Origin of the sequence: Chryseobacterium sp. CFS15 (assembly GCF_031118795.1) — a bacterium.
Taxonomy (GTDB): Bacteria; Bacteroidota; Bacteroidia; order Flavobacteriales; family Weeksellaceae; genus Chryseobacterium; species Chryseobacterium indoltheticum.
Window position 1 is genome coordinate 115343 of sequence record NZ_JAVHYL010000006.1, and the last position, 57671, is coordinate 173013.

The 57671-nt window shown below is 34.7% G+C and carries 51 protein-coding genes and 4 tRNA genes (2 of these 55 running past the window's edge); 24 read left to right on the top strand and 31 right to left on the bottom strand.

What is annotated here, in order from left to right; all coding sequences use genetic code 11:
- The 8 genes from blaCPS to OH814_RS11495 all read left to right on the top strand — a co-directional run.
- Positions 1-48, top strand: the 3' portion of a protein-coding gene (gene blaCPS / locus OH814_RS11460; protein ID WP_308828243.1) for a CPS family subclass B3 metallo-beta-lactamase. The gene continues 825 nt to the left of window position 1, outside the view; only the last 48 of its 873 coding nucleotides appear in the window; its start codon lies off the left edge, out of view; it ends in the stop codon at positions 46-48.
- Positions 49-73: 25 nt separating this feature from the next.
- Positions 74-604 carry an NAD(P)H-dependent oxidoreductase gene (locus OH814_RS11465; protein WP_308828244.1) on the top strand — a complete coding sequence of 177 codons (531 nt, stop codon included), beginning with the start codon at positions 74-76 and terminating at the stop codon, positions 602-604.
- Positions 605-654: 50 nt separating this feature from the next.
- Positions 655-1053, top strand: a complete 399-nt coding sequence (locus OH814_RS11470) for an OsmC family protein (RefSeq protein ID WP_076562439.1) — start codon at positions 655-657, stop codon at positions 1051-1053.
- 2 nt (positions 1054-1055) lie between these two features.
- The gene (locus OH814_RS11475; protein ID WP_174565108.1) at positions 1056-1337 is read left to right on the top strand and encodes a GNAT family N-acetyltransferase; all 282 of its coding nucleotides are present in this window, start codon (positions 1056-1058) and stop codon (positions 1335-1337) included.
- 276 nt (positions 1338-1613) lie between these two features.
- A complete protein-coding gene (locus OH814_RS11480; protein WP_308828245.1) occupies positions 1614-3188 on the top strand; it encodes a sodium:solute symporter in 1575 nt (524 codons plus the stop codon).
- Between the two features lie 28 nt (positions 3189-3216).
- Positions 3217-4224, top strand: a complete 1008-nt coding sequence (locus OH814_RS11485) for a WG repeat-containing protein (RefSeq protein ID WP_308828246.1) — start codon at positions 3217-3219, stop codon at positions 4222-4224.
- A gap of 299 nt (positions 4225-4523) precedes the next feature.
- Complete coding sequence (locus OH814_RS11490) at positions 4524-5375, top strand: transketolase (protein ID WP_308828247.1); 852 nt, start codon at positions 4524-4526, stop codon at positions 5373-5375.
- 87 nt (positions 5376-5462) lie between these two features.
- On the top strand, positions 5463-6407 hold the full coding sequence (locus OH814_RS11495; RefSeq protein WP_115620098.1) for a transketolase family protein: 945 nt from the start codon (positions 5463-5465) through the stop codon (positions 6405-6407).
- Positions 6408-6611: 204 nt separating this feature from the next.
- Here the strand turns inward: OH814_RS11495 and OH814_RS11500 are convergent, their stop codons facing one another.
- From OH814_RS11500 to OH814_RS11510, 3 genes are all read right to left on the bottom strand, one after another.
- Positions 6612-7001 carry a hypothetical protein gene (locus tag OH814_RS11500; protein ID WP_076562449.1) on the bottom strand — a complete coding sequence of 130 codons (390 nt, stop codon included), beginning with the start codon at positions 6999-7001 and terminating at the stop codon, positions 6612-6614.
- Between the two features lie 68 nt (positions 7002-7069).
- Positions 7070-7540 carry an Lrp/AsnC family transcriptional regulator gene (locus OH814_RS11505; RefSeq protein ID WP_066678756.1) on the bottom strand — a complete coding sequence of 157 codons (471 nt, stop codon included), beginning with the start codon at positions 7538-7540 and terminating at the stop codon, positions 7070-7072.
- Between the two features lie 128 nt (positions 7541-7668).
- Positions 7669-12468: a translocation/assembly module TamB gene (locus tag OH814_RS11510; RefSeq protein ID WP_308828248.1), complete on the bottom strand. Its 4800-nt coding sequence runs from the start codon at positions 12466-12468 to the stop codon at positions 7669-7671.
- A 4-nt stretch (positions 12469-12472) separates the two neighbouring features.
- On the opposite strand from OH814_RS11510, the gene tsaD reads away from it, so the two are divergent.
- The 3 genes from tsaD to OH814_RS11525 all read left to right on the top strand — a co-directional run bounded on the left by tsaD (position 12473) and on the right by OH814_RS11525 (position 14721).
- On the top strand, positions 12473-13489 hold the full coding sequence (gene tsaD, locus OH814_RS11515) for a tRNA (adenosine(37)-N6)-threonylcarbamoyltransferase complex transferase subunit TsaD (RefSeq protein WP_308828249.1): 1017 nt from the start codon (positions 12473-12475) through the stop codon (positions 13487-13489).
- A gap of 76 nt (positions 13490-13565) precedes the next feature.
- Positions 13566-13976 (top strand): hypothetical protein, encoded by a 411-nt coding sequence (locus OH814_RS11520; protein WP_076562455.1) that lies wholly within the window; start codon positions 13566-13568, stop codon positions 13974-13976.
- Between the two features lie 49 nt (positions 13977-14025).
- Positions 14026-14721, top strand: a complete 696-nt coding sequence (locus OH814_RS11525; protein WP_308828250.1) for an RsmE family RNA methyltransferase — start codon at positions 14026-14028, stop codon at positions 14719-14721.
- On the opposite strand, the gene OH814_RS11530 is transcribed toward OH814_RS11525, so the two are convergent.
- Together OH814_RS11530 and OH814_RS11535 are read right to left on the bottom strand one after the other, a co-directional pair.
- Positions 14718-15377 (bottom strand): hypothetical protein, encoded by a 660-nt coding sequence (locus tag OH814_RS11530; protein ID WP_308828251.1) that lies wholly within the window; start codon positions 15375-15377, stop codon positions 14718-14720. The two genes, OH814_RS11525 and OH814_RS11530, sit on opposite strands and share 4 nt — an antisense overlap.
- Entirely contained in the window at positions 15377-16051 is a 675-nt protein-coding gene (locus OH814_RS11535) for an RNA methyltransferase (RefSeq protein ID WP_308828252.1), read from the bottom strand. The genes OH814_RS11530 and OH814_RS11535 overlap by 1 nt, the downstream gene beginning before the upstream one ends.
- Positions 16052-16134: 83 nt before the next feature.
- On the opposite strand from OH814_RS11535, the gene OH814_RS11540 reads away from it, so the two are divergent.
- Together OH814_RS11540 and OH814_RS11545 are read left to right on the top strand one after the other, a co-directional pair.
- Positions 16135-17151 carry an asparaginase gene (locus OH814_RS11540; RefSeq protein ID WP_308828253.1) on the top strand — a complete coding sequence of 339 codons (1017 nt, stop codon included), beginning with the start codon at positions 16135-16137 and terminating at the stop codon, positions 17149-17151.
- Between the two features lie 61 nt (positions 17152-17212).
- Positions 17213-17299, top strand: a tRNA-Ser gene (locus tag OH814_RS11545).
- 455 nt (positions 17300-17754) lie between these two features.
- Here OH814_RS11545 and OH814_RS11550 read toward each other — a convergent pair.
- The 5 genes from OH814_RS11550 to OH814_RS11570 all read right to left on the bottom strand — a co-directional run bounded on the left by OH814_RS11550 (position 17755) and on the right by OH814_RS11570 (position 25141).
- Entirely contained in the window at positions 17755-18453 is a 699-nt protein-coding gene (locus tag OH814_RS11550) for a hypothetical protein (protein ID WP_308828254.1), read from the bottom strand.
- A 369-nt stretch (positions 18454-18822) separates the two neighbouring features.
- Positions 18823-20265 carry a TolC family protein gene (locus OH814_RS11555; RefSeq protein ID WP_308828255.1) on the bottom strand — a complete coding sequence of 481 codons (1443 nt, stop codon included), beginning with the start codon at positions 20263-20265 and terminating at the stop codon, positions 18823-18825.
- Complete coding sequence (locus OH814_RS11560) at positions 20252-23446, bottom strand: efflux RND transporter permease subunit (protein WP_308828256.1); 3195 nt, start codon at positions 23444-23446, stop codon at positions 20252-20254. Before OH814_RS11560 ends, OH814_RS11555 begins: the two co-directional genes overlap by 14 nt.
- An 80-nt stretch (positions 23447-23526) precedes the next feature.
- Entirely contained in the window at positions 23527-24609 is a 1083-nt protein-coding gene (locus OH814_RS11565) for an efflux RND transporter periplasmic adaptor subunit (protein WP_374990569.1), read from the bottom strand.
- Positions 24610-24751: 142 nt separating this feature from the next.
- Positions 24752-25141, bottom strand: coding sequence for a hypothetical protein (locus tag OH814_RS11570; protein WP_115620137.1), 390 nt, complete (start codon positions 25139-25141; stop codon positions 24752-24754).
- A gap of 246 nt (positions 25142-25387) precedes the next feature.
- On the opposite strand from OH814_RS11570, the gene OH814_RS11575 reads away from it, so the two are divergent.
- Positions 25388-25768, top strand: a complete 381-nt coding sequence (locus tag OH814_RS11575) for a hypothetical protein (RefSeq protein WP_076562474.1) — start codon at positions 25388-25390, stop codon at positions 25766-25768.
- 14 nt (positions 25769-25782) lie between these two features.
- Here OH814_RS11575 and OH814_RS11580 read toward each other — a convergent pair whose 3' ends face one another.
- The 8 genes from OH814_RS11580 to OH814_RS11615 form a co-directional block, all read right to left on the bottom strand.
- Complete coding sequence (locus tag OH814_RS11580; RefSeq protein WP_308828258.1) at positions 25783-26829, bottom strand: FAD-dependent oxidoreductase; 1047 nt, start codon at positions 26827-26829, stop codon at positions 25783-25785.
- Positions 26830-26956: 127 nt separating this feature from the next.
- A complete protein-coding gene (gene gldN / locus OH814_RS11585; RefSeq protein WP_076562478.1) occupies positions 26957-27895 on the bottom strand; it encodes a gliding motility protein GldN in 939 nt (312 codons plus the stop codon).
- A gap of 22 nt (positions 27896-27917) precedes the next feature.
- Positions 27918-29510, bottom strand: a complete 1593-nt coding sequence (locus OH814_RS11590; protein WP_076562480.1) for a GldM family protein — start codon at positions 29508-29510, stop codon at positions 27918-27920.
- 38 nt (positions 29511-29548) lie between these two features.
- A complete protein-coding gene (gene gldL, locus OH814_RS11595; protein ID WP_308828259.1) occupies positions 29549-30241 on the bottom strand; it encodes a gliding motility protein GldL in 693 nt (230 codons plus the stop codon).
- A gap of 55 nt (positions 30242-30296) precedes the next feature.
- On the bottom strand, positions 30297-31712 hold the full coding sequence (gene gldK / locus OH814_RS11600; protein ID WP_076562486.1) for a gliding motility lipoprotein GldK: 1416 nt from the start codon (positions 31710-31712) through the stop codon (positions 30297-30299).
- 108 nt (positions 31713-31820) lie between these two features.
- Positions 31821-33674, bottom strand: a complete 1854-nt coding sequence (gene glmS, locus OH814_RS11605; RefSeq protein ID WP_076562488.1) for a glutamine--fructose-6-phosphate transaminase (isomerizing) — start codon at positions 33672-33674, stop codon at positions 31821-31823.
- A gap of 25 nt (positions 33675-33699) precedes the next feature.
- Complete coding sequence (locus OH814_RS11610; RefSeq protein ID WP_308828260.1) at positions 33700-35286, bottom strand: DUF4270 family protein; 1587 nt, start codon at positions 35284-35286, stop codon at positions 33700-33702.
- Positions 35287-35297: 11 nt separating this feature from the next.
- The gene (locus OH814_RS11615) at positions 35298-36068 is read right to left on the bottom strand and encodes a glycogen/starch synthase (protein WP_308828261.1); all 771 of its coding nucleotides are present in this window, start codon (positions 36066-36068) and stop codon (positions 35298-35300) included.
- Positions 36069-36236: 168 nt separating this feature from the next.
- On the opposite strand from OH814_RS11615, the gene panC reads away from it, so the two are divergent.
- Positions 36237-37085: a pantoate--beta-alanine ligase gene (panC, locus tag OH814_RS11620; protein ID WP_308828262.1), complete on the top strand. Its 849-nt coding sequence runs from the start codon at positions 36237-36239 to the stop codon at positions 37083-37085.
- 90 nt (positions 37086-37175) lie between these two features.
- Here the strand turns inward: panC and OH814_RS11625 are convergent.
- The 3 genes from OH814_RS11625 to OH814_RS11635 all read right to left on the bottom strand — a co-directional run bounded on the left by OH814_RS11625 (position 37176) and on the right by OH814_RS11635 (position 37519).
- A tRNA-Lys gene (locus OH814_RS11625) sits at positions 37176-37248 on the bottom strand.
- 80 nt (positions 37249-37328) lie between these two features.
- Positions 37329-37411, bottom strand: a tRNA-Leu gene (locus OH814_RS11630).
- A 35-nt stretch (positions 37412-37446) separates the two neighbouring features.
- A tRNA-Lys gene (locus OH814_RS11635) sits at positions 37447-37519 on the bottom strand.
- Positions 37520-37635: 116 nt separating this feature from the next.
- Between OH814_RS11635 and OH814_RS11640 the strand changes: the two genes are divergently transcribed.
- Positions 37636-38151, top strand: coding sequence for a shikimate kinase (locus tag OH814_RS11640; RefSeq protein WP_308828263.1), 516 nt, complete (start codon positions 37636-37638; stop codon positions 38149-38151).
- A gap of 23 nt (positions 38152-38174) precedes the next feature.
- On the opposite strand, the gene OH814_RS11645 is transcribed toward OH814_RS11640, so the two are convergent.
- Complete coding sequence (locus tag OH814_RS11645; RefSeq protein ID WP_279194725.1) at positions 38175-38612, bottom strand: RNA-binding S4 domain-containing protein; 438 nt, start codon at positions 38610-38612, stop codon at positions 38175-38177.
- A 54-nt stretch (positions 38613-38666) separates the two neighbouring features.
- Here OH814_RS11645 and OH814_RS11650 point away from each other — a divergent pair, with 54 nt between their 5' ends.
- The gene (locus OH814_RS11650) at positions 38667-39398 is read left to right on the top strand and encodes a hypothetical protein (RefSeq protein ID WP_076562499.1); all 732 of its coding nucleotides are present in this window, start codon (positions 38667-38669) and stop codon (positions 39396-39398) included.
- A 59-nt stretch (positions 39399-39457) separates the two neighbouring features.
- Here OH814_RS11650 and OH814_RS11655 read toward each other — a convergent pair whose 3' ends face one another.
- The 3 genes from OH814_RS11655 to OH814_RS11665 form a co-directional block, all read right to left on the bottom strand.
- The gene (locus tag OH814_RS11655) at positions 39458-40960 is read right to left on the bottom strand and encodes an FMN-binding glutamate synthase family protein (RefSeq protein ID WP_308828264.1); all 1503 of its coding nucleotides are present in this window, start codon (positions 40958-40960) and stop codon (positions 39458-39460) included.
- A 56-nt stretch (positions 40961-41016) separates the two neighbouring features.
- A complete protein-coding gene (gene mtaB / locus OH814_RS11660) occupies positions 41017-42363 on the bottom strand; it encodes a tRNA (N(6)-L-threonylcarbamoyladenosine(37)-C(2))-methylthiotransferase MtaB (protein WP_308828265.1) in 1347 nt (448 codons plus the stop codon).
- 65 nt (positions 42364-42428) lie between these two features.
- Positions 42429-43022 (bottom strand): DUF1572 domain-containing protein, encoded by a 594-nt coding sequence (locus OH814_RS11665; protein ID WP_308828266.1) that lies wholly within the window; start codon positions 43020-43022, stop codon positions 42429-42431.
- Between the two features lie 71 nt (positions 43023-43093).
- Here OH814_RS11665 and OH814_RS11670 point away from each other — a divergent pair, with 71 nt between their 5' ends.
- The gene (locus OH814_RS11670) at positions 43094-43453 is read left to right on the top strand and encodes a nuclear transport factor 2 family protein (protein WP_083677096.1); all 360 of its coding nucleotides are present in this window, start codon (positions 43094-43096) and stop codon (positions 43451-43453) included.
- A 48-nt stretch (positions 43454-43501) separates the two neighbouring features.
- Here OH814_RS11670 and OH814_RS11675 read toward each other — a convergent pair whose 3' ends face one another.
- Both OH814_RS11675 and OH814_RS11680 read right to left on the bottom strand, forming a co-directional pair.
- Positions 43502-45598 carry a T9SS type B sorting domain-containing protein gene (locus OH814_RS11675; protein WP_308828267.1) on the bottom strand — a complete coding sequence of 699 codons (2097 nt, stop codon included), beginning with the start codon at positions 45596-45598 and terminating at the stop codon, positions 43502-43504.
- A gap of 131 nt (positions 45599-45729) precedes the next feature.
- Positions 45730-46527 (bottom strand): hypothetical protein, encoded by a 798-nt coding sequence (locus OH814_RS11680; protein WP_076562508.1) that lies wholly within the window; start codon positions 46525-46527, stop codon positions 45730-45732.
- 199 nt (positions 46528-46726) lie between these two features.
- Here OH814_RS11680 and glgP point away from each other — a divergent pair, with 199 nt between their 5' ends.
- On the top strand, positions 46727-48391 hold the full coding sequence (glgP, locus tag OH814_RS11685; RefSeq protein ID WP_123885947.1) for an alpha-glucan family phosphorylase: 1665 nt from the start codon (positions 46727-46729) through the stop codon (positions 48389-48391).
- A gap of 100 nt (positions 48392-48491) precedes the next feature.
- Here glgP and OH814_RS11690 read toward each other — a convergent pair whose 3' ends face one another.
- Positions 48492-48683 (bottom strand): DUF6496 domain-containing protein, encoded by a 192-nt coding sequence (locus tag OH814_RS11690; RefSeq protein WP_201135240.1) that lies wholly within the window; start codon positions 48681-48683, stop codon positions 48492-48494.
- Between the two features lie 12 nt (positions 48684-48695).
- Positions 48696-49169, bottom strand: a complete 474-nt coding sequence (locus OH814_RS11695; RefSeq protein ID WP_076562513.1) for a hypothetical protein — start codon at positions 49167-49169, stop codon at positions 48696-48698.
- Positions 49170-49283: 114 nt separating this feature from the next.
- Here OH814_RS11695 and OH814_RS11700 point away from each other — a divergent pair, with 114 nt between their 5' ends.
- On the top strand, positions 49284-51413 hold the full coding sequence (locus tag OH814_RS11700; protein WP_308828268.1) for a S9 family peptidase: 2130 nt from the start codon (positions 49284-49286) through the stop codon (positions 51411-51413).
- A gap of 57 nt (positions 51414-51470) precedes the next feature.
- On the opposite strand, the gene OH814_RS11705 is transcribed toward OH814_RS11700, so the two are convergent.
- On the bottom strand, positions 51471-51776 hold the full coding sequence (locus OH814_RS11705; RefSeq protein ID WP_308828269.1) for a type II toxin-antitoxin system RelE/ParE family toxin: 306 nt from the start codon (positions 51774-51776) through the stop codon (positions 51471-51473).
- The gene (locus OH814_RS11710; RefSeq protein ID WP_308828270.1) at positions 51763-52008 is read right to left on the bottom strand and encodes a hypothetical protein; all 246 of its coding nucleotides are present in this window, start codon (positions 52006-52008) and stop codon (positions 51763-51765) included. Before OH814_RS11710 ends, OH814_RS11705 begins: the two co-directional genes overlap by 14 nt.
- An 87-nt stretch (positions 52009-52095) precedes the next feature.
- Here OH814_RS11710 and OH814_RS11715 point away from each other — a divergent pair, with 87 nt between their 5' ends.
- From OH814_RS11715 to OH814_RS11730, 4 genes are all read left to right on the top strand, one after another.
- Positions 52096-53748 (top strand): peptide MFS transporter, encoded by a 1653-nt coding sequence (locus tag OH814_RS11715; RefSeq protein ID WP_308828271.1) that lies wholly within the window; start codon positions 52096-52098, stop codon positions 53746-53748.
- A gap of 133 nt (positions 53749-53881) precedes the next feature.
- On the top strand, positions 53882-55600 hold the full coding sequence (locus tag OH814_RS11720; protein ID WP_201135245.1) for a peptide MFS transporter: 1719 nt from the start codon (positions 53882-53884) through the stop codon (positions 55598-55600).
- A 100-nt stretch (positions 55601-55700) separates the two neighbouring features.
- On the top strand, positions 55701-57212 hold the full coding sequence (locus OH814_RS11725) for a peptide MFS transporter (RefSeq protein WP_308828272.1): 1512 nt from the start codon (positions 55701-55703) through the stop codon (positions 57210-57212).
- Positions 57213-57231: 19 nt separating this feature from the next.
- Positions 57232-57671: the 5' portion of a thioredoxin fold domain-containing protein gene (locus OH814_RS11730; RefSeq protein ID WP_308828273.1), read on the top strand. Its footprint extends 94 nt past the window's final position; 440 of the gene's 534 nt are visible here — the first part of the coding sequence; it begins with the start codon at positions 57232-57234; the stop codon falls past the right edge of the window.

Genomic DNA, 57671 nt, shown 5'->3' on the forward strand with positions numbered 1-57671 from the left:
GAAGAAGATTATCTGGAAAAATTAAAAGAAGATTCAGCGAAAAAATAATTCCATAAATTAAAAATAAATAAACATGAAAATATTAGCATTTGCAGGAAGCACTTCTTCCACATCCATCAATAGAGAACTGGTAAAATTTGTTCTGAAAAACTTTCAGGAAGACGAGATTAATTTGATTGATCTTAATGATTTCGACATGCCTGTTTTTTCCGTTGACCGTGAAAAGAAAGGTTTTCCTGATGAAGCTCATAATTTCTTGAAACAGATTGAAGATTGTGATGTGATTATCTGCTCTTTGGCAGAGCACAACCGTTCTTATTCGGCAGCTTTTAAGAATGTTTTTGATTGGGCATCAAGAATTAATGTAAAAGTTTTTCAGAATAAACCGATGCTTTTAATGAGCACTTCACCGGGAGGTTATGGTGGCGGAAATGTCATGAATACAGCAAAAACATTTTTCCCACAATTTGCGGCAGATGTAAAGGAAACTTTTTCATTACCTCAATTTTACGAAAATTTCGATTTGGAAAGTGGTGTTATCAATCCTGAAATGCTGAACGATTTAAATAACAAAATTGAGAGTTTTAAAAGTCAGATTGCTTAAACCGATTTTCAATAAACCAACAACTATCAACTAAAAACAATCAACAAATAATGGCCGTAACTGTAAAAGCAAGTTTAGGTACTACAAAATATTACACGGAAGTTATCGCAGGCGAAAACCGCCTGATTACTGACGAACCGATTGACAAAGGCGGACAAAATAAAGGGTTTAATCCTTTTGAAATTCTCGCAACCTCCTTGGCAAGCTGTACTGCAGCCACGCTTAGAATGTATATCGACAGAAAAGAGTGGAATGTTGAAAAAATAGACGTAGAAGTCGAGCTGGAAAATTTTCCTTTAACAAAATTGGCAGTTTTTAAAAGAAACATTAGTTTTGAAGGAAATGATTTGAGTGAAGAACAGCTGAAAAGACTTCACACCATTGCAGATGCTTGTCCGGTACACAAAATGTTAACTAACGAAATAGAAATTCAAACCAAATTTTCTTAAATATGATAGACGTAAAACAAAACAACGACGAAAAACACGGAAGCTTTGAAGCTTTGATTGATGGAAACAAAGCAGGATTAATGACCTATACTTGGGCAGGTGAAGACCGATTCATTATCGATCATACCGAAGTTGAAGAGGCTTACAACGGAAAAGGTGTAGGAAAAGAAATGCTGATAAAAGCGGTAGAATTTGCAAGAGAAAATGGTAAAAAGATTATTCCTCTTTGTCCGTTTGCAAAAGCGACTTTCCAAAAAAATGAAGATTTACGAGACGTTTTGTAAGGAAAAAATGAAAATAGAATAAATCGCCACGAATGCACGAATTTTAAATAAAGAAAAGATAGTATCAATTAAATTCGTGCATTCGTGGCAAAAAAATTACATGGTATCTATCCGTGAAGAAAGAATTTTAATTCATTTTTCTTCACGGATTTTTTTATTTTTAATTCAAATTTTAGTTCGTTTAATTACAATTTGCCCAAAACTTCCACCATTAAATATCCAACATCGGGCTACATTCGAAAAAAAACTATATTTGCTGAAATTTAAATTATAAACATGAATTCCGGAACTATACTTTTGCTATTTGTTTTTGTTTATTTCATTGGTCTTTTGGTGATTTCTTATTTTACGAGCCGAAATTCTGATAACCAGTCTTTTTTCATCGGAAACAAAAAAAGTAAATGGTGGCTCGTTGCTTTCGGGATGATTGGTACCAGCTTAAGTGGAGTTACCTTTATTTCCGTTCCGGGAACGGTCGGCAAAATGACCGGAAGCGAATATATTTTTGGTGGTTTTGAATATTACATGATGGTAATCGGGTTTTTCATCGGATATTTTATTGTGGCAGCCATATTACTTCCACTCTATTATAAGATGAATCTGACCTCAATCTATACGTATTTAGGAAAAAGATTCAATGTAGAAGCTCACAAAATCGGTTCTGTATTTTTTATTGTTTCACGAGCAATCGGAGCAACTGCAAGATTATATTTGGTAGTCAATGTTTTACAGATATTTTTACTGGAAGGTTTAGGAGTTCCGTTTTGGGTAACGGCTTCGGTGCTTCTTTTGATGGTCCTTTTATATACTTTTGAAGGTGGTGTAAAAACGATTGTCATTACAGATACTTTGCAGACTTCATTTATGATTATCAGTTTAATTGCATGTATTGTTTACATTTTATCTAATTTAAATTTATCTTTTGGTGAAGCTTACACGATTTTAGAACAGAAAAATTATACTCACTTTATCAACTTTGATCCCAATTCTAAGACATTTTTCCTCAAAACTATTTTAGGCGGAATCTTTATTACTATTGCAATGACCGGATTGGATCAGGAAATGATGCAGAAAAATATTTCGGTTGATAATCTTCAGAATTCAAAGAAAAACATGCTGACTTTTGCAGGAACATTGCTTTTTGTAAATCTTGCATTCTTATTTTTGGGTGGATTACTTTATCTTTTTGCGTTACAAAATGGCGCAGGATATTCTCAAATTACAAATATAGTAGAAGGGAAAGAAGTCGTATCTAATATTTTTGGGTTCAAAGATGCTGCAGGAAATGTGAAAAATATTATGGGCGACGATTTATTCCCGGCTTTGTCACTTAACGGATATTTCCCGATGCCAATCGCTGTGATTTTCATCATCGGATTAATCTCTGCCTTATTCCCTTCTGCGGATGGCGCATTGACGGCTGTTACAAGTTCGTATTGTGTAGATTTACTCAATTTAAACGAAGATAAAACTAGAACAGAAAAACAGAAAAAACATCTCCGTATGAAGATCCATTTAACGTTTACGGTCGTTTTCTTTATCTTGATTATGGTTTTCAAAGCAATGAATGACAAGTCGATTGTTTATTTAATTATGGAAATCGCAGGTTACACTTACGGGCCACTTTTAGGACTTTTTGCCTTTGGAATTTTTACCAAATTTAAAATTTCACAAAAATATTCAATTCTTGCTGTTACACTTTTAGCACCGGTTTTAACTTATATGATCAATATGTTGGTAACCATTTATACCGATTACAGAATTGGTGTAGAGCTGATTATTCTGAACGGATTACTAACTTTCATTGGTTTGTGGATGGTAAAAAATAAGAATTATTTGAAAGTGGTTTAATTATTAATCACTTAAAAACAACTTAAAGATGTTATTAAATAAAACAAAATTATTAATCACAATAATTACATTATTAGTTGTTTCAAGTAATGTTTCTGCCCAAGATCAAATGGCTCAATTTTCTGATAAAATAGATTTTAATATTCTTAATGAAATTATTAAAATGTCAGATGATACAGTTTATGTTAGCAACACAAACAAAAATCATTTATCAGAAGATGGTCTTTTCTATTTTTATGATAAAAATGGAAATAAAGCAATTGAAATGGGTTATGAAGTTGCTTATCCTTTTACAGGAAAATCTGCAATTGTTAAAAACAAAGGCAGTTGGGGGCTTATCAATCGCCTCGGTGAATTTATTTATCAGTCACAATTTCCTTTTCCAATAAAGTTATCTTCTTATGAAAAATATGGAATTTTCGGTGATGGAGAAATTTTTGATAACGGAGGAGTTATATACGATTTAAAAAGTGGAACACAACAATCCGGATTCATCAACTGCGCAGAGCCTGTAACTCCAGATTATTTTATTATCAAAACAAAAGCAGGAAAATATAAACTGATTTACCGAAAAGAAGAAAAATCTATTTTTAAAACAGAAATGGATTCAATTGTTCCTCAGGAATTCATGATGTATGATGAAAGACCTAACTTACTCATTTTGAAAAATAAAGACAAATATGGATTATCTCTTTCTAATGGTCAGGAAATTTTGAAAATTAAACATGAAAAAATTCAGTTTTTAGGAAAGTATATAATGTTACTTGAAAATAAAGTTTGGAAATATTACTTATTCGAAAACAACAAATTAAAGTTAATTGTTTCTTCGGAATTTCATTGCACTAGTCCTACTTATCAAAGCAATGCTATTGGTGTATATTCAAAAGATAAAAAATACAATATATTAAAAATCAATGGTGAAAATTTATCTCAAGAATTCGATTACATTAATATTGATGGAACTTTGGGTATTCTGAACAATTCACTCTGGATATTTAGTTCAAAAGCTAATTTTTATATTTTTTATAAAAAGTAATTACTGCCAAAGTGTCTGTTTAAATATTTCTCATCAAATTCAAAATAAAATCCGGACGGAGAGATGATATAGCGATGATACAGAAACTGTATAGAAGAAAATCATGTCAGAATGTCAATTTCCTTTTATTGTTTAATTTTAAGTTCGGCTAAAGACTAATTAAAATCTCTTTAAGCTTTGGCAAAGATGTTCAACTTTGGCAAAGTAAATAAAACTAAATCTGCGTAAAAAGTCTCAGATTTTGCATTTCCGTAAGCCGACAAAAAATTGTAAATTTGCATGCAAATAAATCCTAATATATGAGTAAAAGTATTGAAGAGCTGAAATCTCTTACAACACAAATCAGAAGAGACATTTTAAGAATGGTTCACGCTGTAAATTCAGGGCACCCGGGTGGAAGTTTGGGCTGTACTGAGTACTTCACAGCATTGTATGGTAAAGTAATGAACTATAATCTTCCTTTCACAATGGAAGGTAAAAATGAAGATCACTTCTATCTTTCAAACGGACATATTTCGCCTGTTTTCTATTCTACTTTGGCTAGATTTGGCTTCTTCCCGGTTGACGAATTGAGAACTTTCAGAAAATTAGACTCAAGATTGCAAGGTCACCCAACCACTCACGAAGGTTTGGAAGGAGTAAGAATTGCTTCAGGATCTTTGGGACAAGGGCTTTCTGTAGCTTTAGGTGTTGCACAGGGAAAAAAATTAGACGGTGATAAGTCTTTAGTTTACTCACTTCACGGAGACGGAGAATTGCAGGAAGGGCAAATCTGGGAAGCATTGATGTATGCTGCTGCAAATAAAGTTGACAACATCATTTCTACAATTGATTACAACGGACAGCAAATTGACGGAAGCACAGAAAATGTACTTTCATTAGGAAATCTTCATGCAAAACTAGAATCTTTCGGATGGACAGTTTTAGAAGAGAAAAAGGGTAACGACCTTGAAGCGGTAATCGGAATTCTTGAAAGAGCAAAAACAGAAACCGGAAAAGGAAAACCTGTAGTAATTATTCTTCATACAGAAATGGGTAATGGAGTTGATTTCATGATGGGAACTCACGCTTGGCATGGTAAAGCTCCTAATGACGAGCAATTGGATACTGCATTCAAACAATTATACCTAGAAGCTCCAGCTGACTATTAATTATAAATGATAAATTATCATCGATAAATGATACGATTCAATATCATTGATCACACATCATTTATCAATTATCAAAATTTAAGTAAAATGAAATATACATATACAGAAAAAAAAGATACACGTTCAGGTTTTGGGGCTGGGTTAGCTGAATTGGCTGATAAAAACCCAAATGTTGTTGCATTATGCGCAGACCTTATCGGTTCTTTGAAAATGGAAAAATTCATCGAAAAAGCTCCTGAAAGATTTTACCAGGTTGGTATCGCAGAAGCAAACATGATGGGTCTTGCCGCAGGTTTAAGCATCACAGGGAAAATTCCTTTTACCGGAACTTTTGCCAACTTCTCTACGTCAAGAGTGTATGACCAGATTCGTCAGTCAATTGCATATTCTGATAAAAATGTAAAAATTTGTGCTTCTCATGCAGGTCTTACTTTAGGAGAAGACGGAGCAACGCACCAGGTTTTAGAAGACATCGGTATGATGAAAATGCTTCCTGGAATGACGGTAATTAATCCTTGTGATTACAACCAGACAAAAGCTGCAACATTAGCAATTGCAGATCACAAAGGACCTGTATATTTAAGATTCGGTAGACCAACCGTTCCTGTTTTCATTCCAGAAGATATGCCTTTCGAAATCGGAAAAGGTATTCTTTTGCAGGAAGGAACTGATGTAACAATTGTTGCAACAGGTCACTTGGTTTGGGAATCTTTAGTTGCTGCTGACGAGCTTGAAAAAGAAGGTATTTCTTGTGAAGTAATCAACATTCACACAATTAAACCTTTAGACGAAGAAATTATCTTAAAATCGGTTGAAAAAACTGGTAAAATTGTAACTGCTGAAGAGCACAACTATTTAGGTGGTTTGGGTGAATCTATTGCGGGAATGCTAGCAAGAAGAAGACCTACAAGACAGGAATTCGTTGCTGTAAACGATACTTTTGGAGAATCTGCTACACCAGCTGAATTAATGAAAAAATATAAAATTGACGCTGCTGCCGTAAAAGAAGCGGTGAAAAGAATTTTAGCATAAATAATATTTCATTTGAAATAAAGAAAAGCATCCAAATTTTGGATGCTTTTTTTTGTAGAAAGTTTGAACCATTAATTTAAGGTAAGTTAAATTTAATCATTCTGATTTTTAAGTTCACATGAACTCTAAATCCCTAGCGATCTTAATATTCTAAGCTCCTTAAATTAATTCTTAATGGTTAAATAAACTATATTTTAAATTCAGTTATCTGAAAAATTTCCACTTTGGGATAATTGCCAACATTCCAAAACCTGTAAAAAGGAAAAGATTGGTAACGTCTGTGTATAAGAAAGTTGACAGATAATAATTATGCATCAGGAAATGAAAAACCAATAATACAGGAAAAGCAAACATTCCAATTTTTCTGTAAAAAAACATCAGAACCAAACTTAGCACCATTAAAGCATCAATTGTGAAAATCACATAGAAATACCATCTCGGTATATTGAGGAATTCGTGTTGAAGAAACTCGTCAACATCTATTCCCAAGCCCATGATCGTAAACAAAAGCAGAGAAGCCAGAGCCAAGATAAAACCCCACCCTTTCTTCGGATCTACATCAAAATAGCTATATTCTTTATATTCCTTTTCCATACTGCAAAAATAAAGAACTTATGAATGATTTCATAAGTTCTTTGGTATTTATATCGTCTAAAATTCGATTAAATTGAGATTGCGTTGATCAATCTGTTTTTATCGCTTAAGAATTCTTCCATAGAGATCATAGATTCAGTTCTCATTACGTCCTGAATGTCGTCAATCTGATAGATGATTCTTTTTGCGTCGTTTGTATTTTTAGCTCTTACCTTGCAGAAAATGTTGTATTTTCCTGAGATAACACTCGCTTCTATAACGTTTGGAATTGTTCCCAACTCTTTCAAAACCTCTTGCGTACGGTTTGATTTTGTTAGAAGAATTCCGATAAAAGCTGTAAAATGGTAATCTAGTTTACCATAATCAAGATTAAGAGATGATCCTAAAATAATACCTGCATCTTCCATTTTCTTCACTCTTACGTGAATTGTACCCGCAGAAACATCCATCTGCTTAGCAATTTCTGTAAAAGGCATTCTTGTGTTTTCTACTAAGAAGTCAAGAATTTTCTTGTCTATTTCGTCCAGTTGATAGTTCATATTAGTGAAATTATATTTTTCCTAAAAAATCGATAAATTTTTTACAAAATTAAAAAAAATAATTAAACTAAAAAAATATTATCAAACATTAACAATAATTAACATGTATGATAAAAATCATTAAAAATTTAAGGCTTTTTGCCGTCTGATTTTACAGAATCTGTTTTTATTTCAGTTTTGGCAGTGACTGACTTTTTGTCTTTTTTCTTCTTTTTAAAGAAAGAATTGAAGCTTTTACTCCATACGATACCACCACCATACGCCTGATTTGCAGAACCATTAGTGCCTACAGTTCCTACGCCCATTCCGATGTTGGTTGGCTTAGAATAACCTCTCAAGACCAATGTACCGTCGTTTTTCTTAGAAATATCATATTCTACCGATCCTTCACCAGACAGATAATTGTTACTTGTGTTTTCAGTTCTTGAAAGTGGAATTCCCAAACCTGTTTTTACAGTAACTCGTGGTGACAGATCAAAACTAACACCCGCATTAGCACGGTCTCCACTGTTTGAAAACTGGTCGTTTCCTTTTACATAATTCAAATCTATTTGAAATTCATTACTTACTGTATTCAAAACAGAACCAAGTTGTTTCAACAGCATATTGTAACCTGAAGATTCTGCAACACCTACCGCATCGATATCAAACCCTCCTCCGGAATTGGAAACATTAAACATATTAAGCAACAAAATAGAACCAAACTGTAAAACATTTTCACCTTCCGTCTGATTAATTTTTGCGGCCAAAGTTTCTTTCACCTGGCTGGAAACATCCAAAGCTGTCACATTTAATGCAATTTTCGGGTCATTTAAAGTATTGGTAATATTGGCTTGCAGCAAAACACTTATCGGCTGTAATTGCCCCATATTCAGGTACTGTCCGGCATTGGAAACCATTCTTACATAGTTGGCAGAAATATCCAAAGCAGGTTTCATCGCATCGCCATCCCACCTGATGCTGCTGTTTTTTTGGATCTGGAAAGTTCTGTTAAGGATTGCTTTAGATACAAAAGTTCCGCTGTCAACCATATAAGATCCGTTCATGGCAATACTTCCTTTTCTGTTCATTTGGAATCTCAAATCATCAGCAACTCCTTTCACCGTAATATTTCCCACGTCATCACCTACCAAAACATTTACGGTTGTACCTTTATCTACATCCAAACTAAAATCAATATTCATATTGGCTCCCGTTCTCTTCTTTTCTTCTAACGTAACCAAGCCATCTTTTCCTTCTTTCAAGAACCTCAGCATTTTAAATTCTTCAACATTGGAAGTTGAACTCGAATTGAAAGTAAATGTACTTCCATTCAATGCTTTCATATTGGGAGTGGAAAGGTTTAAAGCAGAAACAGGTCCATCAACATACAGATCACCTTGTCCGTAAACTCTTCCCCAAAACAGATCATACTCTTTCTGAGTGGTATTCAGCATCAATAGATTGTCTGCTCTCATTACGAGGTTGACTCCCATTGAAGATAAAGTTTCAAACTGTATAGCTCCGGAAATCGTTCCCTGAGAGTTTGATCTTCCATCATGAACACCAATATTGTTTAAAATTGCCAAACCTTTAGAAAGCGGAATCACGGTATCATCAAATGAGTAATCTACACCTGTAAATAATAGTTTTAAGCCGAATTCCTTTAAGGCAATATCACCGCTGTAATCAAGATTTTTTAGAGTTCCATTGATCTTCAGATCTCCGGTCGCTTTCCCTCTCAAATTACCAAAAATTGTTTGCACAAACTGCTGTGTAAATGCGAGATCAAAATCTCTGAGCTCAGTGACCAAATCAATTGTTGGCGACGGTGTATTGTTATTTACAGTTCCTGTAAGATGTAGATTATTATTGCCAATTACTCCTGCCGAAGTCACTTTTACGTCAACATCATATACATTGAGAGAAAATCCGTTGACTGCAGAAATCGTAAGATCGCCCATATCATTACCATTCATCATAATGTTATCAACGGTAAGATCTACCAATGGCTGCAATGTGCTTTTATCCATCTTGATTTTCACATTACCATTGGCTAAACCTTTAATATCCATCGGATTTCCACCCGATTGCATTTCTAAAAGTTTTTCAACGGCGAAATTCTGAACTTCAGCATCCACATAAAAATCTTTTGCAGATTTAAATATAGATTCGTTGATGAGTAATGAACTATCGTCTGAGTAAATTTTTAAATTATGAATTTCAAAATCAGATGTTTTTCTGCGGTAACTTATATAATGATCAAGCTCCGGACTGGTGTCTATCGACCATTTCACATTATTTAAATTAATTTCAGTAGGTTCAAACCTGAAAACATAATCTCCCTCGGGATTGGTAGACTGATTAAAATTAACTGCATAATCTTTCAGAGTATTATTCAATTCATCATCCGGATTTCCATGTTTGAAATTGGTAGCAATCCTTAAAACTGAATTATTCTCATTTTTACCCGTAAGTATGACGTCTTTAAGAATATTTTTATTGTATTCTAGTCTGCTTATTTTTGCGTAAAGTTGCTGCTCTGTATTGGCAGTATTAATTCTTACCATTACACTGTCGACCATTGCACTGTCTCGTGTAACCGCTACTCTGTCATCAATTTTATAATCAGGGTTCGCTTCTGCCAAAGCACGGTCTGCTTCGGTGATCTCCTCCTTTTTTGTCATGATATATTTCAGAGAAGCTGCATCCAGATTTAAGATCAGATTATTTGAATTACCGTCATATTCTCCTTCCACTTTTGCACCTTGAGGAAGTTTCAGATCCGGTAGAAAATAAGCAACCAAACCCTGTTCAACATCAAAATTCATGGCGAAAGTTTGTCTACGATATAATTTTCTTGGTTCAGGACCAACCAAAATTTTCCCTAAACCATTTTCAACCATTCCTGCTAAATCGGCAAGATTATATTTCCCTGAAATTTTCCCGTTTACTGCGCCTGGTGCGTCTACCAAAATCGAACGACTTCCACCTTCCACAAAAGTTTTCAGCTTAGCATTCGGAATATGATATTTTTGATCCGCTGTTGCGAAATTCACATCAAAAGCTTCTACATCCAAATTCAGATCATTCAGCGTAGACATGGCCATTTTACCGTTTACTCTTCCGCTTACAATCTGACTTCCGGCCTTATCTGTAAAATAGTTCATATTTAAATAAGCAACATCTGCATCTACGTTTGCAGAAATTCTTGAAGTGCTGAAATCTATTAAACCTTTTACCGTTGCTTTTGCCTGCTCATCATTTACCGTAATCAATCCGTTGTATTTTTTATGATCTAAAAGACCATCCAATACCACATTATTGATCTCTTTATTCATGATTTCAATACTTGAGATCTGAGATTTTGTGTTCAGTCGCATCGTGTTGACATCAAAACTTTGTCCGTCTAAATTAAATTTACCCGAAATCAAACCAACAGCTTTGCTTTTAGTAATTACGGAAGTATTTAAGTCATTAACTTCGGCATAACCTTTATATTTAGGCAACGCTGTACTGTAATCCGTTAAAGAGAAATTAGAGATTTTCGCCTGCCCGATTCCTGTCATCAGATTTCCTGAAGAAACATAAACCTGTTTTGGAGTTACTTTCGCTGTTCCGTTGTATTTTAATTTACCAAAATCATCAGCAAAATTTTTCATCTTTGAAGCAACGAAAGTCGGCATCATTGCTTTCAGATCTTTATACGTAAAATCTGCTGAAAGATCATTGGTTTCAATCAAGAAATTACCGTTTAAAAGATTTTCAGCTTTCAGTTTTTTGGTCGCAATATTTACACTTGGGTTTCTGATGAGAAAGTTTTCCAGCGTAAATTTATTTAAAGGGCCATTCATTTTTCCGCTCACATTAAACGGAATAAAATTATCCCAATTGGTGACAAAATAAGAGATGTCATATCCGCTTACCTGGCTTCCCAATTTCATATTCATGTCCCATTTTACTTTATTGGTAAAATCTGCCCACGAACCTTTATTCAGATTAAATTTAATATCTCCCTGAAGAAGTGAATGATCGGTATTTAAAGTAAGATCTCCCAAAGAAAGAAAATCTTCGGTCATCGAAAAGTCTGTCGAAAAAGTTTCTACAAAGTGAGCTTTGCCCCATCTTTTGGTCGTAAAGGTGAAATTATCAATACGAGCATTGATATTTGCGCCATTGACTTTAACTTTAGGAGCAATCAGATTCACATTGGTTGCAGTTAACCATTTTCCTGGTTCTCCCGGAGAATTTTGATTTACAATCGAAACTTTAGAGTCTAAGATTTCAAGACGTGCATTGAGCTGAAAAGGGGGTTTTGTAGGATCTTTCTTTTTACCGCTGTCAAAAAGTTGTGTAAAACGAATGAAGTTTGAAATACTGTCGCCTTTATAGGTCACTACTTTGATGTCTGCATCTTTAAGCGTCAAAGCATTAAAACTAAGAGAATTGTTTTTCCCGATATTGGTTGCCAAAGAGAACCAGTCAGAATTGGCTTTAAACTCTCTTGCCTTAATAAAGTCTAAGTTTTTATAATCTTTTATTCTTAAACCTTTAATAGTAACATCTCCAAAGAAATCGACCTCTACACTTTCGGTAGACATTTTAGCTTTAAAATCTCTATTGACAATCTGTAAAGCCTGATCTGCAGCCCATCTTTTGGTAACCGGTAAATTAATTGCGATAAAAACAATAACTACGATTGAAAGCAGAGTCCAGAAAAGAAAAAGCAATAACTTCGCCCACCAAGAATAGCTCACGACATCTTTCGCAGCCTGCTTACCAAACTCCTGTGCAGTGTCAATCGGATGATTTATAGCGTCTGAAGCCAGCTCAGAAGCCTCTTTCACAGTCTCCTGAACATTTTCTACGGTCTTTTGTACCTGATCTCCCAGGTTTTCAGCTACCGATTTTTTGTTCTCATTTTCGTTATTATTCTCTAACTTTGCCATTATTATGAGCGACTCTATAATTTTAGGTATCGAATCATCTTGCGATGACACTTCAGCAGCTATTATCAAAGGGAATTTTATTCTTTCAAACATTGCAGCCAACCAGGAAATCCACAAAGAATATGGTGGAGTTGTTCCGGAGCTGGCTTCTCGTGCTCATCAGCAGAATATCATTCCTGTTGTTGAAAAATCTATACTCAAAGCAAATATACAACAAAATGCAATTTCTGCCATAGGCTTTACGAGAGGTCCCGGACTTTTGGGCTCTCTGCTTGTAGGAACCTCTTTTGCTAAGTCGCTCGCTATGAGTTTGGATGTTCCTTTAATAGAGGTAAATCACCTTCAGGCGCATATTTTAGCGCATTTCATTGACGATGCAAATCCTGTGCCGCCAAAATTCCCGTTTTTGTGTCTTACCGTAAGCGGCGGACATACGATGATTGTCATGGTAAAAGATTATTTTGACATGGAAATTATCGGGAAAACGATTGATGATGCTGCCGGTGAAGCTTTTGATAAAATCGGTAAAATTTTCGATTTGGATTATCCTGCTGGTCCAATTATCGACCGATTGGCGAAAGAAGGAAATCCTGATGCTTTTAAATTTAATAAACCAAGACTTGAAAATTACGATTACTCTTTTAGCGGAATTAAAACTTCGGTTTTATATTTTATTCAGAAAGAAGTAAGGAAAAATCCTGATTTCATTAAAGAAAATATGAATGATTTGTGCGCTTCGGTGCAGAAATGCATCATCGAAATTTTAATGAATAAATTGGAGAAAGCAGCGAAAGATTTAAACATCAAAGAAGTTGCGATTGCGGGTGGAGTTTCTGCCAACTCAGCATTGAGAAAAGTAATGCAGGATAATCACGACAAATTAGGCTGGAATATTTATATCCCGAAATTTGAATATACCACCGATAATGCGGCAATGATTGCAATGGTTGCACAACTGAAATTTGCACGCGGTGAGTTTACAGATTTAAGAACTACAGCAACCTCGAAATACGATTTATAAAAGAAATTTTCTTTCCCCGACCCTAAAGGGTAGAAAATTTGTTAAAAATAACGACTTAAACAATAAACATCTACAGATGAAAATATTATTAGAAGAAAAAGTACTGGGAACGCAATCTAAAAAGAACTCAAAATATTATTGGGTTTTAGAGACTATTACCGGGAAAAATGAAGCGACAGAAAAATCTGAAGACGAAGATTATTTAATGGCGAGTTCGGAAATTGGATATATTCAGAATGTAAAGGAAGAAATTATAGAAAAAATAAATTCAGAGAATGTTTTCAGCTTTCCTTTTGAACCAAAAGAAGGAGATTATTTATCGATCAAAAATAATTTAAGAAAAAACGAATATTTGAATTTGATTTTCATGAATAATGTTTGGATTGAGGAAATCTATATGTGTTCTTACAGAGATTGCGATGGTGATATTTATACCACTATAAAAACCGGAGTGGCATTTATTAGTGAAAATGAAATATTCTTTTAATAGCAAATTAACTTAATCAAAATCAGACAGATTCTAAATATTCCATTTTATGAAACTTTTTTTTGGCGAAATTAATAACGGAAAAGCAATCATTAACGATGAAGAGCAACAGCACATTGTAAAAGTTCTTCGTATGAAAGACGGCGAAGAAATTCATGTAACCGATGGAAAAGGAAATCTTGCTTCGGGAAAATTAATTATTGAAGGAAAAAAAGCCGGAATTGAGGTTGCTGAAATTAAAACCAAAATATCTGATTTCAGTCCAAAACTTCATATTGCCATTGCGCCGACTAAAAACATTGACCGTATCGAATTTTTTGTAGAAAAGGCTGTAGAAATGGGGATTTCTGAAGTTACCATTCTTCTAACCGAAAAAACTGAACGTAAAAATCTGAATATTGATAAAATCAGAAAGCAGGCAATTGCGGCTTCAAAGCAAAGTTTGAGATTTCATTTTCCTGTTATAAATGATTTAATTAAAATTCAGGATTTTCTAAAAAAAATAAATTCTGAAACTACTTTTGTCGCACATTGCAATGAAAATTTAGAAAGAATAGCTTTAAATGAAATTCCAAAACTAGAAAACTATACTTTTTTGATTGGCCCTGAAGGCGATTTTTCAGATAAGGAAATTATGTTTTTAGCAGAAAAAGGAATTAAAGCTGTTTCATTAGGAAATCAAAGATTGAGAACAGAAACAGCAGGAGTTTTTGTAGCTGCTTGGAATTATAATAAAATGATTTAATAATCCTCACCTTCTACTTCAGCCTTTGTTTGTACAAATTTGCCATTTTCAAATTCATAAGTAAAATAGTAATACGTTACAGGACCTGCGTGGTAACTTGATGTAATTTCTTTATTCTTTTTATTTGCAACAGGATTTATAATTTTACTAAAAGAAGGTGAAAGTTTATATTTCCTTGATTTTTCATCATAAAGCCATAAATAATATGATTGGTCGACCATTCCAACCCTATTAATCAGTTTAAAATCATTATAGCCATCAAAATTCCAATCTTCATTACAAGAAAAATCGACTTCGTAGTCATGAAATACAAGTGTAGAATCTTTATCAATTTTTAGTTGTTGAAATAATTTACCCAATTTCAAAATATTTACTTTTGTAAAATTGATCATCCCACTTTTCTCTTCTTCGCAGAAAACCTTGTATTCAAAACCGTTTCCTTTTTGTGAAAGAGTATATTTTCTTACAATTTGCGACCTTTCCTTCTCTTCTTCTTTCTGAATCTTTAAAATTTCTTCGTTAGATAGCTTAACTTCTTTATTCGTTGAAATTACTGAAGAATCATGTACCATTTTAGGAGCAATAAGTTTTGATTTATTCTCTTTTTCACAAGAAAAAACCAAAAACAAAACAATCAAGATAAAGATGTTTTTCATCAGCTAAAACTAATATTATTATCCTTCAAATACTTATTAAAAACCTGCTCCCCACTTCGCATAGAATTTACTGCCCAACGAATTTTCATTCTTAACAGTTTTTCTTCATTCAATTTGTAGTCAATATTAGATTTCATGAGCTTTTGCTTCAATTCATACATACAGATTGAGGCAGCAACAGAAACATTAAAACTTCTGGTAAAGCCATACATCGGAATTGCCAGAGTTTCATCTGCAAAATCTAAAATTTCTTCAGAAACACCTTCCATTTCAGTTCCGAAAACTAAAGCGATTGGTTCTGTAATTTCATATTCAGGTAAAAATTTTGCGTTTTTTTCTAAAGAAACTGCTACCATTTTATATCCTCTGTTTTTAATATTCTGAAAAGATTCCATATTTCTGGGAAGCCTTTCTACTTCAACCCAAGTATCTGCTCCTTTTGTGACTTTTAAATTGGGCTCAAAGCTATGCTCTTCCTGCAAAGCAACCACTTTATGAAAACCACAAGCTTCAACAGAACGCACAATTGCAGCTGCGTTTCTGAACTGATAAATATCTTCAATCACCGGAAGTATAAAATCTGAACTTTCAGGAGCAAAATGTTCGATTTTTCTTAATCTTTCTTCCGTTAAAAATTGCTGTAAATACTCGTAAGTTTTCTCTAAATCTTTCATCTTCTTTCAAATCTTTGCAAATTAACGTAATTTTGAAATTCTGAACCTGAAAAGAAACTCAAAATCTTTAATTTAAACTAAAAATGAAGCGAAAAGTCCTTCTTATTTATACCGGCGGAACGATTGGTATGGAAAAAGACTACGAAACGGGAAGTCTCCGTGCCTTTGATTTCGGAAATATTTTTGAGAAAATGCCCGAAATGAAGCTGATGGAATGCGAAGTATTCGTGCATCCTTTTGCACAACCGCTCGACTCTTCTGATATGGGACCTGAAGAATGGAGAATGATCGCCAATTTAATATTCGACAATTATAAGAAATATGACGGCTTCCTCATTCTTCACGGGACAGATACGATGTCTTATACCGCATCTGCATTGAGTTTTATGTTGAAAGGTTTAACAAAACCCGTTATTTTAACCGGTTCACAACTTCCCATTGGAGATCTGAGAACTGATGCAAAAGAAAATCTTCTGACGAGTTTATATTATGCAAGTCTTTATGAAGAAAACGAAGCCGTGATTCAGGAAGTTGCGATTTATTTTGAATATAAATTATTGAGAGGAAACCGTACTTTAAAGTATTCTGCGGAGTATTTTGATGCCTACGCAAGTCCGAACTACCCTATTTTAGGACAATCTGGAGTTCATTTAAAGATTGATAAGGATAATCTTTTCCGTTGCGACGGTAGAATTGAATTTCATGTAGACGAACATATTTCTGAAGATGTTCTGTTTTGGAGAATTTTCCCGGGAATGAAACTGAATCATTTTAAAGAAATTCCGAAAATGAAAGTGTTGATCTTACAGGTTTTCGGTTCGGGGACTATTTTCAGCAGTGAAAAGACCTTGGAAACTTTGCAACAAATCAGAAGTAACGGAACCGAGATTGTTGTGGTAAGTCAGTGCATTTCAGGCGGAATATCATTTGGAAAATATGAAAACTCTAATATTTTCTCAAGAATCGGAGCGATCAGCGGAAGAGATATGACCGCAGAATCTGCAATTACCAAAGCAATGCACTTGATTGACAACCCAAATTATCTTGGAAGTTTTGCTGATAATTTCTCAAGAAATATCTGTGGAGAAATAAGCGAGTAATTTTAAATTAAGAATTTGCAGATTCAATAAAATAGCCTATTTTTGCAGTCTTCAAACATAGAGAGAGGTGTCCGAGTGGTTGAAGGAGCTACCCTGGAAAGGTAGTATGCGGGTAACTGTATCGAGGGTTCGAATCCCTTCCTCTCTGCAAAACAAAAACCAGATCAATCGATCTGGTTTTTTGCTTGAAATACAGTTTCAAAATGCATTTCGACAATATAATTAAGTGTATGAATGTTAGTGTTTGATATTTATTATCCTTAAAAAGTTCAAAACTGAAATCTTCTTCTAAACATTAAATGATTAATCCTAAGATTCCCAAAGCTTGTGCGGTTTATTGATTAGCGATTTGGTTATTAGTTCTGCTCAGCATCCAAACAGTGGGAATCTTATTTAACGGATTAATTTTTATTTTTTTTTCGTTACAGTTTTCTAAATCTGACAATATTTTATTTTAGTACGAAATATTTAATTGAAGGGTCATTTCCTAGCCCCGATTTGAGCATTTGTCTGAGCTCATTTTTTGTGTTTTGGCGGCGGCTTTGCCGTCGCCAAAACACAAAAAATAGCGAGTGCGGAAAGCGGGATTAAGCTCCGAAAAAATCAATTACAAATCGTAAGAAAACTATGTCCTCTCATGTGAATTTTTATCATTGCTTCAGATTTTAATTCGCTGTAAATACTTTGATCAAAAGCCTGTACATCATTTAATTTTGCATCTATAAAATCTGCAATTCTCACCACCGAAAAATAAAAATTCCTGTACAGAGAGATATCTACCGTACTTCCGAAAAGGGGAAGAAAAGCTCTTAAAAACGGAAGATTTTTCTGGTGTAAATTATAATCCGGGCAATACCCTGTTTTTTCTTTTGCAGTGATCAATTCGTAATGATTGATATAATCGAGAATCGTTTCATTTTCTTTCATCGAAATTTTTTGTTTATGAAAATAATGATGTATCCTGTCTAAAATATGTTGGGCATATTCCATCATGGTAATGGTTTTCATTTCCGAAATATTGTTGATTCCGGTTTTGAAATTTTTAGCATTGGCGTGATTTGTATTAAATGAAATTCCGAAATTATCACGATACGGAAAGAAGCAGTTTTTCACTTCAATTACGGCATCTGCCTGCAATCGGTCTTTCGAAAAGTTATAGCATAAATAGGGTTTATACATCTCTTTCAGATGAAGCAAAAAATCGGTCTCATTGGTATTTCTATTGTTTTCAAACCAGTTTTCAAGATTGTTATAATAATTATTTTCAAATTCTCTGAAACTTAAATAAAACGGAATTTCCATAACTCTTACTATTTTATACTACAAAGCTATAGGTGTAATGCGCCAAAACTTGACGTGTTTTATTTTTCGATGAAACATTTTCTAAATAGTTTAAAAAGAATCTTTTTATTGCTAAAAAGGATGAAACAAACCATCGGAAATACCCGAAAGTTTCTTGCAAGGGTGCAGAAGACTTTCGGAGAGTCCCGGAAACCACAAACAGGGGTGTTTTAAACTTTCGGAGAGTTCTGATAGCTATAAAAAGGAGTCTTTTGCATCTTCGGGAAATTCCGATGGTTATCAACTACCCTGTTTTAAAATAAAAAGCCCGCTCTGAAAACAGAACCGGACCTCATAATTGAAATAATGATATATGAATAAAAAACTAACTTATTTCCAGCCGCCGCCTAAACCTTTATAAATATCTACAACGGTACTTAATTGTTTTTGCTTGGCTTCAATCAATTCCATTTTTGCATCTAAAGCATCTCTCTGGTTTAAAAGAACTTCCAGATAATCGGCTCTTGAATTTTTGAAAAGCTGATTGGCAATATCGATAGATTGGTCTAAAGCCTGCGTCTCCTGAGACTTCAATTGGTAATACTGATCGATATTTTTTACTTTCGACATCAGGTTTGAAATATCCAGATAGGCATTCAAAATAGTTTTGTCGTATTCATACAAAGCCTGAATCTGCTTTGCATCTGCTGTTTGGAAATTAGCTTTAATAGCACTTTTATTAATCAGTGGCCCCGCCAATTCTCCCACTAAACTTGTAGCGATCGACTCTGGTAATTTAACCAGATAAGAAGGTTTAAAGGCTTCCAAACCTAGAGTTGCAGAAATTTCCAGACTTGGATAGAACTCTTTTCTTGCAGCTTCAACATCTAGTTTTGCAGATTTTAATTCTAATTCAGCCTGTTTAATATCAGGACGGTTTGCTAATAATTGCGACGGAATCCCCGTATAAACCGTTTGCGGAATTGTGGACATAAAACTTTCCTTCGTTCTTACAATCGGCTGTGGATAACGACCGCAAAGTGCATTGATCTGGTTTTCCTTTTCGGTGATTTGTTGACGAATTGTATATTCTGTTGCTTTTGATTTTGCTAATTCTGCTTCAAACTTTTTCACTGCCAATTCTGTTGCCGCTGCTGCCTGCTTCTGGATTTTAGCAATTTCTAAAGCTCTCGTCTGCAATTTGATATACTGCTGAATAATATCCATCTGATTATCGAGCGCTAATAATTCGTAATAATTATCGGCAACTTCCTCAATCAGATTAGAAAGAACAAAATTCTTTCCTTCAACCGTTGAAAGATAATGCGAAACTGCAGCTTCTTTTTCCGTTCTGAGTTTTTTCCAGATGTCGATTTCCCAGTTGGCCATCAAACCTCCTTCGAAATTCCCAAGCGGATCGGGCATTTCTCTTCCGGGCTCTATTTCAGTGGATGCATCACCGGCACCTGTACTTGTATAGCGACCTACTTTTTCAACTCCGGCTCCTAATCCTGCTTTAACTGTGGGTGAAAGTTTTCCTTTTTTAGCAACAACTCCGCTTTTTGCAATCTCAATTTCCTGAAGTGTGATCATCAACTCCTGATTATTTTTCAAAGAAGTTTCGATTAAGCTTACCAAATTTGGATCTGTGAAAAACTGTCTCCACGGCGTAGTTCCGCTATTGTTATTGACGTCCTGTTGCTCATTTTGAGTAAAATTCTCAGGAATATTATTTTTTACTTCGTCCTGAATGACGGTCGCCATTGGCGCCTTACAACTTGCTAAAACAAGCGATAAGGCGATGGCTGCTATATATTTATTATAAATCTTCATGTTTATCATCGTGTTGATAAGGTTCTGTTTGTTCAGTTAACGGATTTTCTTCTTCATATTTTGCCAGTCGGGATTTGTCTGCAATAGTTCCGAAAATGTAATATAATCCCGGAATAATCATCAGTCCGAAAACAGTTCCGATAAGCATTCCTCCTGCTGCTGCCGTTCCTATCGTTCTGTTTCCTACAGCTCCCGGTCCGGTTGCCATTACCAAAGGAATTAACCCTGCAACAAATGCAAATGAAGTCATCAAAATAGGTCTGAAACGGATGGCAGCTCCTTCAATTGCCGCCTGTGCAACAGGAATTCCCTCTTCTGCTTTTTTCTGAACGGCAAACTCAATGATCAATACGGCATTTTTACCTAAAAGCCCGATCAACATAACCATTGCAACCTGTGCGTAGATGTTGTTTTCTAAACCTAATAGTTTAAGACATAAAAACGCTCCGAAAATTCCTGTCGGTAATGATAGAATTACCGGTAACGGAAGGATAAAGCTTTCATACTGCGCCGAAAGAATTAAATAAACAAATCCTAAACAGATCAGGAAGATGTAAACTGCTTCATTTCCACGACCTACTTCATCTTTTGAAATTCCTGCCCAGTCGATTCCGAAACCTCTTGGTAATGTTTTGTCGGCAACTTCCTGAATGGCTTTAATTGCCTGTCCGGAACTGTAACCAGGAGCCGGAGTTCCGCTCACCTCAGAAGAATTGTACATATTATGTCTTGTGATTTCTGAAAGACCATACACTTTTTCTAAGTGCATAAAATCTGAATACGGAACCATTTGGTCTTTATCATTTTTCACATACAATTTCATCAAATCACTTGGTAAAGCACGATATTGCGGACCAGCCTGAACAATCACTTTGTAAGGTCGGTCGAAACGGATGAAACTGGTTTCGTAGTTTGAACCGATTAATGTCGAAAGATTATCCATTGCTTTCTCGATGCTTACGCCTTTTTGCTCAGCTAAATCATTATCGATTTTAAGCATATATTGAGGAAAACTCGCAGAATAGAATGTGAATGCAGATCCTAATTCAGGACGTTTCTTGAGTTCTTTAACGAAATCGGTACTTACCTGCTCCATCTTCTGATAATCACCGCTTCCTGCTTTATCCAAAAGTCTTAATTCAAATCCACCTGCTGCTCCATAACCCGGAATAGAAGGCGGTTGGAAGAATTCAATATTGGCTCCCGGAATATTTTTAGCTTTTTCTTCAAGCTTCTCGATGATTTCGGCGGCAGATTCTGAACGGTCTTCCCAACTTTTAAGGTTAATCAAACATGTTCCTGAGTTTGAACCTGTTCCTTCCGTCAGAATTTCATAACCAGCTAATGAAGAAACAGATTGTACTCCGTCGATATCTTCAGATTCTTTCAAAAGTTCTTTGGCAATCTGATTCGTTCTCTCTAATGTAGAACCCGGCGGCGTCTGGATAATTGCATAAATCATCCCCTGATCTTCTCCCGGAATAAACCCTGAAGGCAATGAGTTGCTCAAAAAGTAAGTACATGCGCAGAAGATCAATAACAAAGGAAGGGTGATGAACTTTTTAGTAACTGTTTTCTTCAGTAAGTTCTCATATTTTCCTGCTCCTTTTGTAAATACATTATTGAATTTATCTAAAAGAATCGTGATCGGACCTCTTTTTTTCGCTTTTCCGTGGTTATTCTTTAGAATTAAAGCACATAAAGCCGGAGTCAATGTCAATGCCACAACTCCCGAAAGAATAATTGATGACGCCATTGTAATAGAAAACTGACGGTAGAAAACCCCAACCGGACCCGACATAAAGGCCACTGGAATAAACACAGCTGCCATTACTAAAGTGATTGCGATAATCGCTCCACTGATTTCATGCATTGCTTCTTCAGTCGCCTTTAATGCAGAAAGTCCTTTCTCTTCCATCTTGGCGTGAACTGCTTCAATCACCACAATTGCATCATCGACGACGACACCGATTGCCATTACCAAAGCGAAAAGCGAAATCATGTTTAAAGTAATTCCAAATGCGGACATCACAGCAAAAGTTCCTACCAACGAAACCGGAACCGCAATCGCCGGAATCAATGTTGATCGCCAATCTCCAAGGAATAAAAACACCACAATCGCCACCAAAATAAAGGCCTCAAACAAAGTATGAACTACTTTCTCAATCGAAGCATCCAGGAATCTGGAAACGTCATAACTGATGTCATAATGCATTCCTTTCGGGAAATTTGTTTTCTCAAGATCTGCCATCAATGTTTTTACATTTTTGATAACGTCACTTGCGTTTGATCCGTACGATTGTTTTACCGTAATTGCAGCAGATGGTTTTCCGTTTAATGTAGAATAAATATCGTACATCGAAGAACCAAATTCGATATCAGCAACATCTTTTAGTCTTACAAATTCGCCGGCAGATTTAGCTTTAAGAATAATATTTCCGTAATCTTTTTCATTATTAAAACGTCCGGAATACTTCAAGATATATTCGAAAGACTGTGAACGTTTACCTGAGCTTTCACCTGTCTTTCCGGGAGAAGCTTCCAAACTTTGTTGGTTTAAAGCCTCCATTACTTCATCAGCTGAAATATTGTAAGCCGTTAATCGATCAGGTTTCAGCCAAATACGCATTGCATATTCACGGGTTCCCAAAATATCGGCAAAACCTACTCCGCTTACCCTTCTCAATTCAGACATTACATTGATATCTGCATAGTTGAAAAGGAACTTTTGATCGGCTTTGGGATCGTCACTGTACAAGTTAATATACATCAACATATTCGGTTCTTCACGGGTGATCTTCACCCCTTCACGTACCACCAAAGGTGGAAGTTTATTAACTGCCGAAGAGACACGGTTCTGAACGTTTACTGCAGCAACATTCGGGTCTGTTCCCAGATCAAAAACCACCTGAATGGATGTTTCACCGTCATTTCCGGCATCGGAAGTCATATATTTCATTCCCGGAACACCATTTAATGATCGTTCCAAAGGAATAACTACTGCTTTTACCAGCAATTCGTTATTGGCTCCCGGATAAGTTGCCGTAATATTTACTTTTGGCGGAGAAATCGCAGGAAACTGAGTAATCGGAAGTTTCATTAATGATAAAACTCCCATAAAAACGATAATCAAAGAGATTACGATCGACAGAACGGGTCTGCGGATGAATTTTTTAAACATATAATAATTATAAATGATAAATTATTAATGATGAATGATAAACAATAATCAATGATCGCTTATCAATTATCACTTATTTTTTACTCTGCTTTTAATTTTAAAGACTGAAGAACTTTCTTCGGATCCTGAAATTTCACCTTTACTTTCTGATCATCTTTCACCTTCTGAACACCTTCTAACAAGATTTTTTCATCCGGAGAAATTCCTGAAGAAACAACATAGATATCCGGAAGTTCATAAGACACTTTGATATTTTTAGATTTTGCAACTCCCTTTTTATCAATTACAAAAACATATTTCTGATCCTGAATTTCATACGTTGCTTTCTGAGGAATGATTAATGCATTTTTAAGCGGTAAAGTCATTCTTATTTTTCCGGTTTCACCATTTCTTAATAACTTTTCAGGATTTGGAAACTTAGCTCTGAAAGCGATATTCCCCGTTTCATTATCAAACTGGCCTTCAATGGTTTGAATTTGTCCAGTCTGATTAAACAAATCTCCGTTTGCCATCACCAAACTTACATTTTGATTTCCACGGCCTGCAACATTGGTTTGATAATTTAAATATTCAGGCTCGGAAACATTGAAATATGTGTAAATATTGGTATTGTCTGAAAGCGTAGTCAAAAGATCACCTTCATCAACGAGACTTCCTAATTTTAAAGGAATTCTATCAATTACACCAGAAAATGGCGCTTTGATATCAGTAAATGAAAGGTGAATTTGCGCCAATCTCATTTCTGCATTGGCTGCGTCTAGTTTTGCTTTTGCCATTAACCTCTCGTTCTTTGAAACGATATCATTGTTGGCAAGTGTACTCGCATTTCTCAATTCAATTGAAGCCTGCTCTACTTCAGCTTTTGCTTTTAATAATTCGGCCTGATAAACCTGAGGCATAATTCTGAATAATGTCTGTCCAGCCTTTACATACTGACCTTCGTCTACATAGATTTTTTCTAGGAAACCTTTTTCCTGAGCCCGCACTTCGATATTTTTTACAGACTGTACCTGAGCAACAAAGTCTTTATTAATAATGGTATCCATTTTTACGGGGGAAGTCACCGGATACACTGAGTCTTCTTGTTTTTCTTCCTTCTTCTCGTTACAGCTAAACAGTAAGAGAACAGCGCTTAATACAACGCCTGGGACAACTCTTTTCATCATAATTTTAGAGTGGTATAAATCGTTAAATGTTGATTGAATAATAATTTTGAAAATATTTACTTTGTGAAAACCAGAAAAGTCACAACGCAATGCTTCTAGCTCCGTTTTGGAGCCAAAATGATAATCGGAAAACGAAATTTTAGATTCTGATAGATCGAACCAGAATAAACGTTTTTACAGAATGAACATGCTGTAAAAAGTTGGGAATTGAAGGTTTAACCCTTTTTTTGAATAATAGCCCAAAAGAATAAATCAGTCCGAAAACACAGGCAAAAGTAATAATTGTCTGCAGACTGTCAGCTAACTGGAAATCTTCTTCTGCAACATCAAATGAAAAATTATCACCACTGTCAGTAGATTGCTGAATAGAAAACTTCTGTACAGAATGAGTTGAGTGATCTACCTTTTCAGGATAATTGTGAGAAATATGAGTTGAAAAGTCATTGTATAAAGTTTTGACATTAAGTTTGCTTTCCACTACGAATAGCAGAAAAAGCGTTGTCAAAAAGTATACAATATAGTTTCTCATTACAAGTTGCAAATGTAAGCTGAGATTTTAATACTTAATTCACTATTAACAAAATTTAACTCTTCTTGAAATCAGCTGAAAAATGAATGAGAGAACCAATTAATTATATTTAACATTAAAAAAAGACTATATTCAGAATCTAAATTCTTTAAATTATTAAAAATTAACATATTTTAAGGAAAAATAATTGTAATTTTACACAACCAAAGCAAAATAATATGAAACCTTTAAAAACCAAAATTACAAATGAAAAAACTTTTACCCGGATTTCTTATAATCCTCACTCTATCAGCCTGTAAACACTCGGCTAAAGACCCAGACACATCAATCGTTAAGCAAGAAAAGCCAATCTCTCAAGACGACATCACTAAGGTAACACTCGCTGACCGTCATGGTGATGAAATGGAAATCATTACGAATAACACCAAGAATACTGTCATTGTAAGACTTAACGGGCAATCTTATGAACTTTATAAAAATGCAGAAAACCCCGGTTTTTCTACTGATGACAATAAATATCAATTTACTGAAACAAAATACGAAGTCACTTTCTTAAAAAAAGATGCTGACATGGTTTTATTTCATGCAAAAAAAGATCAACCCACCAAAAAGATCGCATTACAATAAAAAAAGACGCTTTTTTAAGCGTCTTTTTGATTAAACCTATCGATTGAAATCTCTCCAGGCAATGGAATATCATTTTCTATATAATCGAACAATGTTTTTGAGAAATAGCAGCCATTAAGAATTCCTCGAGCTCCTAAACCATTAAAAACATAAAAATTTTGATGCTGAGAATGTCTTCCCAAAATTGGTCGTCTATCTTTTACCGTTGGCCTGAATCCAAAATGCACTTCTTTAATTTCAAAGTCATTTGGATAAAATTCTGAAAGACCTTTTTGTAACTGTTCGACTGCAGAATTGTCAATTTCGTGATGAAGTTGTTCACGGTCGTACGTTCCGCCATAAAAATGGAGATTATCATCCAAAGGAAACAAAAAGTGCTTTTTCTTAATGGTAATATCTTTAGGAATAGATTCAGAAAGTTTGACGCGAATATGATGCCCTTTGTTTGGATTAACAGCAATATCTGAAAAGTAAGGATTTTCTTTTACTCCCATTCCTTCGCTGAACAAAATGTTTTTAAAGCTAAAATCTTTGTAAGTAGAATTTGAAGTATCAATTAGTGAATAATCAAATTTTTCTTTGATCAAATTTCCTTTATTTTCCAAATAGCTCAATAAACCGTTAAAAAATCCTTTAACATTGAGTCTGGCTGACTGATTCACCTTGCCAGTCTGAAAGTCGTTTTTAACACCACTTAAATGAGCGAAATTTTCATCTAAAAAGTTTCTTAACTCATCATTATCAGATTTTTTAAGCCAGAGTTTCTGTTCGTTCTCATCATGAAAAATTCTATGAATAGGAGATTCTATCAGATAATTTTGACCTGTATAAGATTCTATTTCTTTAAGAGATTTTTTTAGAAAATCAATTTGTTCCTGAGCTAGCCAAAATGTAGTAAACTTTTTTAAGACTACGGGATTAATAATTCCGGCAGAAATTTGCGATGCACTTTTCTTACCCTCCGAGAAAATTACAAATGATTTGTTATTTAATAATAACTGATGAGCAAAAAACAGAGCCGCATAACCATCACCAACTATGATGTAATCTACATTTCTCATATCAAAATCTTAATTTTTAAAAGCAATAACAATCGAATGCGTTATTAAATTGTATTTATGAAAGGTCATTCTTAACAAAAAAACCTGAGTAAAAGTACTCAGGTTTTTTATAAATATCAAGTGAAATTTAGTAATTCCACATATCATTTTCCATTTGAAGAATCTGATCTTTGATTCTTTGACTTTCAGCCAATTGCTCTTCAGCATTTCTAGGAATATAATCTTTAATCGTACCATCTCCAAGACCGTTGCTTGATTTGTAGATGATTGAAGAGAATCTTCTTGCATTAATTATATCATCAAAAGATAAATCCGCTGACGAATTTGCTCTGTTGTAGACATAATTGTTTGCTAAAATATCTCTTGCTTTTGGATAATAAACCCAAAATAAATCAACTAATTCGTCGGCTCCAGCTAAAGGCTGACCATCTGGTCCTATTCTTCCAATTGAAGTTGGGTCAGGTCCCATTGCAGCAATACCAATAGGTCTGTATTTCATCATGCCATCTCTTTTGTCGATGAACCACATTCCCATAATCTTTAGAACTTTAACTTTATCAGTAGTTGTTCTGATTAAGTCTACATATTGCTTTTTCTCGGCCTCTGTAGGAGTTCTTCCAGAGTTAATAATTTCAATTAATTCATCATCAATTCTTTCACTCTCCAACTTCTTTCTAATCGCTTCAGGAGTAGATTTAGTAGAAAAGTTTTCATCTTCATAAACTTCATCAATCTGACCACTTAAAGCTGCATCTAATAAAATTTGATACAAAGATCTTGTAGTTCTAGATGTTAATCCATTAGGATTATCATAGTAGAATGGCTGATTAATTTTATCATTAAGGTCAATTATTTCCCAAACCATCATACTTTTTAAGATGTCTTTTTCATCTACAAAGCCATATTCAAGTGGGGTTATTTTATTGCTGATAACAGTATCTCCTACTTTTTTCATATTTTCAGCTCTCATCTGTCTGAATTCTTCCGGTGAAGAAGCATTTAGAATAGTCTGAGAAAATGCAAACCCAGAAGCTAATACTAAAAGACTGCTAATATATTTTTTCATAATATGAATTTACAAATTAATGTTATTGAACATTGATAATAACTGGTGATATTTCTTTCAATCGTTGATTACCAAGTCCAGTAGCCGTAGCTTGGATATCATAAATCTGAACAACATCACCCGGTCTAAGATTTCTGATTAACCCTTCTGCAGAAGATAATGAGTTACCTTGAATCATAGTACCAGCTCTTCCTGGAAGTTTCAAAATGAAACTGTTAACAGTGAACGAAACCGGGAAATCAAAATCAGGTAATGCCGCAGCAACAATTTGATTTGGAATAGAACCAACAGGCATAAAATTAACAGCCTTTCCTCTGATCTGACCTTGTGGTCTAGGAACTCCCTTAATTCTATATTCAAATACTTGCGATACTGTTTTACCAGTAGGATCCGTACCTGATAGAGTTAATTTCACAATATTTCCAGTTGATGGAACAACATTCCACTTACCTTTACCAGTATTCTTAACCACTGCTCCCGGAGCAGATAAAGATAGTTTAGCATTGTCTGCACCAAGGATAGATCCTGTAACAGGGTTTTCTAATCCTCTATACATTACATTCATCTTATCAGCAGAAAGCAATAGCCCTTGTTCTAGTTTTACCTGTTGAGGACCAGCGATTACATTATAAGTATGTGTGAACGGGAATTGCTGAGCTTTTCCTGTAGCATCTGTTAAAGTAATTACACCACCAATCTTTTTCTCTCCAAGACCTCCAGTATTTAAAGGAAGATATCCTTTACCGTTTTCTTGTCTGCTTACACCACTGATGCTGATTTTACTACTGTTTGAATAGTTACCAAGCATTACAACCGCCTCAGCTTTTTTACCAGCTTGAACATCTGTCGGAGCAGAAACAATTGCTTCATAACTTGTAAACTTAATACTAGCATCTACTTTTTCCTGAAGCATCAACGCCAATGCATCCGATTGTACGTTTCTTGCGTCATTCTGAATAATCTCAAGATTTGAAATCGCAGCAATAAGAGGCTGGTGATAGAATTTATTCTGAAACCAAGTCTTACCATTTGGAGATTTTCCGGCAGGATAGTCTGCAATGATAGATCTGTTTGCTCTTTCTACTAATTTCAATAACTGGGCGTTACCTCCAAAAGTAGCTACAATATAAGATCTTACGTCATCCAATTTCTTTTTAAGCTCTAAAGCTTTTGGAGAAGGAGAATTTTCGTCGCCATCTTTAAAGAAATATTCAGTTGTAGCCTCATTATTATTCAATGCTGAGAAGTTCTCACTTACGTCCATGTCTTTTCCTGTTTTAGGATCTTTATCATGGAAGTCTGATTGCTTTTTCAGCGTAACTTTAATATCTTCTGCAGAGCTTACCAAAACATCAATCTTGCTCTTCAGTGTTTTATACTGTTCCCAAGGTGTAGCATAAGTGTCAGGTACTTGCTGAGCTTTTGCCTCTAATGTTTTTTCAAAAATATCTTCATTTTTCTGCTCAGTCAAAAACCTTGTTTCATTTAGGGCTCTTGTAGAATCGTAATACGATCTGATGATTTCAACATCAATGTTTAGGGCCATCATAGCGATGAACACCAAATACATTAGGTTGATCATCTTCTGACGTGGAGTCTGTTTTCCTTTTGCCATTCTCTTTTCTTTAGTTTTATTTAATTAATGGTTAAGGATTATGACTTCATAGCAGTTAACATACCACCATAAACTCTATTTAAGCTGTTTAAGTTAGTAGTTAAACCTTGTAATTCTTGATTAAATTTCTCAGACTGCTCTGCTGATTTCTGCATATCATCAACATATTTTTTAGCAAAATCTGATTGTTTCTGACCGTTTTCTAACTGCATTGCATAAAGAGCGTTCATGCTTTCCATGTGTGCAGCAGCTTTGTTTAACTGATCATTATATTTGTGTGTAGAAGCAGATACGTCAACAGTTTGGTTGATTTGATCTACTGAGTTTGAAAATTTATCAATCCCTGTTCTTAATCTGTCAAATAATTGTACATCAAGCTTAGCATCCTGAAGCATTTTATCTAACTTAGTTGAAAGAGAGTTCTCCAACTCAGCAAACTGAGCGCTAGTATTTTTAGCAGAAATGTTTGAATGTAAAGGATTTGGGTTTGCATGCTTATCCAACAATTCAGGATAAACGTTTTCCCAGTGGTACGACTCTTCAGCAGCAGGAGGGTCGAATGCAAAAATGATAAAGATAATTGCCTCAGTTACAAGCCCTACGGTAAGAGCGATGTTTCCGTTAATAGGTCCCAAGGTAATGTGAGTAATTTTAAGCCAAGCTCCAAGAATTACAATTGCAGCACCGAATGAATAGAAGAAATTCATCCAAGCATCTTTAGTCTTAAACATATAAGTTAGTTTTTTTAAGTGTTATGAATTGATAATAAAAATGATTTAAGCAATATTATCTGTTAACTCTTTTCGCTTTAACAGCTGCTTCTGGAATATCTTGTACCGTTCTGAAACCGATATAACTTCTAGCAGAATCTTTGTTTTCCCAGTCTCTTGCACCCGTCATCAACATATAACCAACATCTTTCCAAGAACCTCCTCTTACAGATTTTTTGTCGTCTGTTTTAGATTTAATAGAAGGGTTTAAAGTAGAAGAGAATCCGTATGCAGAATTGTTGTATCCTGAATCAGTCCACTCAGATACGTTACCAGCCATATCAAATAACCCAAAAGTATTCTTTTTGAATTTTTTTACCGGTGCTGTGTAAGTATATGTACCTTTTATCTCATCTTCCATATAGCTACCTCTTTTTGGCTTGAAGTTTGCTAGATAACAACCTCTATCATCCATCAGATAAGGACCACCCCAAGGATAAGTAGCATTTTGCTTACCTCCTCTTGCTGCGTATTCCCACTCCATTTCATTAGGAAGACGGAAACGTAAAGGTCTTTGTTGTTTTCTTTTCAAGCTTTCATTATAATCAGACTTCAATTTAGTTCTGAAGTCACAGTATGCTCTTGCCTGATCCCAAGTTACCCCTACAACAGGATAATCTTTGTAAGCTTTGTGCCAGAAATACTGCTCAAATAAAGGCTCATTATAAGTAAAGTGGAAATCATTAACCCAAACTGTTGTATCCGGATAGATTGCAATGCTTTCGCTTCTCAAGAAGTTTACACCTCTTTCGTTATCAGCAAGAGCAGCATCCATATCTCCCCATCTATAATTGTATTTTAGTTTGCTAACATCAATAAGTCTTTCGCTACCTACTCTAGAAGATGCAGGTAAATACATAGACTCAAGAACTTCAGCGTATTCTACATCAGGATATTTAGACGTATTCCAATGTAATGGAATTTTCCAGTCTAATTTTTTGCTTGCATCGAAACCATCATCTCTTCCACCAGCTCCTTCAAGATATTCCTGATAAGGTGTAAGGTCTTCTTCTTTTTTAGCAAGATAAGCGTAATCTCCGATGCTTGCACCTCGGCCGCCACCTTCACCGCCCTCACCTGCTGCTTCAGCAAGCATCGTTCTAGCGATAGAATCTCTTACATAATTGATGAAAACTCTGTATTCTGCATTAGTAGTTTCTGCTTCATCCATAAAGAAAGGAGCAACAGTTACCGTTTTCAAAGGTGCAGTTTCACCGTTATTGGTAAATGATTCATCGGCCATACCAGCAATAAAAGAACCGCCAGGAATTGCCACCATACCATAAGGTCTCTGTGCAACGAATGATTTTGTTTTTTCTCTAGGTATCAATTCTCCTTTTGTTCCAGGCTTCCCTACAGAAGAAGATCCACCACCTGAACAAGATACCGATGCTACCGACGCAGACAATAATAAAAGAAATATCCTTTTCATGTTAATTTTTATAATTAAGCCGTAAATATATAATTTTTTTAAGAAACTTTTAAGATTTTTTTTATAATAACGAAAAAAACCTGAACTTATTTTATTTCCAAGTCCTTTTTACTCTACAGTTACTGATTTTGCAAGATTTCTTGGCTGATCTACGTTGGCTCCCCTATACACCGCTATATAATAAGCTAAAAGCTGTAAAGGCACTGAAGCTACTATTGGAGAAAAGCATTCTGATGTTTCAGGAATTTCTATCACATAGTCAGCCATTGCGCTTACCTGTGTATCTCCTTTGTTTACCACCGCAATTACTTTTCCTTTTCTTGCTTTAATTTCTTGTACATTGCTTACAATCTTATCATAATGACCTCTTTTTGGAGCAATGATAACAATTGGCATATTTTCGTCAATTAATGCAATTGGGCCGTGCTTCATTTCAGCAGCAGGATAGCCTTCTGCATGGATGTATGAAATTTCTTTCAATTTAAGAGCTCCTTCCAATGCTGCAGGATAATTGTATCCTCTTCCTAAATAAAGGAAATTGGTTGCATTGATAAAGTCTTTTGCAATATGCTGAGTGAGCTCGTGAGTAGCTTCCAGAACTTCTTCAATTTTTTTAGGAAGCGCATCCAATTCAGAAATTAGACTCATAAAATCTGCATTTCCTAAATTACCGTTGTGTTTTCCTAATTTTAATGCTATTAAAGAAAGAATCGTCAACTGAGCTGTAAATGCTTTGGTAGAAGCAACACCAATTTCTGGTCCTGCATGGGTATAAGATCCTGCATCTGTAATTCTCGCGATTGAAGAATCAACGACATTACATATACCATATATAAATGCACCTTTTTCTTTAGCTAATTTTAAAGCAGCCATAGTATCTGCAGTTTCTCCTGACTGAGAAATAGCAATTACAACATCTTTATCTGTAATAATAGGATTTCTGTATCTGAATTCTGAAGCATATTCTACTTCTACAGGAACTCTTGCAAATTCTTCGATCAGATATTCACCAATAAGACCCGCATGCCACGAAGTACCGCAAGCGATAATAATGATTCTGTTTGCATTTTTAAATCTTTCAAGATGATCCCAGATTCCTGCCATTTTAATAACTCCTTCATTTACAATAAGTCTTCCTCTCATTGTATCATGAATAGATTTTGGCTGTTCGAAAATTTCTTTAAGCATAAAATGCTCATATCCACCTTTTTCGATTTGCTCTAAACTTAATTTCAGCTCCTGAATTTCAGGAATTATCTTAGAATTTTCGGTAATTGTTCTAATGTCTACCCCTCCTTCTAAAGATATAGTTGCCATATGACCTTCTTCCAGATAAATAGCTTCTTTCGTAAACTCAACAAAAGGAGATGCATCAGAGGCAATAAAATATTCTTTATCACCAATTCCAATTGCTAACGGAGAACCCAATCTTGCAACAACCAAAACTCCCGGATGATCTTCATGCATTACAGTAATTGCATAAGCACCATACACTTCGTTTAGGGCATATCTTACTGCTTCAGGAAAATCTATCTCAGGATTAATATCTGTAAAATACTGGATAAGATTAACTAAAACTTCCGTATCAGTTTCCGATTTGAAAGAAAAACCTTTCTCGGTAAGCATTGTTTTAATCGTATCATAATTTTCAATGATTCCGTTATGAACAAGTGCTATCTTATTATTATTTGAAACATGAGGATGTGAATTTCTGTCACTTGGTACACCATGAGTTGCCCAACGTGTATGCCCCATTCCTATTTTGGACGTTCCTTTTAAATTATTAGAAATATTGACCAAATCATCAACCTTCCCTTTAGTCTTTTCGACGCTAAAACTGTTTTCTGTATTTTCTAAAACAATACCGGCACTGTCATAACCTCTATATTCTAGTCTTCTAAGACCGTTGATAACAATATCATAAGCATCCTGAAAACCTGTATAACCAACTATTCCGCACATATTTTAATCAAATGTATTTTAATATTTATTTTTTTGTCCCGTAAGTAACTTTTAACTGTATTTTGTTCTGATTTGAAGGATCAGAACCTACAAAGACAGTTCGTAACATTGAAAACGCTCTTGTTGTATAATTATACCCTGCTACAGTACCTGAAGAGTTCGGTGCAAACTGAGCAAGATCAATTTTGAAATATTTATTATTATAAGCAGCTCCAGATTCAACAATATCTTTTAAAGACTGCGTTACCGTAAAATCATAATAAGCAGGATTTTTATCTGTATTATAAGCTCTTACAGGAATAAATAATGCTCCTAAAGAAGTATAATCTGCTGTAAATGCTGTTGTTTCTTTTCCATTTGCATCTTTATCTTTTTGAACGATAGTAAAATCACTCGCTGTTGGCTTCGCATAAGGAGTAGACCAAGTAGCTTCATCCGTATAGATCCTGATTTTCGCAGTAATGATTGCTGCTTTATCATCTTGATAAAGCTTTTTCAGTTTAGCAATCTCTTCCTCTTTAAATTTGATACCAATAGAATTACCTCCCATTCCTTGTGCATAAAGCTTTAAGTCTCCTGTTGTAGTATTTCCGTTAGCATAATCATTAATGATAGCATTTGTTCTGTCGTATTCATAATAAGCAGAATGCATATTAGAACCTTTTATAGCAAATTCGTATGTTGTTTGAGGTCTTGTTGTAACTCCGTTTTCAACCTTATCATTTTTATAATACATGATAAGCTGCATGTCGTTTGGAGTAAACTGGAATAAATAACCGTCTTCTTCAACTACAGAAACTTTTAAACCTTTGAAATGTCTGATAAAATTAGAAACATCACTTAATTCAGGTTGTCCCTTTTTGTCTATAATTTTAGTTTGGAAAACCGATGCTGTCAGCGGAATTCTCACTGAAGGTGCAGATGCAGTAAATAATTCAGTATTATCAGAATCTTTTGTAATGACAACAGAGCTTACACTTCCATTTTTAATTTCTTTTGAACCTAAGGCTGTAGTATTTGTACCGAAGTTTTTATTAGAATAGACAATATCATTAAGTCCATTCATAAATTCGGTAACTTCATTTACTTGTAAGGTAAGTTTACCTCCGTTAAGTTTTGCTTTACCATATTTTTTAATAGGATATGTATTCACAACTTTTTTAGCATCTACATTTCCATTAGGAAAAACATAACTTTCGTCCGTAGTAGTTGTAAGAGAATCGCTTACAATCGGTTTAAGAACAAGAACTACAGAATCAACCACTGCATTCGTTCCAAAATCAGGATTATTGGCAGCTAATCTTACCTGAGTAAAATAAGAAGCTTTCTGCTTCCCAAACTGCTTCTCATTAAAAGCTCCTAAAACGGCTGTGGAAGAAGTTGAACCAGAGCTCACAAGACTTAATAACTTAAATGCATCTGTTCTTATTGTATCATTATTATCTATGTTGTAAGCAATAAGATCATAAGAAGTTTCATTACCTTCTGCCGCACCATTCAAAAATAATTGTTCACCTAAAGAATCCGGCTCCGGCTCACAGTTATAAACCAAAACACCACCTAAAACCATTACAGAAAGAATGGTGAAAAATTTTCTAATATTATAAATCATCAAAATGTATATTAATATAATTTACTGATAGAGTCTACATCCAGGTATTCAGATTTTGATGTAGCTGTTTCGTTGAAGCCTTTATCAAGATCACCGTTCAAAAACTCGTCACCTTTTACAACTTCGTCTACGTAATTCATACTTTCAATTACGAAACTCTCGAAGCTTGGGTTATTTAACGCATTTAATTCTGAAATATTATCAAACTTCAGTTTGTCACTTACATTTCCTGCCAAAGCCGCATTTTTCTCATTATATAATGAAAGTACAATTTTTGCATCTTTGAAATAAGTATCAGATTTGTAGTATGTTTTCAGATAAATAGGCACAAAAGAAGACATCCATCCATTTAAGTGGATTACATCCGGCACCCAATTTAGTTTTTTGATTGTTTCTATTACACCACGTGCAAAGAATATAGCTCTCTCATCATTATCCTCAAACGCTACTCCTGCATCATCAAAATAATATTGCTTTCTTTTGAAATATTCTTCGTTATCGATGAAATAAACCTGCAGTCTCTCGCCCGGAAGTGAAGCTACTTTAATAATTAAGGGCTGATCTAAATCATTAATGATAATATTCATCCCTGAAAGACGAATTACCTCATGTAACTGGAATTTTCTCTCACTTATCTGTCCGAATCTTGGCATAAAAACTCTTACATCATTGCCTTCTTGGTGCATTTTAAGTGCCATCTTGTTTACCACCGCTCCTAAATTTGTGTCTTCCTGATAAGGGTACATCTCTGTGGTAATGTACAGTATTTTCTGATTGGGCATATAATTTTTTATATAATTTTTAAATAACGCTTAATATGCAAAATTACGAAAAAACATTCAACATTATCCTAATTAACATTTTTTTACGATAGTTCTCAAGATAATGCATGAAAACTAAAAATGAATATCTTAATATTTAGTATTTTTGAATTGTTATTAAAACAAACTATGGAAGTTCTAAAAAACAAAAAAACACTTCAGGATTTTATAGAAAGACAGAAGGAAATGGGCAAAAAAATTGGTTTTGCACCTACGATGGGAGCTTTACACAATGGTCATCTATCATTGTATGAGGCCGCAAGAAAAGAAAATGACTTGGTGATTTCTTCAATTTTTGTAAATCCTACACAGTTTAACAATGCCGAAGATCTGGAAAAATATCCAAGAGATACTGACCGCGATATATCTATTCTTGAAAACTCCGGTTTGGTAGATGCTGTTTATCTTCCACAAGTTGAAGATATTTATCCTGAGAAAACAGAAAGCCAGCATTATGATTATGACGGACTGGAAAATGAAATGGAAGGAAAATCAAGACCCGGACACTTTGACGGTGTCGGAACTGTCGTTGAAGAGCTTTTCAGACAGGTAAAACCCAACAATGCTTATTTTGGAGAAAAAGACTTCCAGCAATTGGCAATTATCAGTAAAATGGTTGAGAAAAAGCAACTCCCTATTAAAATAATAGGCGTTTCTATCTACAGAGCCGAAAACGGTTTAGCTTTAAGCTCCAGAAACCAACGTCTTGCTGAAGAAAGAAAAGGCGATGCTAAAATTATTTTTGAAACTTTGATTAAAGTTAAAGAATGGTTTAAAAATATTTCTGTTTCTGCAATTAAGGAAAAGATAAATGAAATTTTCAGCACTCAGGAAAATATGGAATTGGAATATTTTTTAATTGCTGACGAGGATACATTAAAAGAAATTGATCAAAAAGAAAATGAAAATTCTTACAGAGCATTTATTGTAGTGAATGTAGACGGAGTAAGATTGATTGACAATATGCATTTGGACTGAAACAAAAAATCAAAGGCTTCCGGAAGGAAGCCTTTGAACACCAAATCACAAAATATTAATATGAAAAAAATTTACTTTTCAGTAAACTTGTGACCCGGCTGGGATTCGAACCCAGGACCCATACATTAAAAGTGTATTGCTCTACCAGCTGAGCTACCGAGTCGGTCACATTAAATTAACGTCGACAAATATAAAATTATTTTTATAAAATATCAATTATTAATCAAATATTTTTTTTTGCAGTGCCTGCGACTGGACTCGAACCAGCACATCCTTAGGAAACCACCCCCTCAAGATGGCGTGTCTACCAATTTCACCACACAGGCAATAAAATTACAAAATTCTAGTAATTTTTTGCTAGTGACCCGGCTGGGATTCGAACCCAGGACCCATACATTAAAAGTGTATTGCTCTACCAGCTGAGCTACCGAGTCGGTCACTTTATTATCAAGTTTCATTGTTAAGTAATGTCCCTTGTTTTTAGTGGTGCAAAGATAGGACTTTTTTCATTATCTCAAAACTTTTTCGCAAATTTGTTTAAAATAATTTCATGATAATTTCACTAGTAGGGTACATGGGGAGTGGCAAATCTCACATTTCCAAAATATTAAGCGACAAAATAAATTTTAAATTAATTGACCTCGATAAAGAAATTTCTCGACGAAATAAATTGACTATTCCTGAAATATTCGAAAAAAAGGGAGAAATTTACTTTAGAAAGTTAGAAAGAGAAACTTTAGAGGAGATTTTAGCTACCCAGGAAAACATAGTTTTGAGTCTGGGCGGGGGAACGCCGGTGTATTATAATAATATGGAAATCATTAATAATAATTCGGCGAGTGTTTATTTAAGAGCTTCTATCGCAACTTTAGCAGAAAGAATTTCAAAACAGAAGGAAAAGAGACCTTTGATTGCAAAAATTGCTGATGAAGATCTTCCGGAATTTATTGCCAAACATTTATTTGAGCGAAATGTTTACTACAGCAAAGCTCAGCTTAGCATTAATACCGATCAAAAGGATCCTGAAGACATCATTCAGGAAATAATAGAAAAGCTCTATCTCTAGAGTTTTTCTATTCATTAATTATTTTAATCGTTGGTTTCAGCATCACTGCCGTCTTCACCAAAAAAATCGTCCCAATCTGTAAAATCAGCAGTGACATCGTTTTCTACATATCCATCCATGTCTCTTCTGTCTTTTTTGGTAGGTCTTCCCTCTCCCCTGTTTCGGTAGTATTCCTGGGACATTTTTCGCATCATCAATTGCTCATACTGATCTTTATCGGTCACATCTTTGATATGAAGTGGCACCAATTTAGCTCCAATTCTACTTTTAGGGATCTGTATTACCTTAATTTTATACTCAATTTGGTTTTTACGAATTTTGATAACATCTCCTTCTTTTACTTCTTTGGAGGACTTCACGACTGAGTTTCCGATAGAAACCCTGTTCTTTTTTATTTCATCTGCCGATACCGATCTTGTTTTATAAAAACGAATGCTCCATAAAAATTTATCTATTCTCATATTTTTTTATACTTTTGTCGTTATATTATTTGTAAAGTAATTAAAGTTTTTGAAATGAAAAAAATATTTTTGTATATCCTTGCAGGATCGTTGTGTTTCGCAGCTTGTAAAAAGGATGATGAAGTGGAGACCTTCGTAGAACCGGAAGATATCAATGTAAGAAATTCTTATGACGAGCAGGCTATTCAGAAATTCATGGATAACAACTACTTAGATCTGCAGGGAAACATCAAAGCTTTCACTGCTGATGCAGCCGATGACAATGAGAAAAAACTATCTCAGCTAAATCCTCAAACACTTCCTTCGGGAGTTATTTACATCAAAAGAACCGGAGCTCAGCCTGAAGACAGCACTCCTCCTTCAACAGGTGTAGCAATTGGAGATTCTACGCAGATTAAAACAATGATGAGAGCCAATTATTATCTTGCTACAGAAACAGACGGAAACATCTCGCTTGGTAATCCAGGAGTTCTTTTAAATACCATTGATGGAAGCGGTTCCCCTGTAACTGATCCAACATTTTATTTTGTTAAAAAAAGTGTCAGAGTTGCTGCCGGACAGAATAGCAGCTATTATGAAATAGCAGGTCTGAAAGAAGGCTTAAAACAGTTTACAGGTTTTGAAAATCTACCAGATGCAAACCCCTATAATTTACAAGGTGTAATTATTGTACCCTCTAAAGCTGCATTCGCGAGAAATGCTAATTATTATAATCTACAGAATGCATCTTTTGTTTTTAATTTCCAAATTTACAAAGCAGTGCATAGACCTTCTAATCAACAATAAGTAAGTAATTAATTAAAACATACAAAAAGCGCTTCAAAATATTTTGAAGCGCTTTTTATTTATCTCACATTCCCTAAAATATCCGGGAAATATTTATCTGAAAGATGCTCAAATTCATCTCCTCGCATAAACATACTTGCATCTACTTCTTCATAAGAACTTCTTCCTGCCGCAGCAATTAATTCATTACAGGTGTGTAAAGTATTTTTGTGAAAATGATAAACCCTTTCTGCTTTATCAGTAACATCGAGTCCTTTAATCAACATTTTATCCTGCGTTGCAACACCTGTCGGGCAATTATTATTATTACATCGCAAAGCCTGAATACAGCCAAGAGAAAACATAAATCCTCTTGCATTGTTACACATATCTGCACCCATTGCAACGGCTCTCAAAATATCTAAACTTGTCAGAACTTTTCCACTTGCAATTACTCTTAATTTATTACGTAGATTATAATTTTTCAGTGTACGATTTACAAATATCAACGCTGGTTCTAAAGGCATCCCTACTCCATCAGAAAATTCAGGCGGTGCAGCTCCGGTACCTCCTTCTGCTCCGTCAATGGTAATAAAATCAGGATAAATTTTCAAAACATTCATCTGAACGCAGATATCTTCAAACTCTTTAGTATCACCAATACACAATTTAAAACCAACAGGTTTTCCTCCGGAAAGTTCTCTCAACTGTTGTACAAACCTCAATAATCCGGCAGCATCAGAGAAAGATGAATGCGAAGGAGGGGAAATAATAGTTACTCCCGGTGTGACATGACGTATTTTTGCAATTTCAGGTGTGTTTTTTACTCCTGGTAAAACTCCGCCATGACCGGGCTTTGCACCTTGAGACAATTTAATTTCAACCATTTTCACACTTGGAAGATTAGAATATTTTGTAAATAATTCAGGATTAAATTTACCTTCTTCGTCTCTACAACCGAAATATCCGGTTCCTATTTGCCAGCATAAATCTCCTCCTTCCAAATGGTGAGGCGAAATTCCACCTTCTCCTGTATTATGATAGAAGTTTCCTTTTTTCGCACCCCTATTCAGCGAAATTTGTGCTCTGTCACTCAATGCACCAAAACTCATTGCCGAAATATTAAATAATGAAGCATGATAAGGCTGAGAACACTGTTCACCCCCAACCCAAACTCTGGGAAGTTCTTCTTTTGGAGATTTAGCATAAATGGAATGTTTTATTCCTTCATACTTTCTGTGGTTCACTTCTAACTGAGTCCCAAAAGGAACGGTATCGCTCAGGTTTTTTGAACGTCTATACACCGCAGAACGTTGATTTCTGGGAAATGGCTTTCCATCGGTTTCTCTTTCAATGAAATATTGCTGCATTTCGGGCGAAATATCTTCAAAAAAGTATCTGAAATATCCTAATACAGGAAAATTCCTTAGAATTGCGTGTTTTGTCTGGTAAGTATTATAAACTCCTAATGCATAAATTGCTGTCAATAGTGTAGGAATCCAATAATGTGCTTTGATCAGTAATGCCACAACCCACGTTGCAGCTACCAATACAATTCCCCAAGATAAAAACTTATCTCTCATAAGAATATAGATTTAAAACGTTAAAGATTAAATGTAGTGGAAATATAGCAAACAGACTAAGCTTTTGCTAAAAAACTTTCGTAAGACGATTGCACAGAAACTGTGCCATCTGACAGGATTTTTTCTAAATTCAGAAATTCAATTTGATTTACCGAGGCTTGGTCAAAATCTTTTTGTACCCTTACATAATTTTCTGTGAAGCCGTACATTTTGCCGTCTTTATTTTCGTGCTCCCAAAGAACGGGAAGCGTTTTCCCTAATTGAGTCTGGTAAAATGCCATTTTTTTCTTTTCGGAAAGAATTCTAAGCATTTTATTGCGCTTTTTTCGCTCCGGAATCGGAACAACACCCTGCATTCCTACCGCTTCTGTATTTTCTCTTTCAGAATAAGTAAATACATGAAGATAAGAAATCGGTAGATTATTCAGGAAGTTATATGTTTCCATGAATAATTCTTCGGTCTCGCCAGGGAAACCAACGATAACATCTACTCCAATTGCTGCATCAGGCATTACTTCACGGATTTTATTAACCCTGTCGTTATACAATTTGGTAAGATAACGGCGTTTCATTTTTTTCAACAACTCGTCGCTTCCGGATTGCAGAGGAATATGAAAATGTGGTACAAAACTCTTGCTTTTAGAAACCAACTCGATGCTTTCGTCTTTCAAAAGATTGGGCTCTATTGAAGAAATACGAATTCTTTCGATGCCTTCCACCTGATCAAGCTCAGAAATTAAATCTAAAAAAGTATGCTCGTGTCTTTTGTTTCCGAATTCACCTTTACCGTAGTCACCGATATTCACACCTGTCAAAACGATTTCTTTGATATCTCTTTCGGCAATTTCTTTAGCATTTTTCAGAACATTTTCGATGGTGTCTGAACGAGAAATCCCTCTTGCTAAAGGAATTGTACAGTATGTACATTTATAATCACAACCATCCTGAACTTTCAGAAAAGCTCTGGTTCTGTCTCCGATGGAGTAACTTCCGATAAAGAAATCAGTTTCTTCAATTTCGCATGAATGAACAACACCTTCGCTTTCAGATTTTTCCAAATCATCCAAATAACTCAGAATATTGAATTTTTCTTTGGCTCCAAGAACCAAATCAACACCGGTAATCTGTGAAATTTCTTCAGGTTTCAACTGTGCATAGCAACCTACAATTACTACTAAACCTTCAGGATTAGCTTTCATCGCTCTTTTTACGTGAAGTTTACATTCACGATCGGCATTTTCGGTAACCGAACAAGTATTGATTACATAAATATCTGCTCTATCATCAAAGCTTACCTTATCATAACCTGCATCTGTTAATTGACGGGCAATAGTAGATGTTTCCGCAAAATTTAATTTGCAGCCAAGGGTATGAAAAGCGGCTGTTCTATGAAAGTGAGACATTTATTTTCCTGAATTTTGTGGGTGCAAAGATAATGATTTTAATATGAATTATAAATCGATTTGGTCTATGGTTTATAATCGTCTCTTACATCAGGGCTATTGGCAAAACAAACGGAAGAAGAATTCTGAATTTCTACTTCATTATTTGTAAATTTCTCTTTCATTTCATTATTAAAATCCTGCGACTTATTTCTTGCGATGGAAAGTGTTTTCCAGTCATCATTTTTCATCATTTTAGCAATAAAAACAATCTGACCGATGTGATAAGGATAATGAGCTAGCTGTCTGAAAACTGCATCAATCACCGAATGTCCTTCGTTTCTTATATAAATTGTTGAATATAAATTTTGATCATTAATCTGACTCAAAGCTTCAAAGAGACATTTCCAGCCTTTTTCCCAATAATCTAAAACCTCAGCTTTGGATTGAAAAGTATTTAGGAATTCTTCATCCCGGTTTCGCCACGGTTTCTCACCATCTTCCGTTAAAAAATTAGTCCATCTCGACAGCATATTTCCTGCGACATGCTTCACAATGATTGCAATTGAATTACTTTCTTGATTGAACTGCCAAAAAATCTGCTCGTCTGAAAGTTGCTCAAATGATTTATCGCCGAGCATCTTATAATATTGAAACCTTTTAATGAATAAATCTTTCATGATGAATGTTTACTATTTTAATTTAAATCCAATTTAGTGTTTTTCACGTATATAAATGTAAATTGCAACCTATGAATTGTAAGATCAGCCATTTTATGCAGGATTTAAATTCTTTGAATATTGAGAAGCTTGAAAAGTGGTTTACTGACGAAACTGTAATTTGGATTCCACCGGCGAAAGAAATTTCTGGAAAAAGTAGGATATTAGCGTTATTCAGAGCTATTTTTAAACGATACGAAAAGATTGAATGGAATGTTTCTGAAATTTTCTCTTTAGGAAACAACAAATATTTTTATCAAACTTCTTCTTCAGGAAACATGGCAGGTAAGGAAGCTTACATTAACGAAATCTGCACTGTTGTACAGTTTTCAGAATGCGGTAAAATACTTTATCTCTCTGATTATTTTAAAGATACAAAAGTTTTTAATTAACAAAAGCCATCTTTTGCAAGATGGCTTTCTCATTATATAATCATTATATTATTCTCTATTTTTCACCAATACCCAACCTGAATATTTAATTGGTGTTCCTTTTTTATCATTTTCATTCCATGATACAGAATACCAGTAATTTCCGGTAGGTACTTTTTTATTACCTGCAGTTCCGTCCCATTTATAATTATTCATTTTATCTGCCTGGAAAATTTTGTTTCCGTATCTGTCAAAAACATTAAAAATCAAATTCTGTTTGTTTGCCAAAGCAGAATAATCTATGATATCATTGATACCGTCGCCATTGGGTGTAATAACATTTACAAGGTTCGGAACGACAATTCCAATTTCTATAGGCTCGCAATCATAAGCGTCTTTCACATAGATTTTGTGATCGCCTCTTTTCACATTCGTAAATACATTAGAATTTTGCCAAGCAATGGCATCCATTGAATATTGGTATGGGGCAGTTCCTCCATTTACATTGACTGTCACTGTTGTATTAGAAATATCGACACTTGTAATAACAGGCTGTTCTGAAGAATGTACTTTTACGCTCTGCTGAGCGATACAATCTCCGGTTTTTAATCTCACCCAATAAGTTCCTACTCCAACATCAGAAATAATTTGTGTTGTTGCACCGGTGCTCCACTCATAGCCATCAAACCCGGCACCTGCATCTAACGTCGTTCTATCTTCAATACAGATTGTTTTATCTTTTAAAGTTTGAGAATACACAGGAGGAATTACTTCCAAATTAATTTTTGCAATACCATAACAACCATTTCCGTCAATAACTTTTACATATACCACTGCATTCGGAGAAATATATGTTGTGAAGTTTGAAATAATATTAGTTCCGTTGGTCGCATCCGTAAGCGATGGATAATATTTTTTCGTTATTCCTGACTGAGCTGTCACTACAGCATTTGTAAGATCAAAAGAAGCCGTTTTAAGATTAAAATCAAATGTACAAGCTCTCAATGTAGCATCATTTACTACGACTTCAGGATAAAAAAGCAGGGTAATCACTGCATTATCAGAACAGCCATCTGTTGTTTGCACATGTGCATAAACAGTTCCTTCAGCTGACAAATACTGACTTGGGTTAGCAATTTGCCCTGTTCCTGCATTTAGATTAGCCAAAGTCGGATAATACGTTATCGTCACATTCGAGCCAGTAAATACATTAGCTCCAACCAAATTAAATATACCTTGTCCTTTTTTGTTATTGTTACACGCATAAATCGTTACATCATTAGCCGTAATATTTCCTAATTTAAATTTAAAAGCACCAATCTGTCGACAAGAATTAAGCGCATTATTAGGATTTGCAGGATCCTGATAATGAATACTGTAATAATAGGTTGTTGTGGTATTTACAACCAAAGATGCCGTAATAGGACTTGCCCCGGAAAGTGCATCATTTTGTGATGTATGATAAGAAATACTAAAGTTTGGGTTTCCATTTAAGATCCCGGCAGTCAGCGTACTAAAATCAAACAAAGCTGGGCTTGTGCAAATAAGAATTTCACGAGGATCATTTGGATTAGCCGCAGGAATTCCCGGTGGAACAAAAGGGTTTGGCTGTAATGCAGGATTGGTAAAAGGAGAAGCTAAAGTAGCTGTTCCGCCCCATGTCAGCGAAAAAGGTGCTGTGGTGCTGCCACCAGCTCCTACCCAGTTATCGATATATAAGTAATAAGTTTGTCCTGCAACTACATCCATATATTGACAATAAGGAGTCGTAGAACCGCCTGCTGCACTTATAATTGTACTTGTCATATCCAATCCTGTTGAGGCACCTACTCCAATTACCGTTGCGGCATTGCATCGAATTGGCGAACCTAAACTTCCGCAGACAGCATTAGGCCCATAAATTGCCCAGTCATAATCTGCATCTGAATTTGTGGGAACCAAATCGAAAGTAAGCGTTCCGCTTGTTGCGATCGTTAATTTATACCATATTGAGTTATGCTCTCCGGTTATCAGGCAGCCTCCTAAAGATTCGTTGACCAAACCAATTCCTGTAGGGCTGTAGGTAATGCTCGAGTTTCCACAAACAGCTAATGCAGTAGAACAGTCTGCCTGAGAATAAAAACTTTGTGAAATGCAAAAAAGGATAAATAGTAAAGTTTTTTTCATGTTAATCTGGTTATTAATTAATTATACCAAATATAATCAAATTTAATTAATATCACAAAATATTGACAAAAACATATTATTCATCAATAAAACATTTATAAAATTATAAAATTTACACTTATATATAGATACTATTTAATATTAGTCATATTCCCACAAAGGTTTTCGAGATGAAAAATCTTATGAAAAGGGCTTTTCACCTGACTCAGATGTTCTCTGTCCTGAATGAAAGTATATCTCGACGCAATAGAATTCATATCTGAAACAATGACCAGCCAGCATTCATCAACAGAAGTGTCGTAATATGGGAACTTTTCGTTCTTTTTTTCGATCAGCTCGATGATTTTCTCAGAACAGAGTTCGTCAAAAAGACTCATATTATATTCATAAGTAATAAAAACATTTCTGCGGTGAGAAGATTTTCTGATATTTTTCACACAACCGACAGGTTTTCCTCTTTTAATGCTTTTATAAATATTTAAAATAATTTCCTGCTGATTCTCAAGAGAATCAAATTTAATATTGGGATGAAATTCTAAAAAATAAACACCACGATATTTCGTAGTGTCTTCTTGTTCGAGTAATATTTCTGCCTGACGGAAAATCTTGTTTAAGCTGCTTTCCAACTTTTTCATATCAAGATGATTGATCACCTCAGTCAATTCTATTCCTATCTTTTTTTCGTTAAGCGTAGCAATAAAATCAGGACTTTCGCAGGTAAGATTCTCAAAGGTAACTTCCGGAAAATGATGCATAAAAGAGTTAAGCAATAAAATTTCTGCTTTTTTCTTATATTTTTCCCGGTCATGAAGTTGTGATTCATCAATCTTTTGGTGATATTTTTGCATCGGCTTTTTTTTCAAATGCCGGTTGAGATAATACAAGCTGAGATTTTTTATTAAATCTTCATCAGAAAATGCTCTTTTCATGTGTTGTTTTTTTAATTAATTATGACACATGGTTTTCACGGTTTAGACTGAAAGTTTTTGATTATCAAAAATTTACACTTAAAGGTAATTAAAAATAAGATTCAACAGTCTCTTTTTACAATAATTTATCACATAATTAATGTAGAGTTTCTTTTCTTAATTAATACCTTTACTCTTATTTAACGCAAACAATGATTTTATGGATTTCAGAAATTATAAAGTACCTTTCAACATCAGCCCAGAATACTCTAAAAAAGTTGCCTATTTCTCAATGGAATTTGCATTGGAGCAGGTTTTAAAAATATATTCCGGAGGTTTGGGATTCTTAGCGGGATCTCACATGAGAAGTGCGTACAATCTTAATCAGGATCTTATCGGGATCGGAATTTTATGGAAATTCGGATATTACGATCAGGCAAGAAATCATGATCAGACTTTGCAGCCCACGTGGACAAGAAAAATGTATAGCTTTCTTGAAGATACAGGTATCAAATTTCAGATCGAAATCCACAGCGCACCGGTTTGGGTGAAAGTATGGTATCTCGATCCTGAAACGTTCAACACAGCACCCATGTTTTTGCTTTCTACAGACGTACCGGAAAACGATCATATTTCAAAAACAATTTGTCACAGATTGTATGATGCCAATGAATCTACAAAATTAGCACAATACATTTTGCTTGGAAAAGGAGGTGCAAAACTTTTGGATGAAATGAATATCGAGAGAGACGTCTATCATCTAAATGAGGCTCACGGCCTTCCTGCAGCATTTCATTTACTAAAAAAATACAACGGAAATATTCAGAAAGTAAAAGAAAAACTTGTTTTTACTACTCACACTCCGGAAGAAGCAGGAAACGAAAAACACAATCTGAAACTTTGCTACGATATGTCTTATTTTTCAGGTTTAAGCATGGAAGAGGCAAAAGCGATAGAAGGTTCCGACGGCGAACTTTTCAATCATTCTCTTTGCGCTTTGAAAATGGCGAGGGTTGCCAATGGTGTTTCACAGTTACATGGTGAAGTTTCCAGAGCGATGTGGAGTAAATATCCGGGAATCTGTGAGATTAAATCGATTACCAACGCTCAGGAATTCAAATATTGGGGCGACAAAGAGCTTTACAATTCGAAGGACGAAAAAAATGATACTCTTTTCGATTACAGAAAGAAAATTTTAAAGAAAAGACTATTCAGAATAGTTGCCGACCAAACCGGAAATTTATTTGATCCTAATATATTTACAATCGTTTGGGCAAGGAGATTTGCAGGTTATAAGAGAGCAGATCTGCTTCTACAGGACAAAGAAAGATTTAGAAAATTGCTTAGCAATCCTGACTATCCCGTACAGATTATTTGGGCCGGAAAACCTTATCCGATGGATTATTCTTCGATCTCAACATTCAATGTTTTGGTGGAAGAGAGTAAAAATCACAAAAACATGGCGGTTTTAACGGGTTACGAATTGGCTTTAAGCAAATCTTTAAAACAAGGTTCAGATTTATGGTTAAATAATCCTCGAGTTCCCAGAGAAGCTTCGGGTACATCAGGGATGACAGCTGCAATGAATGGCTCGGTAAATCTTTCTACTGACGATGGCTGGATTCCTGAATTTGCAAAACATGGCGAAAACGCTTTTGTTGTTCCGAAAGCAGATTTTGCGAATATGAGTATTTACGAACAAGACAGATATGATTTCAACAAATTATATGAACTTCTGGAAAACGAAATTCTTCCTACTTATTACGACCAGCCTGATAAATGGCGAAAAATACAGCAAAATTCTATGAAAGACGTAAAACAAAATTTCAACAGTGATAGAATGGCTGATGAATACTATAATATTATGTATAACCATAAGGCATAAAAAAATATTTTCGCTATGATTATTTCACGAATGATTTGCAGTGAATATATAATCTACAATAAAAAAATAATCGGTCTGACTATTCAGACCGATTATTTTTTTATTCTTTGTTCGTTTTTTGCTTTGGGACTTTCAAACCTGCTTCACGAGCTTCAGAAATACCGATTGCAACGGCCTGTTTTCTGTTTTTGACTTTTTCACCTGATGAAGATTTCAATTTTCCTTCTTTGAATTCTTCCATCACTTTTCCTACTTTCTTCTGAGCCTTATCTGAATATTTTGTTTTGCTCATAACATTTAATTTTTAAGATTTTGGTACCGATATGCCTATTTCGTAAACATTTGCATGCTTCAAATATTTTGAACGTTCTCTTGAGGTTACCGATTCAAATTGGTCGTTTTTCAGAACAACAATCGGATCTTCTGCGTTTTCAATTTCAAAATTCGCCAGATATCTTTCATCCGGCGGAGACTGTGTCAACTTTGCTTTTATTTTCTGCAGTTCGTCTGCGTATTGTTTAAATCCAGGGTCTGAAGAGTGTATAAATTTATATTCATCACCTGCATATACATAATAGTGAATCTTTTTTTCAACCAAGCCAGCTTCATCTGTAATCTGAGGATTGTCGTTACCGTCTTTAAAAGCAACTTCGATTAATTTTCCACCTTCATTTTGTACGTAATTTTCTGCTTCTGCAAAATTTGCAAATCCTGTAAAAACAGTTTGATCCTCCAAATCGTAACGATTAAGCTTTTTATTATTTTCTTTAGTTTCCATAATTATTTCTTTAATATTAAATTATATTCAATTTTTCTGCCAAAGCACTAAGACAAAAGCTTTTTCTTATCAGATTGATAAAATTATTATCTTTGAAATTCTTTAAATAAAGCAATGAAAAAATTCTTACTTACCCTTACTGTTATTGCAGCATTTCAAAATGCTATGTCGCAGGAAATTACTTTAGATAAAATATATTCAGGATACTACCGTGGAAAAGGCATAGCCGGAATTACATCCATGAAAAATGGTGAAAATTATCTAGTTATCGAGCAAAATGGTATCGCAAAATATTCTTATAAAACGTCTCAGAAAGAAGGAAATCTGGTAGACGGAAGTTTCGAGAGCTACGAATTTTCTGATGATGAGTCTAAAATACTTTTATTAAAACAAAGTCAGCCAATCTATAGACATTCTTTTTTAGGTGTTTATGATGTTAAAGATTTAAAATCTGGGAAAAACTTAAGCTTAAATGAAGGGAAACCTGTTCAGGAGCCGAGATTTTCTCCCGATGCAACAAAAATTTCTTTCATTGTTGATAATAATTTATTTTATCAGGATTTAAATTCGGGAAAAATTACTCAGATTACGGAACATGGAGTAAAAAATAAAGTTTTAAACGGTTTGGCAGATTGGGTATATGAAGAAGAATTTGGGCATGCAAGATTGTATGAATGGACTAAAAACTCTGCAGACATTCTATTTGTAAAGTTGGTTGAAACCGACGTTCCTGAAATTTACATTCCACTGTACGGCAAATCTCTTTACCCGACCGAGATGCGTTACAAATATCCTAAAGCAGGAGAAAAAAACTCAATTGCATCAGCACACATTTATCATCTGGCAGACGGGAAAAAGACAAAAGTAAATCTTGATCAGTTTAAAAACTATTATATTCCGAATGTTATTCAGACATCAAATGCAGACGAAATTGTTTTGATTACTTCACAGAGAACGCAAAATGCTTCTGATGTTTTGAAGGTAAATACTAAAACCAGTGAAGTAAAAAAACTGTTTACAGAAACTGACGACAAGTGGATTGATACAGACAATGTAACGTTAGAATTTCTTGAAGACAACAGTTTTCTTTGGGCTTCCGAAAGAGATGGTTTCCGCCACTTGTATTGGTATGATAAAGACGGAAAATTAAAAAAACAGGTTACAAAAGGCAACTGGGAAGTAACAGAATATTACGGTTACAATCCTAAATCTCAGGAAATTTTCGTTCAGACTACAGAAAAAGGAAGCATTAACAAAGTGATTTCTAAAATCAATATTCAAAACGGAAAATCGCAGCTGATTTCAAATGCAGAAGGGAACAACTCGGCCAACTTCAGCAAAAATTACAGTTATTTTATCGAAACTTCTTCCACAGCAGCAAACCCATATACTTTTGTTTTAAAAGATGGGAATGGCAAAAAATTGAAAGAGCTTCAGAATAATGACGATCAGCTAAAAAAATTACAGGCAGATCAATTCGCAGTAAAAGAATTCATTACCATTCCAAACACAGCAGGAGATCAGATGAATGCCTGGATTATTAAACCTAAAAATTTTGATCCGAACAAGAAATATCCGTTATTTATGTACCAATATTCTGGTCCGGGATCTCAACAGGTTTCCAATTCTTGGGACAACGGAAATGCACTTTGGTTTGAAATGTTGGCTCAAAAAGGATACATCATTGCTTGTGTAGACGGTCGTGGAACCGGATATAAAGGGGCAAAATTCAAGAAAGTAACCTATAAAAATTTAGGAAAATACGAGATTGAAGATCAGATTACTGCCGCAAAATGGTTAGGAAATCAAAAATATATCGACAAAACAAGAATCGGAATCTTCGGATGGAGCTTCGGAGGATATATGGCAAGTTTGGCAATGACCAAAGGTGCTGATGTTTTCAAAGCTGGAATCGCTGTCGCACCGGTAACCAACTGGAGATATTATGATTCTGTTTACACCGAAAGATTTTTGTTAACACCACAGGAAAACCCGGCAGGTTACGATGATAATTCGCCAACAACTTATGCTAATTTGTTGAAAGGTGAATTTTTATTAATCCACGGAACGGCTGATGACAACGTACATTTTCAAAATTCTATGGAGTTTTCGGAAGCATTGATTCAGAACAAAAAACAGTTTGAATTTATGGCCTATCCGGATAAAAACCACGGAATCTATGGTGGACAGACAAGACCACAACTGTATCAGAAAATGACAGATTTTATTTTGGAGAACCTTTAATTTCAGAATAAATGTAAATAATAAAAAATCCGAATCTCACACATAAGATTCGGATTTTTACTTTCTATCTTTCCAAAGTTCAGGATTTCTTGAAGTATGGAAAACAGAATATATTTCAATTAAATTTTTCTCTTCATTGTAGTAATAATGAATGCCAAAAGGATACTTTTTTAAATATGCTATTCTAAAATTTTCATATCTAATTTCGCATGCAAAAGGGTTTTCCGAAATATATTTTACTTTTTCTTTAAAATCTTTTAAGAATACCCAAATGAGCTCTTTATTTTTTGCATTATACCAGTCCGAAATCTCCAATAAATCAAAATCTGCATTTTTGGTAATAACGACTTTAGCTCTTTTCATTTAACAGCTTTTTTTCAAAATTTTCAATAAAATCACCGAAATCCAGAAGTGATTCAGGATTTTCATCTGCATATTGTTTCCTTCTTCTAACCTCCTCTTTTTGCCATTCGGGAATATACATATCCTCTTCAATTGTTATTGAAATAGGTTTCTTTTTATATGCAGCTTTTATACTATTTATCAAATCTTCATTGATCTCGTCGGCAGAGGACAAGTGAAATACTGTGTTCATAATTTGTTTTTATTTTTACTCAAAGTTAATAAAATTCAAATATTGTTTTTAAAATTTTATATTTGTGAAATTGTAAAAATCTCATACATGAAAACCAAACACCCAAAAGGCCTTCCCTATTTATTCTTCACAGAAATGTGGGAGCGTTTCGGCTATTACCTAATCCTCGGAATTTTTGTACTGTACATGATCGACAGCGAAAAAGGAGGATTGGCTTTTGACGATAAAAATGCTGATGATATCTTCGGAACCTTTATCGCATTGACTTATCTTACCCCTTTCTTAGGCGGATTTTTAGCCGACAGAGTTTTAGGTTATATAAAAGCCATATACATCGGTGGTTTCTTGATGGGACTTGGATATCTGGGGATTGGTTTTTTTAAGGAATTACCTTTATTTTATGCTTCTTTAGCTTTAATTATCATCGGAAACGGATTTTTCAAACCAAGTATTTCCACTCTGTTAGGAAATCTTTACAATGAAGAGCCTTATAAAGCCAATAAAGACGCCGGATATAATATTTTCTACATGGGTATCAACATCGGTGCTTTTGTCTGCAATATTATTGCTGCTTTCATGCGTAATAAATACGGATGGGGTCCTGCATTTATGACCGCCGGAGTAGGAATGTTTGTGGGACTTTTAGTTTTCAGCATCGGAAGACAACATATTCTTAAAGCAAATATTTTAAAGCCAGCACAGGAAGGAGACACAAAGATTTCTGATGTTTTGGTAAAAGTATTTTTACCAGCTGTTATTTTCGGGCTAGTCGGATGGTTTATCCCGAATAATATTTTTGGAAGCGATAGTACAGATGCATTTATTTTCGCTTGTATTCCGGTAATTTATTTTTATGTAATGCTTTATGTAAAAGCAAATGCAGAAGACAAAAAGCCAATAGGAGCATTGTTAGCAATTTTTGCTGTAAGTTTAATGTTCTGGGCCGTTTTCAAACAAAACGGAACCGCTTTAACACGTTGGGCAAATTATTATACAGATAGAACCGTACCGGCTCCTTTAGAAAAACCTTTAGAAGCCATTTATTTAGTGGATAAAAAAGATTATCTGGACAAAGAAGTTTCTGTCTATGACGACCAATATCAGGTAAAAAAAGACAAAGATGGAAACGCTTTAAAAGAACAGGGAAAAGATATTTATTTTAGAAATGTTTCAGATTTAGATCGCAAAAGTTTAGGTGGAGATAAGCCGTCTGAGGTAAATCTATATAACACAGAATTATTCCAGTCGATTAATCCGGGTTGGGTAATCTTACTCACACCTGTTGTCGTTGCATTTTTTATGATGCTTCGCAGAAAAGGAAAAGAGCCAAGTACTCCTTCGAAAATAGTATTGGGATTATTTATCTCGGCATTGTCATGTTTAGTAATGGTAGGAGCAGTTTATGCAGGGCAGAACGGTCTTGTAAAAGTATCTGCTTTATGGCTCGTTGCGGCGTATGGTGTGATCACCGTGGGAGAACTTTGTCTTTCGCCAATGGGATTATCTTTGGTTTCAAAACTTTCGCCACCAAGATTAACAGCATTAATGATGGGCGGATTTTTCCTTTCCACCTCAATCGGGAATAAACTTTCAGGAGTTTTAGCAAGTTTTTGGTATGATTACGACAACAAAGCCAATTTCTTTATCGTAAATTTCGGATTGTTGCTTTTAGCGACTTTACTTGGACTTTCAATTTTGAAAAGGCTAAATAAAATAATGAAGGAAAAAGGAGTAAATTAACCTCCTAAAATTCTAAATAAACAGCCGTAGATAATTTCTGCGGCTTTTTTATTTTAAAAATAAAATTAAAACCTTGCCAAAAACTCAAAAAAAACTATATTTGTGAGTCTTAACAAAAATTTAACAATCAAATATGGATACAGCAGTTCAGTCGAAGACTAAACACCCTAAAGGATTATGGGTCCTATTCGGAACAGAGATGTGGGAGCGTTTCAACTTTTATGGGATGAGAGCATTACTTACCTTATTTATGGTAAACTCTCTATTAATGAAAGAGGGAGAAGTTACGATAATATATGGCGGTTTTTTGGCTTTATGTTATCTAACTCCAATGTTGGGAGGTTTCATCGCAGACCGATTTTTAGGAAATAGGTACTGTATTATTGTAGGAGGAGCATTAATGGCGCTTGGTCAATTCCTGATGTTTATGAGTGCATCAACATTTGGTTCCAATTTAGGATCAGCACAAACATTAATGTGGATTGCTTTGGGAGTAATCATTTTCGGAAATGGGTTTTTCAAACCGAATATTTCTTCGATGGTGGGAAGCCTTTATCCAAAGCAAGAAAAGTCTAAATTGGACTCTGCATTTACTATTTTCTATATGGGGATTAACTTAGGTGCTTTTTTAGGTCAATTTATCTGTCCTTTTTTAGGAGACGTAAAAGATTCTAACGGTTTAAGAGATATTCACGCTTTCAAATGGGGATTCTTAGCAGCTTCTATTGCAATGACGATTGGAACATTAACTTTTATTTTACTTAAAAACAAATACGTTGTAACACCGGAAGGAAGACCAATCGGTGGTTTGCCTAGTGAAAGCACAGCAGAAGATTTTGAAGAAGGTGAATCACAAACTGCCAAATTTTCTGGAAAATCTATTGGTATTGCAGCTGCCGTTTTTGTACTGACTTTCTTTGGATTCCAATATTTATTTGTTGACAAAGTTGGATTTGGTTCTGTTGGAATGGGAGAATTTGTAAAAGCAGTAATCTATCCATTCATCTATTCTATGGGACTGGCTTTGGCTTATTTGATTATGTCTGCCACTGAAAACAAGATAGAAAGAGATAGAATCTGGGTAATCTACATCGTATCCTTTTTTATCATATTCTTCTGGGCAGCTTTTGAACAAGCAGGGTCATCTTTAACATTTATTGCAGATAACCAAACAGACAGAAACATCTTTGGTTGGAATATGCCGCCATCAATGGTTCAGATATTCAATGGTTTATTTATCGTAATGTTGGCAGTTCCGTTCAGTATGCTTTGGGACAAATTAAGAGCTAATAAAAAAGAACCGGCTTCACCTTTAAAACAAGCGATTGGTCTTGGATTAATTGCTTTAAGTTATTTAATAATTGCTTACAATGTAAAAGATTTAGGAAACACAGGATTACTTGCTGTTAAATGGCTGATTTTACTTTATTTAATCCAAACGATGGGAGAATTATGTTTATCACCAATCGGTTTGTCTTTAGTTGGAAAATTAGCACCTAAAAGATTTGCTTCACTTTTATTTGGTGTGTTTTTTATTGCTAATGCAGCGGGTTACGCCTTATCCGGAACTTTAGGATCTATTTTACCGGCAACAGGTGATAAATTCTTAAAAGCTAAAGAATTAGGAATTAATCTTCAAGATGTTTTAGATAAAAAAGTCACTTTAAGTGAAGATCAGTTAGCTCTTCTAAATAAAGAACAAATTTCAACTGTTTACAATAGTTTTGTAGGATTTGAAATTCATAATTTATTTGAATTCTTTATGGTATTCGTTATCCTTTGTGGAATTGCTGGAGCCATTTTAGCACTCATCTCGCCGATTTTGAAAAAAATGATGCATGGTGTAAATTAAAACTAAAGTCTATCAATAAATATAACATAAAACCTCTGCTAAGTCAGAGGTTTTCTTTATTTTCGTATTCTATATTCAATTAAAACTATCATAAACAATTATGAATTTAACGCTCGACGAAATACAGAATTTCAAAGGAAAATATCCAAAACAAATCTGGTCGCTTTTCTTTTCCGAAATGTGGGAACGCTTTTGCTTCTACGGAATGCGAGGAATGCTGGTTTTTTTTATGATTTCACAGCTAAATTTCCATGAAAAAGAAGCCAATCTTCAATATGGAGCAACACAGGCTTTCGTGTATGCTTTTACTTTTGTGGGCGGACTTTTCGCTGATAAAATACTAGGATTCAGAAAATCTCTTTTTTGGGGCGGACTTTTAATGATTGTCGGGAGTTTAATTTTAGCTACAGATCCGCATAAATTTTTCTTTTTAGGAATTGCATTTACTGTCGTAGGAACAGGTTTTTTTAAACCAAACATTTCCTCGATGGTTGGTCAATTATACAAACCCAACGACTCCAGAGCTGATGCGGGATTTTCGCTTTTCTATGCCGGAATTAATTTAGGCGCCTTACTTGGTGGATATTTATGCATCGCCATCGGAAAAGGAGAATTACTTTCTCACTTAATCCCGGAAGGCTTACATTGGAATGTTGCTTTTGGTTTAGCTGCTATTGTAATGGTTATCAGTTTAATCAATTTCATATTTACACAAAGAAGTTTGGGAACAATAGGTCTTCAACCGGGACATCCGGATCACGAAGTGAAATCGGCTCCAATACCTAAGTGGAAAGAATACGGAGTATATGTTTTATCAATGATATTCATCCCGATCATTATGATAATGGTTTCCGTTCCTCAATACACCGATTATTTCATGTGGACAGTAGGACCATTAACGTTAATTTATCTCTTTTTTGAAATGAGTAAAGTAACATCTGCTGAAAGAAAAAAACTTTGGGCCGCATTAATTTTCATCATATTTTCTATTTTATTCTGGGGAATCTACGAGCAAAGTGGAGGTTCATTAAGTATTTTTGCCGCTAAAAATTTAAATAAAGATTTATTCGGTTTAGATCCAAACGGTGTCAACAATTCCGGAGGAGCATTTTTCATTATTTTCCTTGCACCATTACTTGGATTATTATGGATTTGGATGAGCAAAAGAAAATTTGAGCCAAACACCATTATAAAATTCGGATTAGGTTTTATATTTTTAGGATTAGGATATTACGTCTTATTTGCAACAAGATTATTTGCAGATTTACAAGGAATCACTTCATTAAACTTCTTTACCTTAGCTTTATTAGTAATAACTCTGGGGGAATTATGCCTCTCCCCTATCGGATTATCAATTATGACGAAACTTTCTACCAAAAATCTCCAGGGAATGATGATGGGAATGTGGTTTCTGGCGTCAGCTTACGGTCAATATGTTGCTGGAATTATTGGTGCAGGTTTAGCGGATGCAAAAGAAGGCTCAACGAATTATGACGCATTAATTACATACACAGAAGGTTACAAACAATTAGGATTATATGCCGTAATTGCCGGTGTGGTATTAATTTTGATATCTCCGTGGGTGAAAAAACTCATGCAGGAAGTTCGCTAATAAAATAATCACAAATAAAATGAAAAAAATATTCACCCTGACTTTTCTCTTTATAATCACTTTAAATTTTGCTCAGGTAAAATGGATGACAATTGAGGAAGCATTAAATGCACAGAAAACACAACCTAAAAAAATCCTTATCGACTTTTATGCAGATTGGTGTGGCCCATGCAAAATAATGGATAGAAAAACCTACGGAAACCCTATAATTTATGAGTCTTTAAATGCAAATTATTATCCTGTAAAATTTAACGCAGAAGACAAAAATACTATAGAAATCTTCGGAAGAAAATTTGCTAATGAAAACACTGCTCACAAGAAAGGAAGAAATTCATTGCATGAGTTTACTCAATACATGAATGTGAATGCTGTTCCAAGCACTGTTTTTCTTGATGAAAAAGGAAATCCCATTACGATGCTACAAGGCGAATTATCAGCGAAAGAACTAGAACCATATCT

What these genes read in the sequence shown, in the direction of transcription:
- OH814_RS11480 (WP_308828245.1), top strand. Translation starts at nt 1,614, where the DNA reads ATGAATTCCGGAACTATACTTTTGCTATTTGTTTTTGTTTATTTCATT.
- OH814_RS11510 (WP_308828248.1), bottom strand. Translation starts at nt 12,468, where the DNA reads ATGGCAAAGTTAGAGAATAATAACGAAAATGAGAACAAAAAATCGGTA.
- OH814_RS11505 (WP_066678756.1), bottom strand. Translation starts at nt 7,540, where the DNA reads ATGAACTATCAACTGGACGAAATAGACAAGAAAATTCTTGACTTCTTA.
- OH814_RS11615 (WP_308828261.1), bottom strand. Translation starts at nt 36,068, where the DNA reads ATGCCCAATCAGAAAATACTGTACATTACCACAGAGATGTACCCTTAT.
- OH814_RS11725 (WP_308828272.1), top strand. Translation starts at nt 55,701, where the DNA reads ATGAATTTAACGCTCGACGAAATACAGAATTTCAAAGGAAAATATCCA.
- OH814_RS11540 (WP_308828253.1), top strand. Translation starts at nt 16,135, where the DNA reads ATGAAGCGAAAAGTCCTTCTTATTTATACCGGCGGAACGATTGGTATG.
- gldL (WP_308828259.1), bottom strand. Translation starts at nt 30,241, where the DNA reads ATGTTTAAGACTAAAGATGCTTGGATGAATTTCTTCTATTCATTCGGT.
- OH814_RS11580 (WP_308828258.1), bottom strand. Translation starts at nt 26,829, where the DNA reads ATGAGAAATGTAGATTACATCATAGTTGGTGATGGTTATGCGGCTCTG.
- OH814_RS11705 (WP_308828269.1), bottom strand. Translation starts at nt 51,776, where the DNA reads ATGAAAAGAGCTAAAGTCGTTATTACCAAAAATGCAGATTTTGATTTA.
- tsaD (WP_308828249.1), top strand. Translation starts at nt 12,473, where the DNA reads ATGAGCGACTCTATAATTTTAGGTATCGAATCATCTTGCGATGACACT.
- OH814_RS11525 (WP_308828250.1), top strand. Translation starts at nt 14,026, where the DNA reads ATGAAACTTTTTTTTGGCGAAATTAATAACGGAAAAGCAATCATTAAC.
- mtaB (WP_308828265.1), bottom strand. Translation starts at nt 42,363, where the DNA reads ATGTCTCACTTTCATAGAACAGCCGCTTTTCATACCCTTGGCTGCAAA.
- OH814_RS11640 (WP_308828263.1), top strand. Translation starts at nt 37,636, where the DNA reads ATGATAATTTCACTAGTAGGGTACATGGGGAGTGGCAAATCTCACATT.
- OH814_RS11575 (WP_076562474.1), top strand. Translation starts at nt 25,388, where the DNA reads ATGAAAAAACTTTTACCCGGATTTCTTATAATCCTCACTCTATCAGCC.
- OH814_RS11465 (WP_308828244.1), top strand. Translation starts at nt 74, where the DNA reads ATGAAAATATTAGCATTTGCAGGAAGCACTTCTTCCACATCCATCAAT.
- OH814_RS11715 (WP_308828271.1), top strand. Translation starts at nt 52,096, where the DNA reads ATGAAAACCAAACACCCAAAAGGCCTTCCCTATTTATTCTTCACAGAA.
- OH814_RS11570 (WP_115620137.1), bottom strand. Translation starts at nt 25,141, where the DNA reads ATGAGAAACTATATTGTATACTTTTTGACAACGCTTTTTCTGCTATTC.
- OH814_RS11485 (WP_308828246.1), top strand. Translation starts at nt 3,217, where the DNA reads ATGTTATTAAATAAAACAAAATTATTAATCACAATAATTACATTATTA.
- OH814_RS11610 (WP_308828260.1), bottom strand. Translation starts at nt 35,286, where the DNA reads ATGATTTATAATATTAGAAAATTTTTCACCATTCTTTCTGTAATGGTT.
- glgP (WP_123885947.1), top strand. Translation starts at nt 46,727, where the DNA reads ATGGATTTCAGAAATTATAAAGTACCTTTCAACATCAGCCCAGAATAC.
- OH814_RS11695 (WP_076562513.1), bottom strand. Translation starts at nt 49,169, where the DNA reads ATGGAAACTAAAGAAAATAATAAAAAGCTTAATCGTTACGATTTGGAG.
- OH814_RS11555 (WP_308828255.1), bottom strand. Translation starts at nt 20,265, where the DNA reads ATGAAGATTTATAATAAATATATAGCAGCCATCGCCTTATCGCTTGTT.
- OH814_RS11665 (WP_308828266.1), bottom strand. Translation starts at nt 43,022, where the DNA reads ATGAAAGATTTATTCATTAAAAGGTTTCAATATTATAAGATGCTCGGC.
- OH814_RS11655 (WP_308828264.1), bottom strand. Translation starts at nt 40,960, where the DNA reads ATGAGAGATAAGTTTTTATCTTGGGGAATTGTATTGGTAGCTGCAACG.
- OH814_RS11565 (WP_374990569.1), bottom strand. Translation starts at nt 24,609, where the DNA reads ATGAAAAGAGTTGTCCCAGGCGTTGTATTAAGCGCTGTTCTCTTACTG.
- OH814_RS11590 (WP_076562480.1), bottom strand. Translation starts at nt 29,510, where the DNA reads ATGGCAAAAGGAAAACAGACTCCACGTCAGAAGATGATCAACCTAATG.
- glmS (WP_076562488.1), bottom strand. Translation starts at nt 33,674, where the DNA reads ATGTGCGGAATAGTTGGTTATACAGGTTTTCAGGATGCTTATGATATT.
- OH814_RS11560 (WP_308828256.1), bottom strand. Translation starts at nt 23,446, where the DNA reads ATGTTTAAAAAATTCATCCGCAGACCCGTTCTGTCGATCGTAATCTCT.
- OH814_RS11675 (WP_308828267.1), bottom strand. Translation starts at nt 45,598, where the DNA reads ATGAAAAAAACTTTACTATTTATCCTTTTTTGCATTTCACAAAGTTTT.
- OH814_RS11700 (WP_308828268.1), top strand. Translation starts at nt 49,284, where the DNA reads ATGAAAAAATTCTTACTTACCCTTACTGTTATTGCAGCATTTCAAAAT.
- OH814_RS11470 (WP_076562439.1), top strand. Translation starts at nt 655, where the DNA reads ATGGCCGTAACTGTAAAAGCAAGTTTAGGTACTACAAAATATTACACG.
- OH814_RS11550 (WP_308828254.1), bottom strand. Translation starts at nt 18,453, where the DNA reads ATGGAAATTCCGTTTTATTTAAGTTTCAGAGAATTTGAAAATAATTAT.
- OH814_RS11530 (WP_308828251.1), bottom strand. Translation starts at nt 15,377, where the DNA reads ATGAAAAACATCTTTATCTTGATTGTTTTGTTTTTGGTTTTTTCTTGT.
- OH814_RS11475 (WP_174565108.1), top strand. Translation starts at nt 1,056, where the DNA reads ATGATAGACGTAAAACAAAACAACGACGAAAAACACGGAAGCTTTGAA.
- OH814_RS11650 (WP_076562499.1), top strand. Translation starts at nt 38,667, where the DNA reads ATGAAAAAAATATTTTTGTATATCCTTGCAGGATCGTTGTGTTTCGCA.
- OH814_RS11710 (WP_308828270.1), bottom strand. Translation starts at nt 52,008, where the DNA reads ATGAACACAGTATTTCACTTGTCCTCTGCCGACGAGATCAATGAAGAT.
- OH814_RS11690 (WP_201135240.1), bottom strand. Translation starts at nt 48,683, where the DNA reads ATGAGCAAAACAAAATATTCAGATAAGGCTCAGAAGAAAGTAGGAAAA.
- OH814_RS11500 (WP_076562449.1), bottom strand. Translation starts at nt 7,001, where the DNA reads ATGGAAAAGGAATATAAAGAATATAGCTATTTTGATGTAGATCCGAAG.
- OH814_RS11535 (WP_308828252.1), bottom strand. Translation starts at nt 16,051, where the DNA reads ATGAAAGATTTAGAGAAAACTTACGAGTATTTACAGCAATTTTTAACG.
- panC (WP_308828262.1), top strand. Translation starts at nt 36,237, where the DNA reads ATGGAAGTTCTAAAAAACAAAAAAACACTTCAGGATTTTATAGAAAGA.
- OH814_RS11670 (WP_083677096.1), top strand. Translation starts at nt 43,094, where the DNA reads ATGAATTGTAAGATCAGCCATTTTATGCAGGATTTAAATTCTTTGAAT.
- OH814_RS11520 (WP_076562455.1), top strand. Translation starts at nt 13,566, where the DNA reads ATGAAAATATTATTAGAAGAAAAAGTACTGGGAACGCAATCTAAAAAG.
- OH814_RS11720 (WP_201135245.1), top strand. Translation starts at nt 53,882, where the DNA reads ATGGATACAGCAGTTCAGTCGAAGACTAAACACCCTAAAGGATTATGG.
- OH814_RS11495 (WP_115620098.1), top strand. Translation starts at nt 5,463, where the DNA reads ATGAAATATACATATACAGAAAAAAAAGATACACGTTCAGGTTTTGGG.
- OH814_RS11680 (WP_076562508.1), bottom strand. Translation starts at nt 46,527, where the DNA reads ATGAAAAGAGCATTTTCTGATGAAGATTTAATAAAAAATCTCAGCTTG.
- gldK (WP_076562486.1), bottom strand. Translation starts at nt 31,712, where the DNA reads ATGAAAAGGATATTTCTTTTATTATTGTCTGCGTCGGTAGCATCGGTA.
- gldN (WP_076562478.1), bottom strand. Translation starts at nt 27,895, where the DNA reads ATGAAAAAATATATTAGCAGTCTTTTAGTATTAGCTTCTGGGTTTGCA.
- OH814_RS11645 (WP_279194725.1), bottom strand. Translation starts at nt 38,612, where the DNA reads ATGAGAATAGATAAATTTTTATGGAGCATTCGTTTTTATAAAACAAGA.
- OH814_RS11490 (WP_308828247.1), top strand. Translation starts at nt 4,524, where the DNA reads ATGAGTAAAAGTATTGAAGAGCTGAAATCTCTTACAACACAAATCAGA.